Here is a 57,671-nt window from a genome sequence, read left to right as displayed (position 1 = left end):
CTACACAGAGAAGCAATTAAAACGATTCCAAAGAGATTATAAATTACCAGTCAATGGTATTGCCGATCAGAAAACTTGGTCTATTTTGCAACGTGAAGCGGCAAAAGTAAAAGAAAAAGTAACGTACACGCGCTATAACAAGACATTAAATCAAGCAGTAAATGATCAAATGGAACGCTCTCCTCAAACAGACAAATACCGTAATGCGCCTGCTTATGTGTACGCAAAGTATGTAAACATTACAGAATCAGGTGTCATTACCGAAAATGGTGTTCGTTTACGTACGAAGCCAAATTGGAATGGTAAGGTTAACGCTACGGTCTACAGTGGTACAAAGGTTACTATTTTGGACACGGTTAACGGAGCAGAATATGCAGGGAGTAAGAAATGGTACAAAATAAAATATAAAGGTGATACTTTATACGTTCATTATTCCTTAGCAAATCCAAAAGGTAGAGTTGCTACAACAACAGTAAACCTTAATGTAAGAGCAGAAGCTAGTTCTTCCAGTCATATTTATGGAACCGTTCCAAAAGGGACTTCATTGAATGTTACAGATAAGGGGAAGTATTGGCATCAAATTAGTTATTCTACTTGGCGTAATGCTAAACGCTCTGATGTGAAATACTATATGAATCCTGACAACAATGACAAATTTCAACACTTATTGTTAACAGAAAGTGTCGGGGTATCAGCAAGAGAATTAAATAAAGTGTTAGATGGAAAAGGTGTATTAGAAGGTAAGGGGCAAGCATTTATTGATGCAGGAAAGAAGCACTCTGTCAATGAAGCATATTTAATTTCCCATGCGATTTTAGAAACAGGTCATGGCGCGTCTTCGTTAGCTAATGGCTCTACCAAGGTTGGTTTGAATAATCATGGTAAACCAGAAGTTGTGAATTCTCATAATCGTGATGAATTAACGAACATTAAACCAGTTTATAATATGTTCGGAATTCAAGCCTATGATTCTTGTCCTCTGACATGTGGTGCTAAACATGCATATAACCAAGGATGGACAACACCTGATAAAGCAATTGTTGGTGGAGCAAAGTTTATTGGTGAAGATTATATCCATAATGCATACGAACAAAATACGATATACAAAATGAGATGGAATATTAATACTCCATGGAAACAATACGCAACAGATATTGGTTGGGCAGCAAAGCAAGTGTACGGAATTAAAAATATTTACAGTAAACTGAATAACCCAATGATGCATTACAATATACCTAAGTTTATATAAGAAGAAAGCAGTCTAGTTCACAACTAGGCTGCTTTTTTTCTGTGTTTCAAAATGATAAAAGTTATAAAGTAGTCCTTTTGTACCTATAATTATTGTGTAGCTTGTAAAAATTCCTTATAATAGATTTATTGTGAGTTTTTTTGATTACTTATTTGTGGTATAGGGGGCTATGTAATGGGGTTAAGTTCATCTTCGACATTAACTAGTAATGTCGAAGTAGCAAATCAAAAATTAAAGTGGATCGGCTATGAAGATAAACAGGAGAGGTCTTTATTCGGTTTTTTATCGGCTGAGGTTATTCAGCAATTTCAAAGGGATTACCAATTAGAAGAAAGCGGAGATTTGGATGAGCAGACGAATGAGAAGATAGATGAAGTATTTACTTCCATCTATCGTGTCGGAGGTGAGCATCATAAGGTGATCGATTTGAAACGATATTTAAATCATATCGGCTTTAAGGAGATACATACATCACCGAAATATGATGTCTATACAGAGAGTCTAATTGAGCAGTGTCAGGAAGCATATGGGTTACCTGTAACAGGGTGTGCCGACATGGAGACATTGAATAAGATTGAGGAAGTTGTGTTTTGTCCCATCCAATTAAATAAACGACATAGTGAAGTGGGAAGTATGAAACAAAAGCTAAATAAGTTGGGGTATGGTCGTATTAAAGTAACGGATAAGTTTGGTCCTTTTTCTGTAAAGAAGCTGAAGAAATTCCAGCATGATTACGGTATTCCTGTTAATGGGATTGGGGATGAACTAACGTTAAAGACGTTAAATCACGCACTTAAGTTTCGTCAAAAAGTAACCTTCGTGAATTATGCGTTAACGCTAGTAGAAGCAGTGCAAATCCAACAACAGTCCTCGTCAATAAAAAAAGTAATTGAGAAGTCGAATGAAGATGAGCGTTTAATCTTGAAGGATATCAATGCTGTTCACCATAATATAGAACATTACTTAAACCCTTCTTATCACTTAAATGATGAGATGGGGAAATTTCAATTTCTAGATTTGACACGCCCGAATACGACTACAATAGAGGAACTAGACAATTTTTTAGCTGATAAAGGTGTATTTTCTAATGCCGGCCGAGTGTTCATTGACGTAGCAAACCAATTTGGTATTAATGAAGTGTATTTAATGCAGCATACGTTAGCGGTGACTAATAATGGGGAAGATGTTGATTGCGACAGATTAGTTACGTTCGTCATTCAACGTGCTGAGCATTTGAAACAACATGAATTAAATGACCATAGGCATACGTTATACAATGCATTATGGAACCCTGCTGCAATGGCGAAGGAGAAGCAGGTGATAAACGATTTTTCTGTGGACATGGAAGAGAATTTAGTGAAGCTACAAACCATGTATCACATCTATCGTCAATTTAATTCTTATACATTATATTTAGAAGTCCCAGTGTATCAGCAATCCTAATATATTATAGTAGAACCACACCCTTATTATGGATGTGGTTCTGTTTCATCTGGAAGCAATTTTAATTCTTGTTTCAACTGTGTTGATACGTCGTTTAAGCTTTCTTGTAAAGGAGTAAAGTAGTAAACGCCATTTTTTGAATTTGTTCCTTCAATTTCAAGTGTTTTAATAGTGGATGGGTCCATGGATTTATATTTTCTTTGTAATGCGTATATTTCAGAAGGAGTCAAGCTTGTATCAACGCTTGCATGAACAATGTCAGAAATTTTGTTTAGTTTAAAGATTGTACGAGCAGATACGGATTGGTCAATCGCTGCTTTGATGAATTGTCTTTGTCGTTCCTCTCGTGAATAAACCGTATTCGCTGGGTGTTTGCGCATTCTGACGAAGGCCAATGCTTCTTCCCCATTCATTTTCATTGGACCCTTTTCAAATGTAACAAGATTATTGTCATCGAATATGTTTTTTTCTGTGAATGCTTCTTTCACATCAACGGTTACACCACCTAGCGCATCAACGATATCAACAAATCCTTGAAAATCGACAGAAACATATTCATCGATTGGTACGTTTAGCAGCTCTTCTACCTTTTCAACCGTTAATTTCGTCGAACCGTAACCTGAGATGGATCCGTATGCATAAGAAGAATTAATTTTATGAGTGCCTGCATATGCCCCAGCTTCTTCTGCTGTATAGTTCATCATCGTGTCACGAGGTACTGTGGTCATCGTCATTTTCGCAGTTTCGGGATTTAGTGTCACAACAATTTGCGTGTCCGCTCGTCCATTTTGGCCATCTGTCTCGTAATCTTCAATGCCCATTAATAAAATGGAAACAGGGTCATTACCAATTTTTACGGCTTCCTCGCGTAGCTCTGATTTATTGCCTGGTCGGTTGATTTCCTGATGAGATCCCTTAACGGCATCATACGCTTGATATATAATGTAGCTTCCGGTGCCAATGGTGATGAAGATGAATAATAGAAAGATAAGCAGTAATCTTCTTCTTCTTTTCTTTTTCCTTTTCTGTGCATATCTTAATGTAGCCAATCATGATACCTCGCTTTATTACACTTAAATTTCTGTGAATTCTCTTGTTTTTATTATAGGTGTGATGTGGGGTATGAACAAGGATGGATTCATTGCACTACCAAGAAGAGGAATAAATCTTCGGGATGAAAACGCTTAAATAATTCTGTGTGACGTATAGTCTCCCTAGATAAGTTATAATAATACGTGAGTCGATGGAATGGAAGGGTGTAATAAATGGAAAAGAAACCTTGTAAAGAGTCACTAGTTGTAAAGAATTCCTACGTATTACCAACGAATACGAACAATCATGGTACTTTATTTGGTGGGCAGTTAATGGCATACATTGACGATGTTGCTGCTATTGCCGCTATACGTCATGCTCGTTCTCCGGTTGTAACGGCTTCGACAGATTCTGTTGATTTTCTCAACCCTGTAAACAGTGGGGATGCCATTTGTTTAGAAGCATTTGTAACTTGGACAAACAATACGTCTATGGAAGTATTCGTGAAAGCGATTAAAGAGGACCTTTTATCAGGGACGCGCAAAGTATGTGCAACAGCGTTTCTGACGATGGTTGCTGTTGGAGAAGATAAACGACCTCATCCAGTACCAGAGGTGTATCCTGAGTCGGAAGCAGAACATTGGTTACATGAAGGGGCAGAAGAAAGAGCGAAGCAACGTAGAGAACGGCGTGGAGTATCGAAAGAATTTGCCAAACGGTTTGGGACTAGCTTTCCTTGGAATCGTGATGATCAATAATGATATGGCCTGTTACTTGAAGAAGTGACAGGCTTTTTGTATGTCAAGGAGGAAAGTGTAAAGTGTGTGTTGAATCTAATTTTGTATTCAAATGTGTAAGGATGTGAAGATCATGATTATGACGTGCACCAGTGCTGAAGAGTTAGAAAGGTGTGTGCAAGGCTTTTTACTTGAGAAGGAAGCTGTACATAATCTTCCTCTCGGTATAATGAATCGTTTAAAGAATGAAGAACAAGTAGTTAATCAACAGGAGGAGCCTTTTTTCGGATATATCCATGAACATGGTCAAATTCGCGCTGTCATCATGAGGACGCCTCCGCATATGTGGATTGTCGCTACCAATGAGCCGTTACCTCCTCATAACGTTGAAGAGATGGTTTGTTTTTGGCGAGATCATCATTATGACGTTCCTGGATTGATAGGAACCCCTGATACGATCTATGCACTTGCTAACGCTTGGAATCGTGTAACAGGACATGCGTATAGCATTCAAATGAATCAAAAAGTGTACCAATTAGATGAAGTTATACTTCCCTCTAAACGGGATGGACAATTAGTAAAAGCTGCAGAAGAGGACCAGTTGATAGCTAAGCGCTGGATATACTTATTTGGGCAAGAAGCGGGAATCGATACATCAGAAGAAGACGCTGAAAAATCAAGTGTTCGACATATTAAAAATGGAGCGTTACATTTGTGGATTGTAGATGGTGAGCCTGTTTCGATGGCAATTCAAGCTCGATCTACATTAAATGGAGTAACGATTAATGGGGTGTATACACCAGATGCACATAAACGAAAGGGATATGCAACTTCAGCTGTAGCTGCTTTGTCTCAGCAATTGTTAGATAGAGGATTTCAGTTTTGTAGTTTATATACCGACGCATCCAATGCTACATCCAACAGCATTTATCAAAAAATAGGCTATTATGAAGTAGGAGATTCGTTAGTAATTCAATTTCCATAATGGATGGGAGGAGATTCATGTGACTAAGGAAGAGCAATATGTTTGGTACGCTAGCTTTGGTTCCAATTTATTTTATGATCGGTTTCGCTGTTACATTACAGGCGGTGTGCCAGAAGGGTCGAACCGTTGCGAGGTTGGTAGTCGTGATCCATCATTACCAATCGACGACAAAGCTGTATCGCTACCTTTTGAGTTATATTTCGCTGGGTACTCGGACCGCTGGGATGGAGGTGCAGCATTTATCGATACGGTGCAAGACTTGGCTAACAAGAGCTGGGCAAGGATGTATTTAATAACAGTAGAACAGTTTGAAGACGTGGTGCGACAAGAGAATGGGATGGACGACCTTCAAGTGGACATTCATTCTATTATAGAGAAGGGCAATATGGTGTTACGCCAGTCGCCTTACGGAAATTTAATACACGCAGGGTATGAAGATGGAAGGCCAATCTTTACTTTTACGAGTCCGTATTCCATGACAGAGAGAGAAATAACAAAGCCATCAGAACGTTATTTAGCTATGCTTATACGAGGATATTGGCAAGTACATACACAGAATGCGCTTGAAATTACGAATTATTTAATGAATAAGCGAGGAATGAGAGAGTTTTACTCGTATGATGACGTGTTAGCGTTAGTGAATGAACAAAAAGAGCTAGCTCAACCATAATAGGAGGCTAGCTCGTTCGATTCTAGAAGGAGCGGGTGATTTGTGCGCGAAATTCCATATTATCTGCTCGTATTTTCGTTTTAAACGGTTTGTGCGCTGTATGATTGGAGAACTTCAAGAAATGCTTCGCCGTATTGTTCGTATTTTTTCTCGCCTATTCCTTTCACCGTTAGCATGTCCTTTTTCGATGCTGGTTTGTGAATGGCTAGCTGTTTCAGCGTTGCGTCGGAGAATACGATATATGGCGGGATAGCATTTTGTTCGGCTATCGACTTTCTTAATGTGCGCAATTGTTCAAATAACCATTCATCGTATTGATCTGCATAAGTAGCCGCAGCGGTGGCTTCGATAAGCATGGAAACTTGTTGTTCACCTTTTAAGATAGGTAGCGATTCGGATGTTAGACGTAATAAGGGGAATTTACCGTCATCGACAGCTAAATATCCTTCTGCTGTTAGGAACTGTATCATTTGCGTGATTTCTTTCTCTGTCCATTTAGAAAGCAGTCCATAAGTCGTCAGTTTGTGAAAATGTCCATCTAGTACTTTTTGGTTTTTAGAGCCTTTTAATACTTTGGCTACTAATCCGGTTCCGAAGCGTTCTCCCATTCGTTTAACGCAGGATAGAATCATTTGTGCTTCTTTCGTAATGTCCAATAGTTCGCCTTGATGTAGACAATTGCTACAAATCTCGCATGCAGGGCGGTCAAATGGATCATGGAAGTACGTTAACATGTATTGTTGTAAGCACCGATCTGTATGGCAATAGTTCACCATTTGCTGCAATTTTTGATACTCAATTACCTTCTTCTCCTCATCCATGAGCGACTGCTCTATTAGGAATTTCTGCAACTGAATATCTTTTGCGGAAAAGAGTAAGATGCAATCGCTAGGTTCCCCATCGCGACCGGCTCTTCCTGCTTCTTGATAATAAGATTCAATATTCATTGGTAAGGAATGATGGATGACATATCGAACGTTGGATTTGTCTATGCCCATTCCAAAGGCATTCGTTGCTACCATAATTGTTGTTTCATCTTGGATAAAGGCATTTTGCGCTTCTTTACGATCATCTTCTGGTAATCCTGCATGGTATTTACCGACTAAATAGCCCTCTTTTGTAAGCCATTGGTGGATTCGGTCGACATCTCTTCTTGTTGATGCGTAAATGATGCCTGACTCATTGGGGCGGGACTTGATGTAATCGTTGATGAATGCTCGCTTCTCTTTTCCTTTGACGATGCGAAAGTGTAAGTTATCTCGAGCGAAGCCGGTGTTAACAACGTTACTTTGTTCAATAGAAAGAAGCCGCTGTATATCAGCTGTCACATCCTCAGTAGCTGTTGCAGTTAGAGCAATAACACTAGGAAGCGAGCCGATACGTTTAAGTTGTTGCACAACCGATCGATAGCTTGGGCGGAAATCGTGTCCCCATTGGGAAATACAATGTGCTTCATCAAATGCGATTAATGAAAGCTTGGATGTGCGTAACACTTCTATAAAGGAATCAGAGTCAAAGCGTTCTGGAGCAACGTATACAAAAGAGTATGACCCTTTAGCGATAGAGCGTAAGCGATGTTGCTGTGCTTCATGTGAAATCGAGCTATTAATATAGGTAGCTGAGATTCCTAATGAGGTTAGTGAATCGACTTGATCTTTCATTAATGATATTAAGGGAGAAATGATGATAGCAGTTCCGTCTAGAACGAGCCCCGGTATTTGATAACAGAGTGATTTACCGCCTCCAGTAGGCATAATACCTAATGCATTCTTCCTTTGTAATACATGTTCGATGATTTGTTTTTGACCGGAGCGAAATGATGAAAATCCGAAATATTGTTCTAATATTTGTTGCGCTAGTTTCAGCATACAAACCCATCCTTTTATAACCATTCTCTACGTGATATCTTGTAACATCGTATCATGTTCTCAAGAAATAAGAATAGATTGTTTCCTCTTTTTTTGTAAAATATAAAAAGGAGACCGTTTGGATAAGGTAATGGAAGAGGTGTGGACTTTTGTTAAGGATATACTAAAATCAGTTCTAAATTATTTACATATCATCCTTATCCATTTAGAATAAGTCTATGCCTATGTGTGGGAATGGAATCAATAACAAAAATTGTATATATGTATGAAGGGGGATTAACCTTATGTTTGACTCTCTATTATTTGACTTAATGTTAATAGGTGCCCTCGGTGTTGGTTCACAATGGTTGGCTTGGAGATTTCGTATACCAGCCATTGTAATCATGTCGATTGTCGGTTTAGTTGTAGGCCCATTATTAGGGATTCTACAACCTTCTGAAGATTTCGGGGAGCTTTTTAACCCGATTGTTTCTATTGCAGTAGCTATTATATTGTTTGAAGGAAGTTTAAGCCTTGATTTTAGAGAAGTGAAGGGCTTAGGTAAACCTGTTACGCGTATTGTAACAGTCGGAGCATTTATTGCGTGGTTATTAGGATCTTTAGGAGCTCATTATGTAGCAGGCTTGTCGCTACCAGTGGCGTTCGTTATTGGCGGATTGTTCATTGTAACAGGACCTACCGTTATTTTACCAATGTTAAGACAGGCGAAATTAAAGCCACGTCCTGCAGCAATTTTGAAATGGGAAGGAATTGTTGTCGATCCGTTTGGTGCGTTGCTTTCCGTATTTGCTTTTGAAATCATTGTGTTTTTCTCTACGGATAATGTGACAGGTACGTCATTACTTTACTTCTTCTTAGCATCTATATTTGCTGTTGTATTAGGCTATGCGCTTGGAAAAGTAATGGGGTATATGTTCGAAAACGGTCATGTGCCAGAGTTTTTAATGTCACCTATGATGTTTACGACCGTTATTCTATGCTTTACTGTTTCGGATGAAATTGTTCATGAGACAGGGCTGTTAGCGGTTACTGCTATGGGTATGACACTTGCGAATATGCATATATCTTCGATTGATGATATAAGGCATTTCAAAGAGAACATATCTGTCTTACTTGTATCAGCAATCTTCGTTATGCTAACGGCTTCTATTACAGTTGATACGTTGCAGCAAATCCTTGATTGGAAAATTATTTCTTATGTTATCATTATGCTTTTTGTCGTACGTCCATTATCCATTTGGTTATCGACCATTGGAACGGATTTATCGTACCAAGAAAGGGCGTTAATTGGTTGGATTGCACCAAGAGGTATTGTCGCCTTAACGGTAGCAGGATATTTCTCAGGGGTGTTGTTGGAAACAGGCTATGAAGATGCGTCCTTACTTACTCCCATTACATTCGCTTTAGTATTCTCGACAGTATGTGCGCACGGTTTCTCCATTGGGTGGTTAGCAAAGAAGCTTGATCTAGCTAATGAAGGAAAGCCTGGTGTATTAATTGTCGGTGGAAGCAGCTTCTCGTCTGGCCTAGCTTCTGTATTGAAAGAGTTGAAGCTACCTGTGTTGATTACAGATTCATCCTGGCAACGCCTAATTCCCGCAAGAAAAGCAGGAGTACCATTTATGAAGGAAGAAATATTATCTGAGCAAACGGACTATCATTTAGATATGACGCCTTATGATTATTTGATTGCTGGATCTGAATTAGACTCTTATAATGCGTTAGTGTGTAAAACGTTCGTACCGGACATCGGGAGGAATAACTTGTTTCAGATGTCTTTACACAATCGTCTCAGTGGAGATTTAGAAACAATGGGAAATAAGATTGGTGGAAGGTTGTTATTTAATGAAAAAGCAACGTGGGAGTATTTAAATAACAAAGTAGACAATGGTTACATTTTCCGAAAGACGAACATAACGGCACAATATACGTTTACACAGTATCTAGAAGAACGGGAAGAAGAAAGTTTGCTACTGTTTGTGTTAAAGTCTTCCGGTAAGTTACAATTTTTCACACATAAATCACAGCCAAAAGCAGAAGCAGGAGATGTCGTTGTAGCTTTAGTACCACCTAGTAAAGAGTTCAAGAAGATTAAAGAAAGAATTACAGACAATACGAATTAAAACGATGTAGAAGAAGCATTACTAGTAGAATAATCGCTAGTAATGCTCTTTTTATGTCATTGGACAGTTAGGTATTGGCATATTCTAATAGGACACTGTTTGGAAGGGGGATGAGAATGGAGGATTTCTTTTTTCATGCTAGACAAGCGGAAATCTTTGAGTTATTGGCTAGGCAATACCAGCAAATGGATGGAGAGCTATATTATTATTTTTACGGTTTGTATCAGTACCATCAACAGCAAATTTATTTTCTCAATCAATCATCGAATAAATAAAGGAAAGAAGATCTCTTACATTGTGCGTAGAGAGATCTCCTTTCTTCATTAAGATACTCGTTTAGATGATGCATTAGTCGATGATGTTCCATTCTTAATTGCATCGAGTATATAACCGAATACACCACCGACAATAGAAGGAACGAGCCAACCTAACCCTTCTCCAAATAACGGCGCAATGCTTAAAATGCTTTCTAACCCTTTAACCTCTATTCCGATAGCAACCATCGCATCATAAATGCTAAAGATTAATGTAAATAGCAATGCTCCACGGTAAACGTAGGTAGAACCTTTAAAGAAACGATCCAAAAAGGCGAGCCCCATTAATACGATTGCTAAAGGGTATAGAAATACTAAAGCAGGAACGCTAATCGCTACAATTTGACTTAAACCTAAGTTCGTAATGCCGAAACTAACGAGCGTGATGACGACCACAAGCTGTTTATATTGTAATTTCGGAAATGTGGTAGAGAAGAACTGACTACATGCCACCGTTAATCCTACACACGTAGTGAAACAGGCTAATGTAACGATTAAGCCTAGAATTAGGCCACCAAACGATCCAAATAGCATTTCTGCTCCAGTAGCAAGAATCTCTCCGCCGTTTTCGTAGCTACCAGTCGTAGCCATTTTCGCTCCCATCCAACCAATCGATGCATAAACGAAAATAAGGCCGATTGCCGTAACTGCTCCTGCTTTAAATGTTTCCGTAAACATCTTTTTACCATCTGTAACGCCACGCTCTTTCAATGCGTTTATTACGATAATACCGAATGCTAATCCAGCAATCGCGTCCATCGTTAAGTAACCATTGATGAACCCTTCAAAGAAAGCCCCAGAAGAATAAGTGTCATTTGGTGGCTGGAAAGGCGAGTCAAAATTCAGAAAACTCGCAACAGCTAAAGCAACGATAGCTAATAAAAGTATTGGTGTAAGTATCTGCCCAATACGATCGACAATTTTACTAGGGTTTAAGCTAATCCAATAAACGAGTGCAAAAAAGCATAGAGAAAAGATTAGTAAAACTACATTCATATTAACTGATGAGGAAACCATAGGAACATATGGTTTTAAACTCATTTCAAACGCTACATTTGCTGCGCGAGGTATAGCGAAAATAGGACCTATAGATAAATAAATAGCAGAAGTAAATATTAATCCAAAAAGCGGGTGTGCCCTATCTCCTAAAGCTCGTGCATCTGTACCTGATAACGAAATGGCCATAACACCAACAATTGGCAAGCCTACACCAGTAATAATAAATCCAGCAATCGCGAGCCAGTAATTCTCTCCAGCTTGAATCCCTAATTCAGGGGGGTATATTAAGTTACCTGCACCAAAAAATAGCGCAAACAGCATAAATCCAATAAACATTGTATCCTTCTTTGTAACCATACGTGTTCTCCTCTCTTTCTGTCCGTGTTTGAGTGCTAAAAGTAGAGTTACATTGTATCACAGTTTAGTTTGTTTATTATTAAACAATTTACGTTACACCATTCAATTGTTTAATTGTTCAAACAATTCAGAACAAATGGTGGCTGTAACTTACATAAGCTTAACAGCGGGCTTTTTTTTTGTCAATTGAATTATCGAAAAAATTCGACATAATATAACAAGAACTTATAGTTTTTTTAAGTAAGACATATTGCATGATTAAACGAAAGAAAATCACTAGATGTATTACATGTCTAGTGATTGATTCCAAGGGATATGTTTGTTCTTCTGATAGTCGAATAAAGTAAGTGCAAATACAATTAAGAAACAAATACTTGATATTTTAAATAAATTAGCTGTCTCCACTCCGAATTGACTTGAAATGATTCCTAGTATCAAGGCACTTAAGCCAATTCCAAGATCGATAGAGGAATAATACATGCCATTAGCAATTCCGCTTCTTTCCTGTGTTGTCTTAGAAATGACCCAAGCTTGAAATGTAGGCATCATGGAACCGAAACCAATTCCGAATAAAATACCACCAGCAGTAATGTGAATAAAGTTCTCGGCTAAAGCGATAGCCCACATACCTGCAAATGCGAATAAGGAGCAGACTAGAATAACGTGCCAAGGGCCTTTTTGGTCAAATAGCTTTCCTGTTATTGGTCGAACTAACGTAGCGAATATAGCATTGAATAAATAGAATAAATAAATGTGTTCAATCCCTTGTTCTATGCCGAATATAACGATAAATGTCACGATGGATCCGTACCCAAATGTATTAATAAACGACACCATAGCTGGGAACCAACTACGTTTTTCGATTAATGAGCCGAAGAAAGAGAAAGATTTTATATCGAATTGTCGTTTTTTCACGTCTTTAGGAGTATCAAAGTTCGTGAAACTAAATAAAACGATAGCAACAACACCTAATAGCATAGATGTAGAGATGAGAACGGTAAAATCATAATTCTCAAAAAGAAAAATACCAACGCTTGGTGCAATGATCATGCCAATGGTAACCGATAAGCCGAAATAGCCCATCCCTTCACCGATTCGAGTCTTCGGTACTAAGTCAACAGCAGCAGTACCGTTTGTCGTAGTGGACCATCCCCAAGCAAGCCCATGAATGAAGCGGAACATTAACACGACGAAGATGATCGAGGTGATAGCATATAGCCCTGTAATAGCCATTAACGTAATAGATCCAATAATGACGAGTTTCTTACGTGCTTCACTGAGCAGTATATGACCAATAAATGGCCGACTAAGCACTGCACCAATAGAGAAAAGGGTTGTAACAAGACCTATTTGCGTTTTGGTTCCACCGATTTCTTCCATGTACGGAGGAAGGGTAGGGATTAACATTTGAAAGCTCATAAATGTAAACCAGTTAGCTAAAAGCAAAAATATAAACGAACGAGTCCAAAGTGCTTCCTTATGTTGCATCACGTAACCACCTTTATGTATTCCTTCTAAATAGCTTTTTCATTGTACCAAATCAATGGAAGAAAATCTTATATGTTGACTTAAAGTTTCCTTTACAATTTTGTAAAAAAGCCGAAATAAAAAGTAACAATAACTAGCAAAGGAGGCATGAAGATGCAAAAAATTGATGCAGTTCATCATCGTATATTTTCTTCTTTGTTAACTGGTGGAAGAAAAGAAATTAACGATTCCTGAACCTATAAGAATGGTTCATAACATATATTACCAAAACGAGTAACAAGTAGAAGACGATATGAATAGAAGCCTAGCCTTGTTGAGCAAAGGCTAGGCTTCATGACAAGTTAGCTTAAAATTCTTTAGAATCGAGGTTCTCTTCGTAAACGTGCGTAATAATTGTTTTTACAACAGCATAGAAAGGGACGACAAATACTAACCCAAGGAAACCGGCTATACTTCCAGCTGCTAAAATGAGCGTTATGATTGTTAAAGGGTGAATGCTTAATACTTTCCCCATCACGTTTGGAGAGATTAAGTTCCCTTCAATTTGTTGCGCAATTAGCATAATGATACCGACCCAAACGACCATAATAGGATCTTGGAATAGTGCTACGAGTAAAGCAGGAATGACAGCTAAGTATGGTCCCACAAATGGTATAACATTGGTCATCATCCCAAATAAGGCAAGGGTTAATGAATAGTTCAGGTCAATGATTACGTAACCAATGAACAGCAATACACCAACGCAGAAACTAACGAGCAATTGACCTTGTATATAAGAAGACAACGTGCGATCAATGCGGTTCATTAATTTTGCAATATTCGCTGCTTTCCCTTCTTTGAAGAATTGTGTAATGAACGGTTGCATTTTCTCCCCATCCTTTAACATGAAGAAGAAGAAGAATGGTACAAGAAACAATAAAAAGACGAACTGCACAACGGATGCTACAGTATTTATGATAAAGTCGGTGAACCCAATCGTAATGTCTTTCATAGAGTTAAGCAATTGATCCTGCGCAGATTGAATCTCTGTCATAATCTCTTCGGGAAGGACGGACTGGTTCTCTTGCCACAAATCAATAATACGTTCTACTTCTTCAATCATTCTTGGAAGGTTGTCATAAAACCTGGAAAATTGATCTTGTGCGATAGGAGCGATAACACGTATGACAAAGGTCCCCACTGCAATAAGCAATAGAAATACGACGATAATAGAAATGACACGTGGAGTTTTATACCGATCTAGGAAATGTACAACAGGTCGAGTAAGATAATATAGAACGCCGGCAGCTATAATTGGAAAACTGATTGCCTTGAAGTATTTCACAAATGGATCGAATACATATTGATTGTTTTTCATGAGTAAAAATAATGCAAATACTAAAATAGATACAATTAATGCTTGAAACCAACGCTTGTTATACATACGCCCACTACTTTCTATTTATTTTATCGTTTCAAATTTCATTATATCGATTTCCGTTATGTACGTAAATGTTCAGGCTGGTCTAATACGATTTTTTCCGTAATAAACGGGAAAGGGAGAGATACGCCTAGATAAAATGATAATAAAAACATACCAACGGCCTGTTTTTGCACCATTTTTATACATGTTATTCTATAATAATTAAAGTGTAACCTTTTTAGGGAGTGTTTGAAATGGAAGTATGTGTGGCGCGCCAGCCTATTCTTAATGAGAAACAAGAAGTTATAGCATATGAACTGTTATATCGTGGTAATCAGGAGCAGAATTATTATTCGTTAATAGACGGGGACGAGGCAACAGCCAATGTCGTAATGAACAGCTTTTTTAATATTGGATTGCAACAAATATCAGATGGAAAACGCTGCTTCGTTAATTTTACCGAGAACTTACTAAGGAGCAACCTTCCTTATTGTTTCCCGCCGAGAACATTAGTAATTGAAATATTAGAGAATATTCAGCCTTCAAAAGAAGTAGTATATGCGTGTCGCAACTTAAAAAGGGAAGGGTATCGTATCGCGCTAGACGACTACATATTAGATGAAAGTAATCCGTACTCGTTTCAATTGTTGAAATATGCAGATATTATTAAAATTGATATACAACAGACACCTTTAGAAGAACAGCGATATATTTTTCATAGGTTACAAGCGTATGACCTCATATGGTTAGCGGAAAAAGTAGAGACGCGTGAAGAATATCAAGTATGTAAAGAACTTGGGTATCATTACTTCCAGGGGTATTTCTTTAGTAAGCCAGCTATTATGAAATCACATGATGTCGAGCTTCCACCGTTTTATCATATGGATTTGATGAAAGAGCTATTCAAGGAAGAACCAAATGTAAAGAAAGTAGTAGAGAAAATCGAATTAGATGTTTCCCTATCGTATAAATTGCTACGTTTAACGAATACGATAGGGAATCGTAGACTAGAGAGAGTGAAGTCCATTGAACAGGCCGTTATGTTAGTTGGATTGAATGAGGTGAAGAAATGGGCTTACGTACTCGTCATGCGAAACTTAAAGAACCAACAAGGAAATGTTGCTGAAGAAGCATTAAAGATTAGCTTTTTGCGTGCTAGAATGTGTGAAAATGTTGCAGAAATCATAGGGCAACGAGATGAGAGTGCGAGCTACTTCTTGACTGGAATGCTTTCCTTAATTGAGCTATTTATGCAACAATCGATGCAAGATAGCTTGGAAGGTTTAGCCCTTGATGAACAAATTAAGGATGCGCTATTAGGTGAGCCAAATAAATATCGAGATGTATTAGATCTGTGCCAATTAATTGAACGAGGCGAGTGGGACTTACTAGAACAACGCGCAGCAAACCTATCATTGTCCATTGATAATTTGTTTCAGCAGTATAAAGAGAGTTTAATTTGGACGCAAGCGTTAATGAAACGTTTACAAGAATTAGGGGGGGCATAGTGTGATGGTTGGATTGTGTATAAGAGAAGCACACCATCAGGAAGACGATGGTGCGCTATTTCCTTTACGTATAATGATGGATTCTAAGAGCCAATACACGATCGACGCAATGATAACATATAAGTAAAATTCCACATGCATCGATGTGGTCGCTCCTTCTTTCATCACGAGGTAGAATGGAACCGTTATGATGGTGGATATAGCGATATATAGCAATAAGTGAAATAAATCAAAGCGGTTTGTTTGCTCCAACTTCCTCAGAAATAGTGTAATAGGCAATGCAATAACACTATATAACCCGAGAAATATAGGAAAAATAAGTAGTGTTGGATACAGCATACTTAATGACAAACCTGATATGAGTGCGAAATCAATCAATACATATATAAATGCCATTATACTAGAAGATAGTAATAGTAAAGAAATATAACGTAGCCCCATTTGTTCTCTCCTTCTTCTGTAAAATCTCTATTCATATAGACGTATTTCTTAAGGGAAAGGTTGCGTATTCTTTCCCTTCCTTTAAGTTACTATGAATGAGTAAAAATTGCAGAGATAAAGCCTTATTGTCGTATTTTGTTGAGAATTGACATTTGATTCGATTCACAGTAATATGTACATAACTTTATAAACGTTCATGTTCCTAAAGGGGAGTAGCTGGACAATAAAGTCGTCATATGCGAGATTCAATCTCCGGCTTTATTGGCAATTGTCATTGGTTGCAAGCAAGACCTTTACACTATACGTGTGGAGGTCTTTTGTTATGTCTCTACATTAGGAAGAAGAAAAGGAGATGTGTATGGAAGCACAATTGTTATTAGAGTACGGTTGGGTATTAATCGTTTTAGTTGCACTAGAAGGACTTCTTGCTGCAGATAATGCATTAGTTATGGCGGTAATGGTGAAGCATTTACCAGAAGAACAAAGAAAGAAGGCTTTGTTTTATGGTTTGGCAGGGGCATTTGTATTACGATTTGCGTCTCTGTTCGTTATTACACTGTTAATTGATGTATGGCAAGTGCAAGCCATTGGAGCGGGCTATCTATTGTTCTTATCAATCAAACATATTGCCTCTAGAAGTAAAGAAGAAAACGAGAAAGAAGAAGCAGAAGTAAAGCCGAAGTCTGAGCGTGGAAAAGGATTCTGGATGACGGTGTTGAAAGTCGAATTGGCAGATATGGCTTTTGCAGTTGATTCCATATTAGCTGCAGTTGCACTAGCGGTATCATTACCACCAACTGGACTTCCACAAATAGGAAGCCTCGACGGCGGCCAATTTTTAGTTGTATTTCTAGGTGGAATGATTGGTATTATTATTATGCGATTTGCTGCCAATAAATTTGTCTTGCTGCTACAACAGCGCCCAGCATTAGAAACAGCCGCATTTGTTATTGTCGGATGGGTAGGAGTCAAACTCGTTGTACACGTGTTAGCACATCCGAATATAGCCGTTTTGTCTCACCATTTCGCAGAATCTCTAGCATGGAAATTAACGTTCTATGGCGTATTGATCCTTATTGCCGTAATTGGCTGGTTTTCATCAGGGAAGAAGCGTAACCAACAACAACTTCATATATAGTTAGAGAAGAACCGCTTAATGAATGATAGCGGTTCTTCTTTTTGTTCTGTGGTGTTCCAACCGTGATTATTTGCTCAAGAAAAGGGATTGAAATTATGAAATGAAATCAAGTAGGAAAAGTGTGTTCAAGTAATATGAGTTAAAAGTAAGTGGAGCAACTCTAATATTGAACTTAGGCTTGTCTTAGCAAATCACAACTGTCCCTTATACCATTGAAAGTATTCCAATTGAATAGAAGCGAAGATTGTGATGAATAGTATTAGGAACATAAATAAGAAAAACGCCCAGTCTTTCCAGCTTAATGTGAATGGTCTATAAAATGTACGATGCTTATCACCTGTAAATCCTTTCGACTCCATAGCAACGGCGGTTCTTTCTGCTTTACGTATCGCACCAGCTAATAGAGGAATGACAAACCGTTTATATTGTTGAATGGATTCTTTTATGTTGGTCGCCCTGTTTACTCCTCTTACTTGATGGGCGGCACGTATTTGTCCGAGCTCTTCTTTCATTAATGGCAAAAATCGGTACCCAGCTAATACTCCATAAGCAATTTTCGGCGGTAGCTTGCACTGTTGCATTAAACTTAATATAAAATCGACCATGTTCGTTGTAAAAATAAATAAGAGAGAAAGCGATGCAAATGCTAGCATACGTAATGCTAAAGAAAAGGCGACGACTACATCTTCCTTAGGGAACTCCCACAAAAAGATTTGTACTGTGTTGGCGGCGTTTTTCGGCGCATCTGCGAATACTAGCGTTGTCCAAAGCATGCCGATAGCGATGAGGAAGAAAGGCAAGAAGTAAAGAAAATACTTCTTGCCATCTACTTTCCCGAACATAAATGTAATGGCAATCGTAAACAGGCAATAAACAAGTGGTGTAAATGGGTCAAACACGAGCGTTAAGGCAAAAATCATCACGATGACAGTGAGAGCCTTTATACTAGGATTAAGTTGATTGAGTAGCATAGTCATCATAACTTTCCTCCATTTTTTGTTGCAATTGAATGCGAGTTGGATATTCGATAAACCATTGCTCTAAATAGGGACGTTCCCAAAGTGCAATAGGGGATTCATCTGCAACAATGCCACCGCTTTGGACGACGATGACACGATCGGCGTATTGATCGACTAAATCCATATCATGTGTAATCATGACAACGGTAGTACCATTTTCATATCGCTCCTGCAGAAGGTCCATTATTTTCCTCGTTGAAGCCGCATCTTGACCAAAAGTAGGTTCATCTAAAAAGAGTAGCTGTTGGTCATCTACGATCATGGTTGCCACACTTAATCTTCTCTTCTGTCCTTGGCTTAACGTGTAAGGGTGTCTGTGCTGCAATCCCTCTAATTTACAATAAGATAGAATCCGGTTCACTTGCGCTTGTATATCATTCTCTTGAAAGCAGCGGATTCGTAAAGAATAAGCTATTTCATCATAGACACAATCTGTAATGAATTGGTGTTCGGGATTTTGGAATACGTAGCCAATTTCTTGGCGCAACTGTTTTTCCTTCCATGTTGCTAATGGGCGTTGGTGAAGCGTAATCTCACCAACAGTTGGACTGTCAATACCAGCAAGTAAACGAGATAAGGTTGTTTTGCCACTTCCATTAGCACCTACAATGGCAACGAATTCTTGCTTCTTTAAGGTTAAGTCGACGTCATGAATAATCGATTTTCCTTGTTTATGGAACTGGAGATTAGAAGCGGATAGAATAGTCTGTTCTTGTTCCCTGCCCTTTTTTAACTTCCTTTGAAAAATAGAAGCATCTATATAAGAGACAGATGATACAAATTGCTCTGTTGTTAATGGAATGCGCTTGTATGTTCTTTTTTGGTGCTTAGCGGCTGATAGCGCGTATTGGGTTACTGTTGGTATAGATATCCCTTGTTCTTGTAATTTGTAGCCGTATAATTGTATTGCTTTAGAAAGCGAACCATCGAAAATTGTATGTCCGTCCTTAGATAATAGGTGTGCTCGATCAATAAAAGAGGCCCATCCCTCTAATTGGTGTTCTATTACAATAATACCAATCTGCTTCTGTTGCTGTAGCCATTGAATCGTGTTAATGAATTCCTTTGTCGCAAGTGGGTCCAAATTTGCAGTTGGTTCATCTAACACGAGAATATCTGGTTCCAGGGCTAATACACATGCTAATGCCACCTTTTGTTTTTGCCCACCAGATAATGAACTAATGGTGGCTTCTTTGTAATCACTTAAATGGACAAGTTGCAATACTTCTTCGATTTTTCCTTCCATATGTGCCCTAGGAATTTGCAGGTTTTCTAAGCCAAAGGCGATTTCATCTTCGACCGTTAACATGCAAAATTGACTTTCAGGATCTTGAAAAACGACACCAATATGTTTGCTTAGTTCCCCTGGCTTTTGATCTTGTACCACCTTTCCTAAAACCGTTACTGTACCTTTCATTTGCCCATCTAACTCACGAGGATATATGCCATTTAAGCAGTAGGTGAGGGTACTTTTACCACAACCACTTGGCCCGAGTAACATCATCATTTCTCCATCATCTAGATCAAAGGAGACGTCATGTAATATATTCTTAGATTCATCCTCTGCAAAGGAAAGTGATAAATGCTCAACATGTATCATGACGCTACCTTCTTCTTTCTTTCTTCTTTACCTAAAGCAAAGCTAGATAGTACGCCTGTTTTTGCGAGTGCATCACTGATTGATTTTCCTAGTACCCCAGCAATTATTGCGCCGCTAGCCATACGAAGAAGGAGCATGCTAATAACATAGCCAGTTCCAAATGCTGCGTATCCGGAATAAAAGTATCCCCATACAAAGCTGAAAATGGCCGAACCGACTCCAGCTAACATTAACACGGGGAGATTATAATGTTTCCAACGTGTAGCAGCAAAAACAGCTTCAGCCCCAAGACCTTGAATAATGCCGACAAGAATAATGATAGGTCCTGTCGCATTTCCGAGTAACATTTCTACGGTGGCAGCAATGGTTTCAGATAGAAATGCTGCACCTGGTTTACGAATAATATAAGCGGCGATAATCGATACAATAAACCAAATACCAAAAATAAACTCGTAACCAATCGGTCCCATTAACGCTGCAAGCATGTTACCAACTGGAAGGAAAAATAAATACACAACCCCGAATACAACTGCAAGTACGGACATAATGACGATTTCTTTCAATCTCCAGTGCGCCATTACTATTCTCCTTTCGGTGAGGGACTGTTTGCGGAAATAGTGGTCGTCAATATGGTATGCGTCCCGTGATTTAGTTCTACTTGTGTGAAAATAAGCTCTAGAGCGCGAAATAGTTGGCGCCCATCTCCATCAAATCGTGTTCCATTGGAAGATGTGATAGGCATATCTTGTCCGTTTAACAATTCTATTTGTTCGTAGATAATATGCATATAGTCGCTTACTCCTAATGGGTAAAGGGCAAACCTTGCTGCTACTTCTTGCTCTATTTGCTTGCTTGTTTCTTTGTTTAGGCATGCGTCATTTGTGCTGGCAGAAACAGCTTGAGGAGCATGACCAGGGCAGCCAATGGAAAACGTCCCACTAAATATAACGTGATGCCCCGTATTCGCAGCCTGCAGAAAGAGTGCTTTTGTTACATCAAATACGTGCTGAATCGCTCCTTCTACATAAGTGCCTAAATCGTCTGTTTTCATCTCTACGTTCGTTGTATCGACACTCGTTAATGCCTCCGTAATAATATCAACAAAACGATCTGTCATCGGGTAAAGGGCAAATGAACACCTTGCCACTCGTCTTGTTGAAGTACAATTCCTTTCCTTCATCCTTTCCTTCCTCCTAGAAAAAAAGATATAAAAAAGACTGCACCCTATGGGAATGCAGTCTTCGGCTAAAATATAAAAAGGCAAAATGATGCCAATGAAATAGCAGTTTCGACTACACTTCCCCACGCTAGTATTATCTAGTTCGGGTTATAAGGGTCGGATACCATCTCCTCTCAGCCATGTACATAGCTCCCCTAGTGCAACAAATTGGATATGCAGTTTTTTTATTCAATATATAGGATAGTAGAATTTTTACTATTTGTAAATAAGTTCTTTTAATAAATGTGTTGGAGAGGTGCTCAGGTTACTTTGGAAGCCACTTGAAAAAGGAGCTATAATGGTTTCTATTTTTCTTACAAGATAGTGAAAAGTCTTAACAATTGGAGATGATTGTCGATGATAAAAAGGTGAGAGTGATTCATTTGTACTAAGTAATATCCATATTCGACTTTAATTTGCTCATATGGAGGGTAGCGTGTGAATATTATTGCATGGTGTATATTTATGATTACGATTATGAGTTGTTATTCCATTGTTATCGTAATGGAGCATTTGTTGCAAGAGAAAATAGGTAATCGTATAAATCGTTTTTTTGTCGGTGTCACGTTATTAACCATAAGTGTTTCGATGATGTATGCTATTAAGTTCAATACGATTCAAGTAGGTTTTCCAGTGTTAATCACGTTTTCTTTATTGCTACAAGGCGTGTTAGCTATTGGTGTATGGCTTTCGAAGAAAAAGAATGATAGTGTGGACAAATTAAGTAACTATGATAGGTTAACAACTCTACCGAATCGCAGTTCATTTTTCCATCGTTATGATGAGATTATACATAGAGCTCACGAAGAAAAATTGTCTGTCATTTGTATACTATTTGATGTTGACCATGTTATGTGGATTAACGAAACATTTGGCCGTCGTGCTGGAGATGAATTATTGAAGAAAATTGCTGGAAAATTACAACGCTGCAGCAGTCCAAATGCTTTTGTAGCAAGAATTGGTGGGAATCGTTTTGGCTATGTTTGCTACACTTCCAAAATAGCATTAAATGTGAAGGATTATTTAGTGAAGATGCAGGAAAGTGTTAACAATATTTCTTTTTCCCAAGGGCAATTTACGATACAACCTACTATATCAATCGGAGCGAGTGTAGCTACTTTTGACACGAATCAAACAGAGGATTTGTTTATTTGTGCAGAAAGGGCGCTGCATTTTGCCAAAGAGAAAGGGAGAAACAACGGACAAGTGTATGATCCGGCCATTCATTATAATGAACGAGAGCATCAAATCTTACTAGAACTAAAGCAAGCGATTAAAAGAGAGGAATTTACGCTTTATTTTCAACCATTAGTTACGGAGGGGACTTTTGAAGTGAATAAGGCGGAAACCCTGTTAAGGTGGAACAGTGAGCAGCTCGGCCATGTATCCCCGGCAGAGTTTATTCCTGTTGCAGAGAAGTATGGGTTAATTGTGGATATTACAGAATGGGTGATTTGTAGTGCATTTCAACAACTGAATGAGTGGGATAAAGCGCACTATATTATTCAATCATTATCTATTAATATATCGTCTGTACACTTTCAATATGGTGATGTATCGCATATGATGGAGAAGCTGGCGACTCAATTCGATATTGACCCAACAAGGATAGAAATTGAAATTACAGAGACGTCAGTGATGAAAAATATTGATGAAGCAGTTCAAGCCTTGCATAAATTAAGAGCGCTTGGATTCCGAGTGGCACTAGATGACTTTGGTACAGGACTATCGTCATTGAATTATTTACAGCAGCTTCCTATTGATAATTTGAAAATTGATCGATCGTTTGTTCAACATATAGATCAAGACAATAAGAAACAAGTTATCGTAGAAACCATCATACGCTTAGCTCAGCATTTAGGAGCAGAAGTAACAGTAGAAGGTGTAGAAACGAAACAAGAAGTGGACTTTCTCCAAGCATCTGGATGTAATTATTTGCAAGGGTATTACTTCTCTAAGCCATTACCAGTAAAGGAATTAATGGATAGGTATCAAGCAAAAGGTTTAGTGTAGACGTTTCATCATGTATGTAGAAAGGAATGCTATTCTTAACAAGGAGGCGGAAACGATGGGGAAAGCGTCTGAAAATCGTGCGTCACAACTTACATATGTTCATCATCGAATACATATGCTTCAAGAAGTGGTAGGTTCCATGGATGCAGAGACAGTTGGCGTAGAGGATATGGAGCAATTACTACGTATGATGCATGATTTAGAACAGAAAATAGAACGATTTAAAAAAGATTGGCAAGAAGATCGTGGATAAATAAAAATAAGATGCTGTTGCTTCTGGACAATTGTATGACTCAAGCAAAGGAAAAAACATATGTGAATAACTCACACATGTTTTTTTTTGTGGCATTAATTATCGGGCCTAACATACCGTCGATCCTTTAAGAACAATCGCCAGAACATAATAAAGGCAGGAACTAAAATCGATAAGCCAATTGCATACACAATTAATAATTGGTAAAACATCGTCGAATTTGTGAAGCCTTGTTGTATCGTTAAGTGTGGGTAGACGATATAAGGCAAGTGAGCTGAGCCATACGCATAGATTGCTACACCATATTGAAGGATGATGCAAAGTACACTTGCCCGAATCCATTTATTCAACAACAGGAAGCAATAGCCTGCAATAAAGAATCCAATCGACACAATAAATGGGAGTACGTTATCTTGCGTATTTTGGACAAACCAAGCAGCTTCCGGTGGCATCGTGAAAATGGTTAAAATAGCAATTCCTAATGTAAGTGGCCCTAGCCAGATGGCGTGTTTGCGGTATGTGTGGTAAGCGGTACGGTCGCTCGCTTCACGCGCATAATCACTTAAAAACAATGCAGAAAGAAATAGTTCCGTACTTAAACCGAAAGCAATATGCATATACGTCGTCGGACTTGTTAGTAATTTGCTATAGAGAAGTTGCGGGTAGCCGTTTTCCATTTCAATAAATCCCCCTAACGTAATCGGGAGAATACTGACGAGCATCGCTGGAATTAAAAGACCTGTAACGCCGGAAGTAATTCGTAACGTGTTGTGGAACTTATGGACGTGATGAGCAAATACCATGAAAGTTGTTCGAATAGTTAATAGGATAAGCCCAAGTCCCAATGGAACAAGTAAAAGTGTACCAAGCATGGATGTAGCGAATGGAAAGAAGCTAACCAATGTAACGACAAATAATACGAGAAATACATTGGTCACTTCCCAAGTCGGCGATAAAAAGCGATTCGCTATAATCGATGCATTTGTATGCTGATTTTTACCATATATCATTGCCCAAAATCCTGCGCCAAAATCAAGAGATCCGAGCAAGGAGTACACAAATAGGAAGCTCCATAGAATAGTAACAGCCATAAATGATTCATCCATTATGTTTACACCTCTTTCTCTGTGAGTTCAGGTTGTACCGGATTCCGTTTGAAATAATAACGCATTACGCCAATAGAGAAGATAAGTAGCATCACATATAACGTAATAAATAAGACAAACAATAACCCAACATTGTTCGACTTAGTAGCTGCCTCTGTTGTAGTGAGAACGTTGACGATGGTATAAGGCTGCCGTCCAATGCAACTAAAGCACCAGCCTGCCTCAATGGCGATCATTGCTAAAGGTCCAGCCGCCACATACAAAGCTAGCAACCAATTGGGTAAAGGTTTTTTTCGAATCCATCGCCACAACAAAGCAATGCAGGATAAGAGTATAAGTAAGGTTCCAATTCCGACCATAATATTGAAGAGGATATGAACGAAAAGTGGGGGCCAAAGCTCTTCAGGAAATTCATTGAGTCCTTTTACTTCTGTGTCGAAACGATCTCCTGCTAAGAAGCTTAAGGCATAAGGGATTTCTATTGCATATTTAACTTCTTGATCCTCGCGGGAAGTCCATCCTCCTATAGATAAAGGCGCGTGTGTTGTTGTTTCGAACAAGCCTTCCGCAGCTGCAAGTTTGCGTGGATTGTACTCATAGATCATTTGTGCTGTAGCGTGTCCATTCATTGCTGTTGCTAAAGACATAATTGCTCCAACATAAATCGCTATTGTTAAACTTTTTCGATGGTATGTGCGTTCTCGCTTGTTAACATTCGTACGCAACAAACGAATTGCTGAGATTGACCCAATGAGAAAAGCCACCGTCATGTAGGCGGACAAAGTAACATGTAAAGCCGTTACTAAAAAGCTAGGATTAAAAAAGGCAGCGATAGGGTTGACGTTCGTCACTTGTCCATTTTCATTTAGTTCAAAGCCAGCAGGTGTATTCATCCAGGCGTGAGCATCCGTAATTAAAACGGCTGAAGCGGTTGCCCCAATAGCGACAGACGCAATGCTGACAAGTCGCAACCAAGGTGGTAGCCGGTCCGCAGCATAGAGATAAATCGACATAAATACTGCTTCAATTAAGAAAGCGAATATTTCAATAACGAAAGGTAAGGCAATCACCTGTCCTACAATTTCCATGAAACCAGGGAATAATAACGATAACATTACACCGACGATGGTTCCTGAAGCAATAGAAACAGCTAATAGAATTGCAAAGCCTTTCGTCCATCTTCGGGCAAGGAGCATGTAATCTTTATCTTTCGTAATGAGGTACATCACTTCCGCAATAAGGATCATAACAGGTACGCCAACACCGATAGTTGCATAAATGATATGAAAGCCGAGCGTCGTACCAAATAAGGCTCTAGCCAGTTCAACAGTATCCAAATCCCTTCACCTCACATCAATAAATATCATTTCTCTTACAGTGTCTCGAAAAATTTCAAACTTATGCATGAAGTGGAAAGACTTTATCAACCTTTCTCTGTTGATGATTGCTCCTCTTTTTCTCGCGGCTCAAATGTAAAGGGGATGCCGATCATCTTGGCCGTTGTTTGATCATAAGAAACAATGTCCTTTCTAGATAGTTCACTTAGAGATCGCTTCCCCATAGCTCGCAAACCCATTTTCATTTCTTCCGTACAAGCTAGTAGGAATTTCTCGGCTGAATCAGCTCCTTCATTCGTATCAAATTGGTCCTTAAACTTACCATCATTCCAAACGATTTGTGTCGGAGGTTCAAAGGGCAGTGCATTTAATACTTGACCGTGAGCAACAGTAAATAGAATGGCGGAACCGACATAGACAGCATCGGCTCCTAATGCTATAGCTTTCAAGAAATCACCAGGTGTCATTAGTCCCCCAGCAGCAATAAGGCTAATTTGCTCTTTTTTTCCTTGTTGCGTTAAATAGTTCGTCGCTCGAACAATAGCGTGTAGTGTAGGTATTCCGAAATCATCACTAAGTATGGGAGGGGCACTATGTGTCGCAGCTTGACCACCATCTATTGTAATGAAATCAACTCCCATCTGAATAAAATGATCTAAATCCTGCTCTAAATTCCCGCCAGCCCCGATTTTCACCCCAATGGGAACACCGCCAGAAAGGCTACGTAACTCATCTACTAACTGTTTCATATCATCTAATGTTTGATTATCAAAGAAATGCTCATAAATAATTGCATCTTCGCCCTCTTCTAAACCAAAGACCTCCCGCGCACGCCCTGTTAAATTATTTGGAGAAATTTTTGTTCCCATAGCAGTTAATGCCCCTTGGCCACACTTAATTTCAATCATATCCGCCCGTTTAATCGTTTCTTCTTCTTTAGCCCAAGGAGTTTTGGAAAATTGTAAAATGTATTTTCCTGCTTGCTCTAATTCTTCTGGTAAAATCCCACCTTCTCCAGAATTAATCGCAGTATCAACCTTTTTACTAGCAGTAGTAAGAGCCATTCTTACTTCTTCACTTAAAGCCACGCCATACGCCATTCCACTAATCATGATAGGGATGGAAATCTTCAACGGTTTCTTTGCATTTGGACCAATGGTTACAGAAACATCTACTTGCTCTTCGCTATCAACCGGAAAAGGACTCGTTTGGGCTGGAATAAACGTTAACGATTCAAAGTGAGGCCATTTTTGCTTTGCAGAGCCAAGGGGACGATGCAACACATCACCAGTCTCAGACCGTAAACTATTCTCCAAAATATTCTGTACACCCATATGACGCACCCCAGGCAGTAGCTCCATAATATTTTCTTGATAACTGTCCGTTAAGATGATATGTCCGACCTGTTTAACAATCCTCCGCATTAAAGGTCGCCAAAAAAAGACAATTACCAACAAACAAAGCATAAACACACTAACCATCGCAAATATAACCGAAAGCATAATAGTAGCCATTTTCTATCACTCCGTATGTAAGCCTCCCTAATAGTATGGCGAATAAACACAGAACTATGAGAATTATAATTTTTATGCAAAAAAAACGGAAACAAATGTCGATTTTTCCTCGTATATATATAATGCACGAAATCATTGGAGAGGGGTTTCAAATTTGGGTAAAGTAAATCCAGATCAAAATCAAGCACATTTCGGTGATATCGTTCAATTTGAGCGAGATGGGATCGTATTGGAAGGAAAAGTACTACCAAGCTCCTGTCAAAATTCCGTAATTGTAGACTTAACCATTATGGATAATTTCGAACAACTAGAATTAGAACATGAACGCACGGTAGTAAATCATAAAAATTATCAAATAGTTTCATAAGGAAAACCTGGCGGGAGAGCCAGGTTTTTTTCGTGCCACCTATTCCAATGCTTGTATTAGCAATAAGAACCCCCTTCGAGGAGCTTATTCGAAGAGGGTTCTAGTGTTTATTGTTCGGTATCTAAGCGGTTGAATGTACGTAATGATAGCAGTGTTCCTAATGTCAGAATACCTGTCCATTCTTTTTTAGCTTTTTCCCATGTGGCTAAGTAGTCTGTCCATGCCCAGGTTGGGGAGATACAGCTTTGTTCTTCAAGCTTCTCTACAAAAAAGTCAAGGTTGTCTTCTACTTTAAATGCTGGTAGGCCAAAGTGGTTACCTTCTGGTGTTGCAATAAATTTTAAAGGAAACGGGACGTATTTTTCCCAGTTTTCTCTATCTAATTTCACAACAGATTGTACAGCTTTCGTTAATTGTTTCTCTACTTTGTCGGTGCGTTGGTTCGGAACCATTGCCAACAGGCGCAGGTAGCAATACGTTTCGTGAGCGTCAAATGATTCGAGTTGCAGGAAGTGGGTTAATGCTTGATCAATTAACTTTGGAACGTGTAAATTCTGTACTTCATGTTCGAACAGGTGTAAGTATCCGATAAGCTCTGCACTAGGATTGCCCCAGTTGTCATCGATCCAAGATTGGCCGTTATCGCGAACGGTCCACCAAAAGGCGTGCGGATATTCATTCACTTGTGGCGGGACGGCGAACCATCCTCGTCTTTCTTCATCGAAAGTAGATTCTAAGTAGGAAATCGCACGTTTAATCATGTTTTGTGCCAATGGATGATCAGCGTAGCGAATTAAATGCTGCATTGCAACAGAAGTAGCCATTGGTGAGGAATCTGGAAGTTGGAAGTCGGGTTCTAGCCCATTTCCGAAGCCACCATCGTCATTTTGATAGGTTTGTAATGCCTCTAAAACCGTTTCTTCTTTTCCATCTTCAAATTCATAGCAAAAAATCGCCCTTTCCAGTGGTCGGGCAGTAAGTAGCAACTGTTCACGTATAGAGTGAAAGGTTTGACTAGATAATCTTTGCATCCGATTACCTCCTCCTTATTCTTCTCATGTAAGCATAACAGATTTACGAGACAAATCATTTATTCTTTGTTCGATCACTATTCTTGCATATGCATGAATGTGTATATTGTATTCGTTCCACCTATTCGGAAGTAGTGTTAAGGCTTATGAAAAATAAAAATTTGCGAGAAATCGTTATTTTGTATTGTATATTAATTCGCTTGTATGTATAATGATTCATAACGAAATTAATAGCAAGCATAAAAGGGGGGATTCAATTGGGTAAGGTTGGTTACTTAGTTTTAGAAAATGGCACGGTGATGGAAGGGGAGCTTATTGGTCATCCTTCTTCAGCAGCAGGAGAGGTTGTGTTTAACACAAGCATGACGGGGTACCAGGAGATCACAACAGACCCCTCTTATGCAGGGCAAATTATCATCTTTAGTTATCCGTTAATTGGTAACTGTGGAGTAAATGATGTAAGTGAGGAAAGTCCCCCCTTTATGTATCCGGAGTTGTCCTTGGAGAAAGCGATGAAAATCCGAGCCACTATCAATCGGTTCAGTCGTATTCTGAGTTTCTAGCAAGTAAAGGCATTACAGGTATTCGTGGAGTGGACACTCGAATACTTGTAAAGGAGATACGAGAAAGCGGTGAGATGAAAGGAAAGATTGTACAGCAATTACCGGATGCTATTCATTGGCAGGAGCATAAGCATGACAATTATGTGCCTATTGTTTCTGTGAAAAGTGCGATTACTTATGACGGTAAAGGACCGCATATCGTGTTAATCGATTACGGGTATAAGCGTTCCCTCTTACGCTATTTGCAATCCTTTGATTGTAAGGTGACGGTTGTACCATACGACATCTCGCCTGAGGAAGTAAAAGAGTTAAACCCGGATGGAGTGCTATTTAGTAACGGTCCTGGCAATCCTGAAGCGTTACAAGCTCAGCTTCCATACATTAAACAAATTAGTTCAACCTATCCAAGCTTCGGCATTTGTCTCGGTCATCAATTGTTAGCGCTTGCCTATGGAGCGCCAACGAATAAATTAACATTTGGCCATCGCGGCGTGAATCATCCGGTTAAGCATCTATCAACAGGTAAGGTGTATATGACTTCTCAAAATCACGGCTATGAAGTGAAGCTTGAAAGTATAAATCATACACCATTTCAACCAATATACATTAATGTGAACGACGGCTCTCTTGAGGGGATGAAGCATCACACGTTGCCAATTTTCTCGGTACAGTTCCATCCTGAAGCGCATGCTGAGCCGTTGGATACATCGCATATGTTTGCACAATTTATTCAAGAAGTAGGAGAATGCGCGTATGCCACTACGTAATGATTTGCAAAAAGTATTGATTATCGGATCAGGCCCTATTCAAATTGGTCAAGGAGCAGAGTTTGATTATTCCGGAACGCAGGCTTGCCTTGCATTAAAAGAAGATGGCATAGAAGTAGTGCTAGTGAATAATAATCCCGCCACAATGATGACAGATGAAATGATTGCTAATCGTGTATATATGGAGCCGCCCACAGTACAGGTTGTGGAGAAAATTATAGCGAAAGAGCGCCCAGATGGCATCATAGGAACATTAGGTGGGCAAACTGGCTTGAACTTGACGATGGAATTAGCCGAAAAGGGGATTCTTGCTGCTTATGATGTGGAAGTGTTAGGTACACCGCTACATGCTATTAAGCAAGGGGAAGACCGGCAATTATTCCGTCAGTTAATGTTAGACATAGGAGAGCCAATACCTGAATCGGCAATTGTAACCACGGTAGAAGAAGCGATGCGGTTTGCTTCTACCACCTGCTATCCGGTCATTGTTCGACCAGCTTATACGCTTGGAGGAGAAGGTGGCGGTGTTGCATACAGTGACCAAGAGCTGCAAGAGATTGCTAGACGAGGGCTTCAGCTTAGCCCAGTCAACCAAATACTCGTAGAAAAAAGTATGCTTGGTTGGAAGGAAATCGAATATGAAGTCATGCGTGACCGCAATGGGACGACAATTATTGTGTGCAATATGGAAAACGTCGACCCAGTAGGCATTCATACAGGGGATTCGATTGTCGTTGCCCCATCACAAACCTTAACAGGTGAACAATATAAGCTGCTACGCAATGCTTCTATTAAAACGATTCAAGCGTTAGGTATTGTTGGCGGATGTAACATTCAGTTTGGACTTGATCCATATTCCGATACGTATAACGTGATTGAAGTCAATCCTCGCGTTAGTCGTTCGTCTGCCTTAGCGTCTAAAGCAACCGGTTATCCGATAGCACGTATGGCGACGAAATGTGCGATTGGTTATCACTTGGATGAAATCCCTAACCCTATTACAGAGAAAACGTATGCAGCCTTTGAACCCGCCTTGGACTATGTAGTTGTAAAAATGCCACGATTTCCATTTGATAAATTCCCAGAAGGTGATCGTCATCTAGGAACCCAAATGAAAGCAACTGGAGAAGTCATGGCAATAGATCGTTCTTTTGAAGGCGCCTTAAATAAAGCTATTCGCTCCTTGGAAACGAATCAATATAGCATTACATCGAATCGTTATCAAGCTTTATCGGAAGAGGATTTAGTCCATTGTATTCAGCACCCGACAGATGAACGTCTGTTTCTAGTAGGTGAGGCATTAGAGAGAGGTTATTCGGTCGAACAAATGCATGAAATAACGAACGTCGACCATTGGTTTTTAACAAAAATTGCAGCCATTGTACATTTGGAACGTCTGTTTCGTCAACAAACAGAATTGTCCAAATCATTATTAACACAAGCAAAAAGGTACAACGTTAGTGAAGCTTTTATAGCTCATTGTTATGGCATAGAACTAAAGGATATGCGTGCGATATGTTATGCAAACGATTTGCGCATCGCTTATAAACAGGTGGATACATGTGCAGGAGAATTTGCCGCTGTCACCCCTTACTATTATTCTACTTGGAATGGCTATGATGAAGTAGAAGGAAGTATTGGAAAGAAAGTATTAGTCATCGGATCAGGACCCATTCGAATAGGTCAAGGAGTAGAATTTGATTACTGCTCTGTGCACGCTACCTTGGCTCTAAAGCAAGCAGGTTATACAGCCATTGTCATGAACAACAACCCTGAAACGGTAAGTACAGATTACACAGTAGCAGATCGGCTTTATTTCGAACCATTAGCGTTAGAAGACGTATTGGCTGTTATTGATAAAGAACAAATAAAGCACGTACTCATTCAGTTTGGCGGGCAAACAGCTATTAATCTCGCAAATGGACTAAAGCAGCATGGTGTGAATTTGCTCGGTACAACACTAGAAGGAATTGAAGCAGTAGAAAACAGGGACTCATTCTTTCATTTGTTAAAAAGGCTTCACATTCCATTTATTCATGGTGAAACAGCAAAGAATGCTCAGCAGATATTAAGAGCCGCAAAAAAAATACAATTTCCAGTTATTGTTCGTCCTTCTAATGTAATAGGCGGTCAATCGATGTTCATCTTTCATTCCGAAGCCGAGCTGATGGCACACGCGCAGAGTTGGCAAGCGAGCTATACCCAAATGTGGCCCCTTATTATGGATGAGTATAAAGCAGGAAAAGAATGTGAAGTGGATGCTATTTGTGACGGAGAAAACGTGCTGATACCCGGTATTATGGAACATATGGAGCGTGCTGGCGTTCATTCAGGGGATAGTATAGCTATTTATCCAGCTGTTACTCTTTCGCAGCAACAACAAACAACCATCGTTGACTATACAAAGCAAATAGCACAAGCGATTGGAGCCAAAGGGCTTATTAATATTCAGTTTGTCATCGAAGGTCATACGGTCTATGTGTTAGAAGTCAATCCTCGTTCTTCGAGAACCGTACCAATGATGAGCAAAGTAACGAAAGTCCCCATCATGGAGTTAGCGGTCAACGCCCAACTAGGTGTATCGTTAACGGATTCAGCTTATGGAATAGATTTAATGCCAGAAGTTCCATTTTACAGTGTGAAAGCACCTACTTTTTCAGGGAATAAGCTGCCCCTCGTTGATCACGCTCTAGGTCCAGAAATGAAATCGACAGGAGAAGGGTTAGGAGTTGGAACTAGCGTATCAGAAGCGATGCAAAAGGCGTTATATCAACTCTCATTAATTCCAAACAGCCCCATCTTTTGTTCCATAAGTAATGACCATAAGCAAGCATCTCTTAGCGTTATAAAGCAGTTACATCAAATAGGGATCCAATTTTATGCAACACCGAACACAGCTGCATTTCTACAAAATCATGGCATAGAGGCTAAGGTGGTACCTAAGCATATAGCCAAAATAGAAAACATGATGAAGGAGAACCTTTTCCAAGCAGTTTGGTGTACACCATCTCAAGGTCGAAAGAAGGAACGTTTCGGTTTTCAATTAAGGGCATTGGCTACGAAATATCGAGTAACAACCTTTACTCACCCGGATACGTTAGCATACCTTTCGTATGTACTAGAACAACAGGATTTAACTGTATCAACTGTAAGTGAATTACATGCGTCTATACCTACGATTTCGTGAAAAGGAGTGAATCAAATGCAAGTAGCGGTAACGTCTAATAAAAAGCATTTTTTGACCATTGGTAGTTGGTCACAAAAGGAAATCAAGCACGTATTAGCTAAAGCCCACGAGTTAAAAGCGATGCAAAAAAGCGGCATCATCCAACAAGATTTAAAGGGAAAAATTCTAGGGATGATTTTCGAGAAGTCTTCTACTCGTACACGTGTTTCGTTTGAAGCGGGAATGCTGCAGCTTGGAGGAGATGCGATTCATTTGAAATCAGATGACTTGCAGCTAGGTCGCGGAGAATCGATAGAAGATACGGCAAAGGTTCTTTCTCAATACGTTGATGTACTTATGATTCGTACGTATGGACACGAAATAATTGAGCGTTTTGCAGCTTCTGCTGATATTCCGGTCATCAACGGACTAACGGATGAGCACCATCCAACGCAAGTAATGGCGGATTTGCTAACTATCGAGGAATATAAAGGCGATTTATCGAACGTGAAAGTGGCTTATATCGGGGACGGAAATAATATGGCTCATTCCTTTATCGAAGCAGCCGCGAAAGTAGGGATGGAGCTTGCGATTGCTACGCCACCTGGCTATGAACCTAATAAAACTATTATGCAAGAAGTATTACAGGAAGCGAAGCAAACAGGTGCAACGATTACGATTACGAATGATCCAACGCAAGCAGTGGTAGATGCGGATGTAATTGTCACAGATGTATGGGCAAGTATGGGGCAAGAAGAACAACAACAAGAACGCTTACAAACATTTGCAGCTTTTCAAGTGAATGAAACACTTTGTTCTTTTGCAAAATCCGATTATATCTTTATGCATTGCTTACCTGCTCATCGGGAAGAAGAAGTGACGACATCCATTATCGATGGACCTCATTCAGTCGTTTTCGAAGAGGCGCAAAACCGTCTCCACATTCAAAAAGCAATTCTGCACTACGTATTAAATTATAAATAAACAAAGGGAATAGGAGTGGAAAGTATGAGTAACGGTAAAATTGTATTAGCATATTCTGGTGGATTGGATACATCAATATGTATTAAGTGGTTAGAAGAAAAATATGGATATGAAGTCATTGCACTTGGTTTAGATGTTGGTGAAGGGAAAGACTTGCAAACCATTCACGATAAAGCGTTGCAAGTTGGTGCGGTGAAAGCACGTGTTATGAATGGAAAGGCAGAGCTAGCAGAAAACTATTTGTTACCAGCGTTAAAAGCGAACGCCCTTTATGAAGGCAAATATCCTTTATCTTCGGCGTTATCTCGCCCGCTCATATCGAAGCTATTAGTAGAAGTGGCTGAACAAGAAGGGGCGGTTGCTGTGGCACATGGATGTACTGGTAAAGGAAATGATCAAGTTCGATTCGAGCTGTCCATTCAAGCATTGAATCCAAACCTTAAAGTAATTGCTCCAGTACGTGAATGGGGGATGACACGTGATGAACAATTGCAATATGCAGAAGATAAAGGCATTCCTGTTCCCATTACGAAAGAAAACCCATTCTCCATTGATGCGAACATATGGGGACGTGCTTGTGAGGCAGGTGTATTAGAGGATACGTGGGCAGAAGCACCAGAAGTGGCATTTGCTTGGACGAATCCAATCGAACAAACACCAGATGAGCCAGAATATATCGAGATTGACTTTGAACAAGGTCGTCCCGTTGCATTAAACGGTGTACAGAAGGACTTAGTTGCACTTATTGAGCAATTAAATGAAATCGGTGGCAAGCACGGCGTCGGTCGTATCGATCACGTAGAAAATCGTCTTGTAGGCATTAAATCACGTGAAGTGTATGAAAACCCAGCCGCCCTAATGTTAATTAAAGCGCACCAAGAATTAGAATTTCTAACACATACGAGAGAAGTATCCCAGTTTAAAACGAAGATTGATCAGCAAATGGCGAAACTCATTTATGAGGGTTTATGGTTCTCCCCATTAAAATCAGCATTAGATGCATTTGTCGACGAAACCCAAAAAGTCGTGACAGGAACCATTCGCGTCAAACTGCACAAAGGCCATTATAGTGTCGTTGGACGTAAATCACCATACTCTTTATACAATGAAGAACTAGCAACATATTTGAAAGGGGATATGTTTGACCACCAAGCAGCAGAAGGCTTCATAAAGCTATGGGGACTACCGACAAAAGTATATTCCGAAATGCATACGAAACATAAAGTACATCAAGATTAATTAAGAATACAACGCCATTCTTTAGGAGTAATTCAAAAAGAATGGCGTTTTTGTATGCTTGTTGTTTCGGGTATGCTTAAAGTAGAATTAAGATAGCCGTAAATGAAATTCAGCACCATTAATGAAAGCCACTTGTATAGATCTTCTAGTTATTATCAACCTAAAGCGTATGCGAGTTATATCGTATGTGCTTTTTTATGTTATAAAGGAAATAGAAGAGTTTTTCTAGATAAATAGGTTGTGGGAGGGGAATGCAATGTCACATCGACTAGCTATTTCAGGAAGCACCATTTTGTCAGATGAAGCAAAGCTAGAGCAACTGTTACGGAAGGATATAGACCATCAGTATGAATATGGATGTACCGATTAAAAATCTTGGTGGTAATTTTATTATGTTTCTGCCTATGGGCATTTATTTGCCATACTTCTTTAGCAGACTAAATAAGATAAGTATGTTTTCTATTTCAATGGTGATGGTGTTATTTGTTATTGAAGTAATGCAATTAGTTATGAGAAGAGGAAGTTTCGATATTGATGATTTCATTCTTAATATGTGTGGTGCTTTAATCGGATTTGCAATGTGGAAAACAAAAACCGTACAAAAAATGAATTTGAAATTTTTGGTAAAGTGAATAAATGTCATACATAAATACAAATCTTCTTGGATCATCAAAACATTTCCATTGCGAGTTAAACGTATTTCCTCTATTATAAACATTAAGACAACAGCATACTGTGTCCTTCGGGGTGTGGGTGAAAGTCCCAACCGGCGGTGATGTAAGTTCTAGCTTACTAGCCCGCGACCTGCAAAGAGCATTCTTTGTGGCTGATTTGGTGAGAAACCAAAGCCGACGGTGAAAGTCCGGATGGGAGAAGGATTAGGAGTAGAGTAGATGGTGATAGATAGTTTTATAATCTATCCGAAAAAATTCTGGACGTATGTCTATTTTTTTCTTGAAAACTCGCTTACAAGACCCTGGGGAAAGTGTATCTTCCTCGGGGTCTTTTTAATGGTTGGTGAGTTATTTAACATGTAAAGGAAAGGAGGTAGAAAGATGGATCAAGATGCAATGTATATGCAATTAGCGCTACAAATGGCGAAAGCAACAGCTGGGCAAACGTCACCGAATCCTTGTGTTGGTGCCGTTGTGGTTAAAGGTGGGCAAGTGCTTGGGATGGGGGCGCATTTACAAGCAGGAGACGCGCACGCAGAAGTGCATGCGTTACAAATGGCAGGTAGTGAATCCCGCGATGCAACGATTTATGTCACGTTAGAGCCGTGCAGTCACTATGGTAAGACGCCGCCTTGTGCGGATGCTATTGTCAAAGCAGGAGTAAAGCGGGCGGTCATCAGTGCGTTAGACCCGAATCCGCAAGTATCCGGTCTTGGTGTGGAGCGGTTACGTGATGCCGGCATCGAAGTGGAGATTGGGATTGGAATGCAACAAGCCGATCAGCTGAACGAGATGTTCTACCACTGGGTTGTGACGAAAACACCATACGTAACGATGAAAGCAGCTATGTCGCTAGATGGAAAAATTGCCACCTCTACCGGTGAAAGTAAATGGATTACAAGTCCAGAAGCCCGTGAAGATGCTCATCATTATCGTCATACTCATGATGGAATAGTGGTTGGTGTGAATACGGTTATACAAGACCAGCCTAGCTTAACAACAAGGCTCCCCAATGGAGGGAGAAATCCAGTCCGAATTGTTCTTGATACACACTTACGAACTCCCATAGAAACACCTCTCATTCAACACCCCGATGCTCCGACGTGGATTATTACAGGAAGTCACGTCGAGCAAAATAAAATTAATCTTTTCCATACCTATGACCACGTACAAATCATTCCGTTACGTGCATCAACGATTACCATTAATAAGGTGCTATCCCTACTAGGTGAAAAAGGGATTACATCTTTGTTCGTAGAAGGAGGCGCGCAAATAAACGATGCCTTTTTACAAGCTGGTTGTGTAAACCAAGTTATTCAATATATTGCGCCGAAGCTCATTGGCGGGAAGAAAGCAAAAACACCAATAGAAGGTAAAGGATTTCAACATTTATGTGATGCATTCCACTTACAAATTGCGGAGCTTTCTCAAATAGGATCAGATATAAAGATTGTTGCCAAACGAGGAGGAAAACTAGATGTTCACAGGCATTGTTGAAGAAATAGGGACGTTAAAGCGTATAAATGTAGGCGCGCAATCGCTCGAATTAGTAATTAGCGCTCGTAAAATAGTAGAGGATATACAATTAGGCGATAGCATTTCGATAAATGGTGTTTGTTTAACGGTTACGTCCTTTTCTAGCCAGGAGGCACATTTTGATGTAATGCCAGAGACGTATCATGCTAGCAATTTACATGAATTAAAGCAAGGCGATCAAGTCAATTTGGAACGAGCGATGCAAGCGGGCGGTCGTTTTGGTGGGCATATCGTGTCTGGTCATGTAGATGGCGTTGGGGTCATTACAAGTAAACAACAAACAGAGAATGCTGTTTACTATGAGATTGAATTAGATGCTGAGTTAATGGATTACTTTGTTTATAAAGGTTCTGTTGCGGTAGATGGCACGAGTTTAACTGTATTTGGGGTGAATGACCAGTCGATTACCATCTCGCTTATTCCGCATACCTTACAATATTCGATTGTCGGAGGGAAGCTAGTAGGTGATCGGGTCAACATCGAGGTAGATATGATGGGGAAATACGTTGTGCAAACGATAAGTAACCAAATGAAGTCTCCAATGAAAAAACAGCAGACAATTACGGCATCTTTTTTAGAAGAGAATGGCTTTAAATAACGATAATGGAGGGATAACGATGTTCCATACGATAGAAGAAGCGTTAGACGATTTAAAAAAAGGAAGAGTCATTATTGTGTGTGATGATGAAGACCGGGAAAATGAAGGCGACTTAGTAGCACTTGCGGAACATACAACCCCTGAAGTGATTAACTTTATGATTACGCAAGGAAAAGGGCTCGTATGTGCACCAATTTCTCAAGAGATTGCTGATCGTTTGGAATTAATGCCGATGGTGGAGCGCAACACAGACCCTCATGGTACAGCGTTTACGGTAAGTATTGATCATGCTAGCTCAACGACAGGTATATCGGCTGCGGAACGTGCGACAACTGTGCGGGAGCTATTAAATTCTAATGCTGAGCCGAGCGATTTTAAACGACCTGGGCATATTTTTCCGTTAGTTGCTAAGGAAGGTGGAGTGTTGCGAAGAGCGGGACATACGGAAGCGGCTGTTGACCTTGCATTATTAGCCGGTTCTAAGCCTGCTGGCGTTATATGTGAAATGATTAAAGAGGATGGCACAATGGCCCGGGTACCTGATTTGCAAGTACTAGCGGAACAATTTGATCTGAAAATGATTACAATTCAAGATTTAATTCAATATCGCAATCGGGAAGATAAGCTCGTACAACAAGAAGTTGCCATCAAATTGCCAACAGAATATGGGGATTTTAAAGCTTATGGATATTCGAATGTCGTGGATGGGAAAGAGCATGTCGCACTTGTGAAAGGGGACATTGACCATGAGGAACCAACGTTAGTGCGTGTACATTCGGAATGTTTAACAGGAGATGTGTTTGGCTCGTTTCGTTGTGATTGTGGTCCGCAACTTCATTCTGCCTTAAGGCAAATAGAAGCGAACGGTTCTGGTGTTCTTTTATACATGCGTCAAGAAGGGCGTGGCATTGGGTTATTGAACAAAATGCACGCATATAAATTGCAAGAGGAAGGGCTGGATACGGTAGAAGCGAATGAGAAATTAGGTTTTTTACCTGATTTAAGAGATTACGGAATCGGGGCGCAAATATTAAAGGATTTAGGTATAACAAAATTAAAGCTATTAACGAACAATCCACGTAAAATAACCGGATTGAATGGATATGGGTTACAAGTCGTAGACCGAATTCCTATTCAAATAAAAAGTCGAAAAGAAAATGAACGCTATTTAAAAGCGAAACAAAGCAAACTTGGTCATTTATTACATTTTTAATAAGGGAGAGATTGACATGGCAAACGTATTCGAAGGCCATTTAGTTGGCACAGGGTTAAAAGTAGGGATAGTGGTTGGACGTTTTAATGAGTTTATTACGAATAAATTGTATGAGGGAGCAGTCGACGCGTTCAAACGTCATGGCGTTGATATAGAGGATGTGGATGTTGCGTATGTTCCTGGAGCGTTTGAAATTCCGATGATTGCAAAACGCATGGCGGATACGAAACAGTATGATGCCGTAATTACGTTAGGAGCAGTAATTCGTGGATCTACTCCTCACTTTGATTACGTATGTGGAGAAGCGGCGAAAGGGGTAGCACAAGCATCGATGCAAACAGGAGTACCGGTTATATTTGGTGTCATTACAACAGATACGATTGAACAGGCCATTGAACGTGCCGGTACGAAAGCAGGAAATAAAGGTTGGGAAGCAGCAACAGCAGCAATTGAAATGGCAAACTTAACAAAGCGTTTTTCCTAAATAAAAAAAGCGCAGGATTGGTCCTGCGCTTTTTATTAGCAACAATAACCGCCGCCATAGCCGCCACCGTATCCTCCACCGTAGAAAGCTCCTGCTCCGATGATAATGAGTAGGATGAATAATACTACGACTAAAGCGAAACCGCCGCCGTAATTACCAGACATAGTCTTCACTCCTTTTATACATAATGTATCTTTCTGTTCTACTATATGCGTTTAGCAGAATTGTGGGAGGGCGAATGTCTCGTATTTATAACATCCATAACGTTACGATGGATAGCATAACAGACGTAAGTAGCATTGCTAGAAGAGGGCGAGTCGTTTTTGAACCTATCTTATTCATATCCACATTTAAACCTAATCCACTCATGGCCATTGCGAGTAAGAATGTCGTCAAGAAAGAAATGGCATCGAGTGCTTGCTGGGGCACATCAACTCTTTTGCCCAATACGTAACTACCTATAAAACTCATCACAATAAACCCTAATAAAAACCAAGGAAATTCCACGTGCGCTTTTTCTTCTGCATTTCCGTTTTTGCGTCGCATCCACGCAACAAGAATGAAGCAAAGTGGGATCAGTAATAAGACGCGGGTAAGCTTTGCAAGTAAGGCCATACCGAGTGCTTCTTCGCCTGCAGGTGCTGCTGCTAATGCCACGTGTGCAATTTCATGTAGACTTAATCCAGACCAATATCCATACGTCACTGAATCAATGGGCAAGACGGGCAGGAGAATGGTGTAGCCAATACCAAATATAGTCCCTACAAGAGCAATGATGCCAACGCTTAATGCGGTGTCTTCCTCGTTTGCTTTCAAGATTGGTGAAACAGCAGCAATAGCAGCTGCACCGCATACTCCTGTTCCAACAGCGAGTAACATCGACATAGTCCAATTCGCCTTCCACCATTTCGCAAATAGCATCGTAAGCGAAACGGCAAAAAGAATCGTAAAGGCACTTCTTGCAAGTAACCCTAATCCTTCTTGAAAGACGACATCTAAAGGTAATTTTAATCCGAATAGAATAATGGCAACTCTTAATAATTTTTTTGAAGCGAATTGAATTCCTTCTTGCATATGCACAGGGAAGCCGAATAATTGCCTATATACAACAGCGATAATAATAGCTACTGCCAAAGGACCGATGTGGCGTAAAACGGGTAATTGTGCCAACAAAATGCCGAGAAAAGCAATTAAACATGTAAATAGAATACCACCCAAAAGATTTTTATTCATTTTCTCACCTCTTTATGTTTATCGTAATGGGAGAAAGGATATAAGTGAAATAAATCATTATAATAGAAATGATAAGTATTTACTTATGAATGGGGGAGAATATGAACCAAGCTTACCGGGTATATGTTTATGTAGTGGAATTGGGAGGATTCTCTAAAGCGGCAAATGCGCTATATATGACGCAGCCGGCAGTGAGTCAATATATTAAAGCATTGGAAAATGAGATAGGAACGTCTTTATTAGATCGTGGTCATAAACATATCACCATGACGAAAGCTGGCAAAATTGTATATGAACATGCTAAAGAAATATTGCATCATCATGAAACAATGCATCATCTCATCCATGATTTGTACAACGAACCAAAAGGAGAGATTGCAATCGGAGCCAGCTATACGTTTGGCGAGTACGTGTTGCCGAATGTGATGGCTAGATTACGCAACCAGTATCCTCTCATACAGCCGACTATTCACATTAGCAATACGCTTGAGATTGCTAAACAAGTCGATCAACTTCATTTGGATATAGGAATTGTAGAAGGGGAAGTAGAGGCTAATGGCATACAAGTGGAACATTTAGCGAAAGACGTTATGTATATCGTTGCTGCGAAACATCATCCACTTGCCGATTTAGAACGAATAGATTCTATAGCATTAGAAGATGCTACATGGATTACGAGGGAAGTAGGGTCTGGTACACGTGAAGCAACGGATAAACTATTTGAACAGTTGAACATCCATCCTGCTAATCGTATGGAATTTGGCAGTACTCAAGTGATTAAGGAATCCGTAGAAGCAGGGTTAGGCCTTTCCTTATTATCCAAATGGGCGATTCGCAAAGAACTAGAATGGGGACTATTGATGACTCTTCCAGTAGAGCAAGGATTTGTTGAGCGATCATTTTCGATTTTACTACGGAAGAAATTACAACAAACCCGTTCGACCATGGCGTTGAAACAATTGTTACAAGAGTATGTGTTAGAAGAAGTTTGAGAAAGGAGTATAGCATGGAAGAAGTTGTTGCAGTTTGGTTGAGGCGTGATTTACGCTTGCAAGATCATACCGCATTGTATTATGCGATGAAAGATGCAGAGCAGTACAATCGTAAGTTAATCCTTATTTTTCATCTCCATCCAGCTTTAAATGAAACGTTTACCATCCGTCATGATTATTTCTTTCAAACCGTGCAGCATTTTAGAAATGAGGCAGAGCAATATGGTGTCCCTCTTCATTTTATTCAAGGGGAAGCAGAAGAGGCGTTCTGCGAGCTAATGGATATCGTGCCACACCTTAGAGCGATTTATTTCAATAAGGATGAAGTCGGTTTTGGCAGAAAACGAGATGAAGCCATGACAGAGTGGTTTGCAAAAAAAGGGATTCATGTACATGCCTTTATGGATGCTCATCTTCATGGAGCTGAAGAAGTAAAGAAACGAGATGGTACATTGTATCAAGTGTTTACACCGTATTATAAAAAGTGGAGGGCATTAGCGAAGCCGGACCTTTACCGAATTAATAAAAAGAAATTACCTGCATTGGGCATAAATATTCGAGATCAATTAACCGATGGAGAGGCGCTCTTTCAATCTATTCTTAGTAAATGTACAAGGAACTGGCAGCATATTGGGGGAAAATCTGCACTACACCGATTGGCATTCTTTTTACATAATCGGATGAAATATTACGATGAAAAAAGAGATTTTCCAGCCGAAAGAGGGACAAGTATGATTTCTCCTTACTTAAAGTGCGGCGTGTTGTCACCAAGAACGGTGTATCACAAACTGGTAGAAATCCAGCACGAACAAGGAGAATCTAAAGGGATGGAAACCTATTTAACGGAGATTGCATGGCGTGATTTCTATAATATGATTTATTACGCGCATCCTACGTTTAAGGATGAAGAAGTGCAATCGAAGTATCGAGGAATAGAGTGGGAGGAAGATGAAGCCCTTTTTGACAAGTGGAAAGCAGGAGAAACAGGCTTCCCACTTGTCGATGCCGCGATGAAACAACTCGAGGAGCTAGGCTGGATGCATAATCGCCTGCGTATGGTTGTGGCGTCGTTTTTAACGAAGGATTATATAATCGATTGGCGTAAAGGGGAGCGTTACTTTGAAGAGATGTTAATTGATTATGATGCGGCATCGAATATCGGAGGGTGGCAGTGGGCCGCTTCCACAGGTACAGATGCAGTGCCATATTTCCGCGTATTCAATCCGACCAGACAATCAGAGCGGTTTGACCCAGAAGGAATATTCATTAAACGCTATATCCCAGCATTAAAGCATGTTCCTAACAAATATATTCACGAACCATCGAAAATGTCGGAACGAGAACAGTATCAATATGGCTGTATCATTGGCAAGGACTATCCAGCGCCAACCGTTGATCATAGCACGATGCGAAAGCGGGCAATTGAATTGTTTGAGAAGCAATGAAAAGGTAGTTATTTCTGTTAAAGTATGCAATAATGATAAAGTATTCTGACTATTCAGGGGGTTATAGCATGAAACAACAATTAGAGAAGTACGCAGATTTAGCGTTACATACTGGCGTTCATCTTCAACAAGATCAAGCACTTGTAATTAATGCGCCAATCGAGAGTGCAGAGTTCGTTCGCATCGTTGCCAAGAAAGCATATGAACGGGGAGCAAAGGATGTCCATGTTCGTTGGTCAGATGAGGATTTAACTTTCCTAAAAATGAACCACGCACCAATGGCAGTGTTAGAGCATGTCGCACCGTGGCAAGTAGACGAAGTAATGAGCTATGCAAAGGATGGCGCGGCGATTCTGACTATTTATGCACCGAATCCGGATTTACTGAAAGATGTTGACCCTGAGCGAATTGCTGCGGCAAACAAAGCAAGTGGTCAAGCTTTGAAAGAATACCGGGAATATATTATGAATGATAAAGTAGCTTGGTCCATTGTGTCGGTACCAACAGAGAAATGGGCAGAGAAAATTTTTCCTGATGCCAACACTGCCGATGCGATGGATAAGCTTTGGGAGCAAATCTTTCGCATTACTCGTGTTGACCAAGACGATCCGATTAAAGCTTGGGAAGAACATAATGCAACGCTTCGCAGGGCACGTGCTTATTTGAATAAGCAACAATACAAGCAGCTCGTATATAAAGCAGAGGGGACCAACCTTACCATCGATCTTGTAGATAGCCATATTTGGCTTGGTGGCGATACGAAAACGAAGCAAGGTGTTCCATTTAATCCGAACATGCCGACAGAAGAAGTGTTCACGATGCCACATAAAGATGGGGTCAATGGCAAGGTAACAAGTACGAAGCCATTAAACTATGCGGGAAACTTAATTGATAACTTTACCTTAACGTTTGAAAAAGGAAAAGTAGTTGATTTCTCAGCAGAACAAGGGGAAGAAACGTTAAAGCTTTTACTGGATACGGATGAAGGAGCAAGACATTTAGGAGAAATCGCACTCGTTCCTCATCAATCACCAATTTCCCAATCTGGGCTCATTTTCTATAATACGTTGTTTGATGAAAATGCATCTTGTCATTTAGCGTTAGGTGGAGCATACCCTACCAATATACAAGGTGGCTCAGACATGGATGAACAACAAAAGGCAGCCAATGGAGTCAATGACAGCATGGTTCATGAGGATTTCATGATTGGTTCTCAAGACATGGACATTGATGGAGTGCGAGCTGATGGAACGATAGAACCTATTTTCCGTAACGGTAACTGGGCCATTACATTTGAATAATAGTAAAAAGGGACAGTCGTAGAGGCTGTCCTTTTTACTGCATCTCCTAAGCGGAAGTGATTTTTAAACCAACGATGCCAATCACGATACAGGACATGAAAAGTAGTCGAATCCACTGTTTCGATTCCTTGAACAAAATCATACCAACCAAGACGCTCCCTAATGTCCCAATTCCAGTCCATATGCCATATGCCGTCCCGATTGGCAATGTCTCAAGCGCGATGGATAGTAAGTAGAAACTAATAGAGGCGGCAATTAGCATGAAAAACGTATACCATTTGTTGCGAAAGCTGTTCGAAAGCTTTAAAAGTGTTACGCCGGTTACTTCAGCGACTCCGGCGATGACTAAGAGTATCCAATCCATTAATGTGCCACCTCTTCTGTATTTTCTACAGTGGAATCATTAGAAAACTTAAGTCCTACAATTCCTATAATCAATAAGGTTAAAAAGAGTAATTTTGTTAGGCTCATTTGTGCAGGCTCCATTATAAATTCGATTCCCACAGCACCAATGGTTCCGATTCCAGTAAACACTGCATATGCCGTTCCTAATGGCAAGTACTCCATTGATTTGGCAATTAAGTAGAAGCTAATAATAATCCCGACAATCGTGATGGCACTAGGGATAGGTTGAGTGAACCCCTCTGATAGCTTCATCGTGAACACCCAAATGATTTCAACTAGCCCTGCTAACAATACATACGTCCAAGCCATTACTGTCCCTCCTTCTGGAATCATTTCGAGAGTATAAAATATTTTGTGTAAATGAAAAAATCCATATAAAAAGGAAGGACCTTTTCTTGGTAGAAGTAAGTCACCACAACTAATACCAGAAAAGAGGTCTTCCTATGAATTAGTTTACTATAGAAATCGTCGAATCACTATTAAAACACAAGCCATTACAGAGGTATTTCGCTTGCATCTTGAACCGGCGATAAATACGGCTTCATTGACTGTTCATTCATAATGATACGATACAGTCGCTCCTTTGTGTTTTTTATAGCAGTAACGAGTTTATTCGTATCTTGTTCAAACGTTTGATCAATAACTGCTCAGAAAACGGCCTCTTTATGGTTGAAGAGAGAGGAGATGGGGCTTGGTGATTGCCAACTTTAGTTGCAGTTCAGCAAATGTTATCCCTTTCGTAATCTTGTTTTCCTATTACTCCTAACTACCTAATGTTCGGTAGTTAGATAGTATGACATCGAAGTTTCAATCGGAAGAACATCTCTCTATAATGGATTGGATGGCTTCTGTATGTTGATTTGCTCTTGCTTGCTCGAGTGTTGCAAGCGGGCAGCCGTATTTCTTAACCCTCGCTAGGAGATTGTTTATCGTGAAATCAGTAGGAGATAAATCTTCTGTTATCTCATGCCAATATAAAGGCGTCGCCACTGTTGCTTCCTTTGTCGCTCTTGGTGAGTAAGGGGCAATCAACGTTTTTCCTTCTCCATGTTGCACATAGTCGATATATAAGCGATTTCCACGTTTTTTCTTTAATCGTTCTATTGTAAAATGCTCAGGATGTTGCTGAACAAGCACTTGAGCAATGGTAGCGGTGAAGATTCGCGTTTCCCTATAGGTGAAGGAGCCTTTCGTAATTGGGATGTGTACTTGTAATCCTTTGTTTCCAGATGTTTTAACGAAGCTTTGTATGTGCAGCTCGTCAAATAGTTGTTTTAATAATTGAGCTGCGAACACTGCTAAAGAAAATGCATTGCGATTCGGTGGATCAAGATCAAATACAATTTCATTTGGTAAAGGTTGATCCAATTGTTCAAAAGGGATATGGTATTCAATCGCGGCTTGGTTTCCGAGCCATATTAAAGTTTCGAGGTTATCGCATGCCATAAACGTTTCCTCATTTATTTGAATCGAAGTAACGTATGGAGGAGCATAATGTGGTATATGCTTTTGAAAAAATGATTCCTTTTCAATTCCATTAGGAAAACGAATAATGGTTAATTGCTTATGTTGAAGGTGTGGTAGCATATACGGTGCGATTTCTCGTAAGTAGAGAAGTAAATCTCTTTTCTGGAAGGCAGGAATTTTCCACAGCTTTTTGTCCGGGTTGGAGATATCCACATGTGGAAAAAGGGCCAATAACCAATTATTTTGCTCTTTTGTGCACGCTTCTGGGGATAAGTCAAAGCGAAAATCACCAAAAAACGGCTCCCTTAGTTCATTATTTTTGGCTTGTAAGCAGTTTATCTCAACGCAAACGCTCGGCTTCATTTTATACACATGTTGTGTGGATATCCCATGTTGATAAAAAAAGTTTTTCAACGTTTGATGCTGCTCTGGGGATAACCCATGTTTAAAGGATCCTAACACCTCAATCGTATCTCCGTTGTACAGGCCAACCGTGTAATAATCATTATCAGAATTGTATGTCGAAAGAAAACCATTAACGGTGCGCCAGTTTTTGATTTTAAGCCATTGTTTAGAGCGGATTCCTTTATCATACTGGCTATGTATTCTTTTGGCAACCACCCCTTCACCTAAATGAGTAAAGACGTTTTTCCATAGATGATGCCAATCTTGTTCATAAGGGACTTGTTGAATAAATGTTGCATGTGTGAGGGTGTGTATGATCTGGTCTAGCAATGCTTTTCGCTCGATTAACGGAAGTTGCACCACATCTTGTCCTTTATAATGAATGATATCAAAGCACATAAGCGTCGCAGGTCGCTCAACAGATAACTTGTGGATAGCTGTTTTATTTCTCAAGCGATTTCGTTGTTGAATGAGGGAGAAGTTAGCTTGAAACGGAGTATTTAAAATGGTTAATTCGGCATCTATCCACAATGGTAAGTAATTAGATAAAGTTTCTGTCAGTTGTTTGCATTGCTGAATAATTTCTGGGAACTGTTTATTCAGCTTGTTTTCGTTTCTACTCCATATATCCACAGCTTCTTTCGTCCAATGAAGAAGCGCGCGAAAGCCATCGTATTTTACTTCATATATCCACTCTTCACCATTTGGCGCTTGATCTACTAGGGTAGGTAACATCGGTTTGTGCATGTGTATCACACCCCTTGTTCATGATTTTTAAACAGAATGTATTATAATTTATGCCGCTTTTACAGAAGCTATCCACAAAAAAGGAATGATCACCATGCATACGATGTGGAAAGGTACTATTAGCTTTGGGCTTGTCAACATTCCCGTTAAACTCCATGCCGCAACGGAGAACAAAGATATTAAATTACGTCAGCTTCATGCCGAATGTCAATCACCTATTCAATATGAAAAAATATGTCCAGTGTGTGAGCGGGAAGTGAACAATGATGAAATAGTAAAAGCGTATGAATATGCCAAAAATAAGTTTGTCACTTTAGATGAAGAAGAATTAGAGAAGTTGAAGAAAGAACAAACGGATAAAGCAGTTGAAATTATGGATTTTGTCCAATTAAACGAGATTGACCCGATCTACTTTGAGAAAAGCTACTACATTTCCCCTAATGAAGGGGGGTATAAGGCATACGCCCTATTACGTAAAACATTACAAGAAACAGAGAGAATCGGCGTTTGTAAAATAATAATTCGCTCCAAAGAACAATTAGCCGTCTTGCGTGTGTACGAAAATGCGCTCGTTATGGAAACGATACACTATCCAGATGAAGTTCGAAATGTAGAAGAAGTGCCGAATATTCCAACAGATGAAACGCTAGGAGAAAAAGAAATGAAAACAGCTAAAACACTAGTCGAACAACTATCAACGTCATTTGAACCAGAGCAATACAAAGATGAATATCGGGAAACGTTATTGAATTTAATTGAAGAAAAGAAAGGAGACGACACAACAACCGTTCAAGCAAAGCCAACGCCAGATAACGTTACAGACTTAATGGATGCACTAGAACGATCATTAGAAAAGACGAAAAAGAACAAAGGAACAACCCGCAAGAAAAAGGCAACACCGAAAAGGAAGAAGAAAACGGCAACAGGGTGAAAGAAGGATGGAAAGAAATCATTCTTCATGAGGATATAGTCCATCAGAGGTTAAAATCTAGGGAAAATGGCAGTCGTATAAAGCATTATCAAAGGTTGCATGAACATAGAAAAAGCTCCTCTCAGTTTGAGAAGAGCTTTTATTTAGTGCTGTTATTAGCTTTTAGTAACGTTAGCAGCTTGTGGTCCACGGTTACCTTCAACGATTTCGAAAGAAACAGCTTGACCTTCTTCTAAAGTTTTGAAACCTTCTTCTTGAATTGCAGAGAAGTGAACGAATACATCGTCTTGACCTTCAACTTCGATAAATCCAAAACCTTTTTCTGCGTTAAACCATTTTACTGTACCTTGATTCATTTTAATTCCTCCAAAGTGCTCTAGCACAATATATTTCTATTCTTGCTCTGCATATTCATTCAAGAAATTAATCTTTCATTTATGATCCGAACAAAAATAACTTGATTACATCATAGCACGTTCATTTTAGAAAAGCAAATATGTTTTTATAATCTTTACAATAACATAATAAATAGTTGAAGTGGTTAGAAGGTGCGCAACCATTTTACAAAATCTTTACATGAATGTAACATACCTTTTAAAATTCCTATTTATTTCGAATACGTATAGGGAGAATATGAAAGGGTGTTCCTATATGAATCGAGAAGCGTATTTTGATAATGCAAGATGGGGGCTCATTTTTTTAGTTGTATTTGGTCACGTCATTCAACCGTATATAGATCAAGAGCCGTTTTTAAATGTCATCTATTTTTGGATATACACGTTTCATATGCCTGCTTTTATTTTTATGGCTGGATACTTTGCGAAAGGAACCTTATCGAAAGGCTATGTCATTTATTTAATGAAGAAACTATTAGTGCCTTATGCGGTGTTTCAAATCGTATATACGTTTTATTATTTGTTAATCGGGAAAGAGGATTGGTTACACTCTCCGTTTGAACCGCATTGGTCACTTTGGTTTTTAATTAGTTTATTTTGCTGGCATTTATTATTGTATTGGTATAAATCATTACCGAAGCATTTAGCGTTGCTTATTGCCCTTCAAATTGGTTTGTTAGTCGGTTATATGGATGAGATTGGACACTTGTTTAGTTTGTCTCGAACGTTTGTCTTTTTTCCATTTTTTTTATTAGGTTATTGGTTTAATGACAACCATTTATCCTTTTTACGTCAACGTGCCAGTCGTGCTGTTGCGCTAGTAGTTATGGTTAGTATGGCGGTAGGAATAGCAGTTGCACCTCCTTTTTCGATTGATTGGTTTTTGTCTTCTAAATCATATGCTGTAATGGGAGCTTCAGAGTGGGGAGGAATGTTTCGCTTAGTGGTTTATAGTATTAGTACAGTGATGATGTTAAGTGTGCTCGCATGGGTACCAGCTAGAGCGTACAGTTGGAGTAAGTATGGGCAAAGGACGTTATATGTGTATTTAATGCACGGTTTTTTCGTGCAATGGTTTCGAGAGTATAACGTTTTTCATGTCGATAGCGTATTAGATATCATTCTCCTGTTTATTATTTCTGGTTTGATTACGTGGTTATTAGCAAGTTGGAAAATGATACAATTAAGTCAGCCTTTAATTGAAATGTATAAGTATATACCAAGCGATAAGCAAAGAGCATATTATTCATAATGAAAATGCCGAAGCACCTTTTTAAGTAGGTACTCCGGCATTTTTTTAGAACAATAAGTGTGCAACTAACGTAATGACAGGTAACGTAATTAGCGTTCTTTCTAAGAATATAATAAATAACTCTTTTATGTTAACTGGGATCTTAGAACCTAATAATAGCCCACCAACTTCAGACATGTAAATTAATTGTGTAACGGAAAGAGCAGCAATAATAAATCGTGTCATTTCACTTTCAATAGAACTTCCAATCACAGCAGGTAAGAACATATCAGCAAACCCAACGAGCATCGTTTCAGAAGCTGCAGCTGCTTCAGGAATTTGCATCAGTTCCAATAAAGGAATAAATGGCATCCCTAACCACGTGAAAATAGGTGTATATTCGGCAATGATAACCGCAATGGTACCAAAGGCCATTACAATTGGAGCTACTCCCATCCACATGTCTAGTACATTTTGCGCCCCTTGTTTAAAAAAGTTCAGAATACTTGTTTGGCTTTGTCCTTGTTTCACTGCTTGATGATATCCCCACGTTACAACGTTGTATCCTTTTGGAATCTGTGGCGTTTGATCTTTATTCGTCCCTGTAATGTATACATCCTCTTTACGGGAAAGCGGTGGTATACGTGGGGTGATAATAGCGGCAATGAATCCAGCTAATAGAACAGTACCATAGAAGGCTGGGAACATATGCCCTAGACCAACTTCTTGAATAATGACAAGGGAGAAGGTGATGGAAACAATGGAGAACGTCGTCCCAATAATGGCAGCCTCTTTCTTCGTATACGCTCCTTGTTCATATTGTTTACTCGTTAATAACACGCCAATTGTTCCATCGCCTAACCAAGAAGCCAGCGCATCAATGGAAGAACGTCCAGGTAGTTTAAAGAGCGGGCGCATGACAATCGTCATAATGGATCCAAAGAAATCTAATAAACCAAAGTTTAATAACAAAGGTAAAAATAAACCAGCAAAGAAGAAAACAGCGAATAAAGTGTGTAACAAATCGCCTAATAAAAGGTTACCTGTAGCATCAGAATATACAAACTCAGGACCTAATTCAAAAAGTGTCATAATGGCTAAAATAGCACCAACGACACGCACAATCGTCCAAAATGGTGAAACGTCAAATAATTTTTGGAAAAAAGGAGTTTGCGCTAGACGATGTCCGCCTATTACTTTCACAACAACGGTCAAAATTGCAGTAACGGTTATAATGACCATCATAATAGTAGATAGATGATTTTCTAATAGAGCTTTTAGTTGATCAGCGAAAAAAGCAATCGGAATAGTGCGGGATGTTTCCCCGTTTTCTGTTATCGTAATTGGAATCATAAATAGGAAGATACCTAATAATGACGGTAAGATAAATTTTAAATGATCTGTCCATTTAAAGGATGTTTGTTTGGAATGTTCCATGGCTGCTGCCTCCTAATTCATTAATACGTATTATGCAATATAATTCATTTTAATACATATACAGCGAAAAAGCTAATAAAAATTGATGTTTTTGAATATATATTCATATAAGTGTAGACTTGTTGAGCTTTTATTGGCGTTATATTGGGAGGAATTCGATAAATGATACGGTAAAACTATTTGATACATTGCATAACGATGTATATTTATGAAATCAAATGTATATCTGTTGGGGGAAGATACATAAAATGAATTTCAGAAGAACAAAATAAGTAATTGAACAGAGGGCAAAATGGGTAAGTACTATAATGACAAGTTTGAACAACAATAAGGGTGTGAAGATGATGCAGTTTGCAAAGCCAAAAGTGGTCGTAAGCAAATGTTTAGAATTTGAAAATGTAAGATACAATGGGGAAGTGATACCAGATAAAGTAGTTGAGCGATTAGCTCCTTTTGTTCATTTTATTCCTGTCTGTCCGGAAGTGGAAATTGGCTTAGGGGTGCCGAGGGATATTATCCGAATTGTGCAATATGGGGAGGAACAACGCCTTATGCAACCATCCACAGAGAAAGACTTAACAGAAGAGATGATTCATTTCTCAAAACAATTTATAGGTGCACTGCCAGAAGTGGATGGATTTTTATTGAAAAATCGCTCCCCGACGTGTGGACCGCAAGACGTAAAAGTGTATCCGAAAATAGAAAAATCTCCAGTAATCGGTAAAACGAAAGGTGTGTTTGCGCAAGAAGTATATGACCATTTTCCAGGACTTGCTATTGAAGAAGAAGGAAGGTTGAAGAATTTCAAAATTCGAGAACATTACTTCACGAAATTATTCACTTTAGCAGCCTTCCGTGAAGTCAAACAACAACCATCTATGCAGAAACTAGTCGAATTCCACGCTGTTAATAAATATTTATTCATGTCCTATAATCAGACGACGTTGAAAGAAATGGGGAGAATTATCGCAAACCATGATCAACTTAACCTAAGTGAAGTGTTATCCAAATATGAAGAGCGTTTACATTGGATGCTTAGACGGTTGCCTAGTCGCAGATCGAATGTGAACGTATGCCAGCACATCGTAGGCTATTTCAAAAAAGAGTTATCCAAAGCGGAGAAAGAATACTTTGAAGCCGAGTTAAAGAAATATTACGATGAGAAACTCCCTTTAAGTGCTATACTCAATATATTAAAAACATGGGTAGTACGTTTTCAAAATGAGTATTTAATGAAGCAAAGATATTTTCAACCTTATCCAGAGGAACTTATCGAAATAAGTGATTCCGGAAAGGGACGAGCTTATGCTTAACTTCAGTTTTGTTATGAAACGAATTGCGCCTTGCATCGTAGTATAGTGAGGTGGTGTTAGTGTTGTTAAATAAGTTGAAATATGTACTCGGTGGATTGTTTCTCATTATGATTGTTGCAGAATGGTTTATGAATATTGATTGGCTGACTGCTATTTGTAGTTTCTTACTTCTACTTATAACATTGCGGGAAAGGCGACCTTACTTTGAGCCCCTTACGTTACGGGAGAAAATAGCATCTCTGATTCTTTTTATTTCTATGATTGTTTTAATAGTAGGAAGTATGTATGTAAGTAATGCTTTATTGGATCGATGGATTCCATTTCCTTGGTTGAACTACATAAGTAGTGTTATAGGTATTATCATTATTGTGCTGTGTGGTAGCTTATTATTCAATAAACTAATGGTTCTTGTTACTAAAGGGAAATTAAACTTAGAGGAATAGTGATAAGATGTAGTGAACTCCCCCCCACTTAGCTAACGCTTGGGGGCTTTTTGAGTAGAATAGAAAAAAAGTTTACATGATACACTTTTCTCCTATTCCCTCATATTGTTAGGGTATCCAGGTGCGGATATATTAAGCTCTGATCATGGTGTAATTTCCCCTAGTACATAGGAGGAAACCGAGCATTGCAAGATTACAAAAAGTTGCAGAGCTCATGCTAAATGAAATATTTCGAGAGTCATAAAACTAACGCCTTATTTAAATTTTAAATTTTTAGATAAATCAGTTAATTGCGTTGTACTCTACCAAATGCTGTTGTATAATACATGGTAATCATTCAATATTTTACAAAGCATTTAAGGGGGAGGGGTTAGATGAGCGGTATTTGGTTAGCGGTTATTGGTGGCATCGTGTTGTTTCTTGGATATCGGTATTATTCGAAATTCATTGCAGAAAAGATTTATCGTTTGGATCCAAATTATGTTACACCTGCGCACAAGTATAAAGATGGTGTTGACTTTGTGCCGACGAACAAATTCGTTCTATGGGGACATCATTTCACTTCAGTTGCTGGGGCGGCACCGATTGTAGGTCCTGCTATTGCTGTATATTGGGGCTGGTTGCCCGCAGTTTTATGGGTGTTACTAGGTACGGTGTTCGCAGCAGGTGTACATGATTTTGGGACGTTAGTGTTGTCCGTTCGAAATAAAGGGCAATCGGTAGGGACGTTAGCACACAAGTTAATAGGTCAGCGGGCCAAAATATTGTTTTTATTTATTATTTTGATATTAGTTTTGATGGTTAATGCCGTGTTTGCTTGGGTAATAGCTAATTTATTCATTTCTTTTCCAGCTAGTGTGTTGTCTGTCTTCATCCAAATTCCGCTAGCCATTTGGATAGGATCTCGTGTATACCGGAAAAAAGGCGGGATGCTCGTTCCTTCACTCGTTGCGCTTGCAGTAATGTATGCGGCAGCTATCGTAGCTAGTTATGTACCCGCGTTGCAAATCGATTTAGTGAGCTATTTTGGTGGAGAAGGTGCGACTACGTTATTCGGTTTAAATGCGACGTCTATGTCCTTTCTCGTATGGATTGTTATTCTGATGATATACGTCTACATTGCTTCTACGTTACCAGTATGGAAATTGTTACAACCTCGTGATTACATTAATTCGCATCAATTAATTGTTGGATTAGGTATGTTGTACTTAGGTTTATTGTTTACGAATCCTGACATCACAGCTCCGGTTACGAACGGAACAGCTGATACTTCATGGTTCCCGTTATTATTTATTACGATAGCATGCGGAGCGATTTCTGGATTTCATGGGCTTGTTTCTTCTGGAACGTCCTCTAAACAGCTCGATAAAGAAACAGATGCGCGCTTCGTTGGCTATTTAGGTTCAGTAGGAGAAGGTGCATTGGCGCTAATTGCAATTATTGCCGTTATTACGTTTTTCCCGTCTGCAGAGCAGTTCTCCGCAACGTATAGTAGTTTTGCTGCAGCAAGTGGGTCAGGATTAACGGTGTTCATTCAAGGGGCAGGAGGACTTGCAGCTGGGTTAGGTATTCCAACAGTTGTAGCGTCCACTATTGTGTCTGTGATTGTCGTCAGTTTTGCGGCAACAACGCTCGATTCTTCCGTTCGTTTGATGCGCTACATTATTGCGGAGCTAGGTGCTGAATACAATGTAACCCCACTAACGAAGATGCACGTTGCGACTACTGTGGCTGTTGTGTCTAGCGCGGCATTGACATTAATACCTCAAGGGCCTAAAGGATTTGGATCTGGCGGATACTTATTGTGGCCGTTATTCGGAACAGCGAATCAACTGCTAGCAGGTATCAGTTTGTTGCTCATATCCATTTGGTTGAAAAATCTTGACCGAAATTATATGCCTACCATCATACCAATGGCCTTTCTCATGTTTATGACGATGTGGGCGATGATTTCTCAAGTGTTTACCGACTGGGCTCCGTGGGCTGAAGGAAGCGATTGGCTGTTGTTTAGTTTAGGTGCAGTTATTCTAGTGTTTGCTTTATGGATTACGATAACAGCCATTTCCGTTATTTCTGCTAAAGATCCTCAATCGTTTGATCGGAGTGTTTAACTATTCAGAGAGTCGCACATTTGTGTGGCTTTCTTTCTTTATCGTAAGGAGGAGATGGAATGGAGCACAAATGTGCATGGAAACGTTTCGTTCAACTATATGATGACGTGTTAAGTTTAACGCATAAACAAGAAGTAGCAAGAGAGTTAAGGGATGAAGAGGATTTATTTTTCCTTCTTATTTATAGTGATATGTTAGGTATTCCGAATCCGGCTTTTTATTACACGTTGGAGCTGTATCCATACATAATGGAGAAATTTCATGATTGGCATCTGCGTATGGGAATGGAAAAATCGCCATTAGAAGGGATTCGGTGTTGTTAAAGGAGGGGGAGAGTAGTATGATTAATCGTTTTCAACATCACTCATTTATCTTTGTTGGTGGAAAAGGAGGAGTGGGAAAATCAACATCGGCGGCAGCGTTATCGTTAGCATTGGCTGAGCAAGGATATCGAACATTGATCGTTTCGACGGACCCTGCTCATAATTTGGGGGATATTTTTCACGTATCGCTTCATGGGGAAGAAACGAAACTAGCTGATCGGCTTTGGGGATTAGAGGTTGATTCAGCTTTAGAATCCAAAAGGTATATACAAGGAGTAAAAGAGAATTTACAAGGGATGGTAAAGTCGAAAATGATAGAAGAAGTTCATCGACAAATTGATTTGGCAAGTGCATCACCAGGGGCAGATGAGGCGGCATTGTTTGATCGACTAACCGCTATTATGCTAGAGCAATCCAATCATTACGACAAAATCGTTTTTGATACAGCACCTACTGGCCATACAATCCGGCTTTTAAGTTTACCAGAATGGATGGGAGTTTGGATGGATGGGATGTTAGAGCGAAGAAAGAAGACAAACGATAATTATTCGCGTTTCTTACATGACGGTGATCCAGTGGAAGATCCAATCTATAACATGTTGCAAGCGCGAAAAGAGAAGTTTGCAAACGTTCGCCATAAAATGTTAGATCAACAGCAAACGGCTTTTGTGTTTGTGTTAAATCCCGAACGGTTACCGATATTAGAAACGAAACAAGCGGTTCATCAATTGGATAAACATCATTTACGTGTAGAAACGTTAATTGTCAACAAGGTGCTACCTGATGATGCGGATGGTGTTTTTTTGTCGAAACGAAGGAAACAAGAAGAAATGTATGTAAAGGAGATCAAAGAGACTTTTGTTAATCAATCCATTGTTCCCGTTCCATTATTAGAAGAAGATATATCGGATATGGAGAGGCTGATGGAGTTTGCCGCATATATCCGGGGAGCCCGGCACATGCACGGTGTGTAAAGATGATCTCAAATTAAGCCAACCTATTCACTCTCGAAAGGGTTGGCTTTAGATGTGCGCCCTGCATGGGCGAAAACTTGG

The 57,671-nt window shown here is 39.5% G+C and carries 51 protein-coding genes, 1 pseudogene and 2 riboswitches (1 of these 54 running past the window's edge); of the genes and pseudogenes, 31 read left to right on the top strand and 21 right to left on the bottom strand.

Features of this window, described 5'->3' with window-relative positions:
• Both N784_RS07125 and N784_RS07120 read left to right on the top strand, forming a co-directional pair.
• Window positions 1-1,249 carry the end of a peptidoglycan-binding protein gene (locus N784_RS07125; protein WP_052127181.1) on the top strand. 1,922 nt of this gene lie to the left of the window's left edge, so 1,249 of the gene's 3,171 nt are visible here — the last part of the coding sequence; the start codon falls outside the window, past its left edge; its stop codon occupies window positions 1,247-1,249.
• A 174-nt stretch (window positions 1,250-1,423) separates the two neighbouring features.
• Entirely contained in the window at window positions 1,424-2,692 is a 1,269-nt protein-coding gene (locus N784_RS07120) for a peptidoglycan-binding protein (RefSeq protein WP_036833694.1), read from the top strand.
• 26 nt (window positions 2,693-2,718) lie between these two features.
• Here N784_RS07120 and N784_RS07115 read toward each other — a convergent pair whose 3' ends face one another.
• Entirely contained in the window at window positions 2,719-3,741 is a 1,023-nt protein-coding gene (locus N784_RS07115) for an LCP family protein (RefSeq protein ID WP_036833693.1), read from the bottom strand.
• Between the two features lie 216 nt (window positions 3,742-3,957).
• On the opposite strand from N784_RS07115, the gene N784_RS07110 reads away from it, so the two are divergent.
• The 3 genes from N784_RS07110 (at window position 3,958) to N784_RS07100 (ending at window position 6,116) form a co-directional block, all read left to right on the top strand.
• Window positions 3,958-4,482 (top strand): acyl-CoA thioesterase, encoded by a 525-nt coding sequence (locus N784_RS07110; RefSeq protein WP_036833692.1) that lies wholly within the window; start codon window positions 3,958-3,960, stop codon window positions 4,480-4,482.
• A gap of 112 nt (window positions 4,483-4,594) precedes the next feature.
• Window positions 4,595-5,446, top strand: coding sequence for a GNAT family N-acetyltransferase (locus tag N784_RS07105; RefSeq protein WP_052127180.1), 852 nt, complete (start codon window positions 4,595-4,597; stop codon window positions 5,444-5,446).
• A 19-nt stretch (window positions 5,447-5,465) separates the two neighbouring features.
• Window positions 5,466-6,116 (top strand): hypothetical protein, encoded by a 651-nt coding sequence (locus N784_RS07100; protein WP_036833689.1) that lies wholly within the window; start codon window positions 5,466-5,468, stop codon window positions 6,114-6,116.
• Between the two features lie 80 nt (window positions 6,117-6,196).
• Here the strand turns inward: N784_RS07100 and recQ are convergent, their stop codons facing one another.
• Window positions 6,197-7,984: a DNA helicase RecQ gene (recQ, locus tag N784_RS07095; protein WP_036833686.1), complete on the bottom strand. Its 1,788-nt coding sequence runs from the start codon at window positions 7,982-7,984 to the stop codon at window positions 6,197-6,199.
• 284 nt (window positions 7,985-8,268) lie between these two features.
• Here recQ and N784_RS07090 point away from each other — a divergent pair, with 284 nt between their 5' ends.
• Window positions 8,269-10,107, top strand: a complete 1,839-nt coding sequence (locus N784_RS07090; RefSeq protein WP_036833684.1) for a cation:proton antiporter — start codon at window positions 8,269-8,271, stop codon at window positions 10,105-10,107.
• Between the two features lie 116 nt (window positions 10,108-10,223).
• Window positions 10,224-10,382, top strand: a complete 159-nt coding sequence (locus N784_RS16590) for a hypothetical protein (protein WP_156965198.1) — start codon at window positions 10,224-10,226, stop codon at window positions 10,380-10,382.
• A 48-nt stretch (window positions 10,383-10,430) separates the two neighbouring features.
• Here the strand turns inward: N784_RS16590 and brnQ are convergent, their stop codons facing one another.
• From brnQ to N784_RS07075, 3 genes are all read right to left on the bottom strand, one after another.
• On the bottom strand, window positions 10,431-11,777 hold the full coding sequence (brnQ, locus tag N784_RS07085) for a branched-chain amino acid transport system II carrier protein (protein ID WP_036833683.1): 1,347 nt from the start codon (window positions 11,775-11,777) through the stop codon (window positions 10,431-10,433).
• A gap of 285 nt (window positions 11,778-12,062) precedes the next feature.
• Window positions 12,063-13,265, bottom strand: a complete 1,203-nt coding sequence (locus N784_RS07080) for an MFS transporter (RefSeq protein WP_036833682.1) — start codon at window positions 13,263-13,265, stop codon at window positions 12,063-12,065.
• 346 nt (window positions 13,266-13,611) lie between these two features.
• Complete coding sequence (locus N784_RS07075; RefSeq protein WP_036833681.1) at window positions 13,612-14,688, bottom strand: AI-2E family transporter; 1,077 nt, start codon at window positions 14,686-14,688, stop codon at window positions 13,612-13,614.
• 233 nt (window positions 14,689-14,921) lie between these two features.
• Between N784_RS07075 and N784_RS07070 the strand changes: the two genes are divergently transcribed.
• Window positions 14,922-16,175, top strand: a complete 1,254-nt coding sequence (locus N784_RS07070; protein ID WP_036833679.1) for an EAL and HDOD domain-containing protein — start codon at window positions 14,922-14,924, stop codon at window positions 16,173-16,175.
• Window positions 16,176-16,211: 36 nt separating this feature from the next.
• Here N784_RS07070 and N784_RS07065 read toward each other — a convergent pair whose 3' ends face one another.
• Complete coding sequence (locus N784_RS07065; protein WP_036833677.1) at window positions 16,212-16,616, bottom strand: UPF0715 family protein; 405 nt, start codon at window positions 16,614-16,616, stop codon at window positions 16,212-16,214.
• A gap of 358 nt (window positions 16,617-16,974) precedes the next feature.
• Between N784_RS07065 and N784_RS07060 the strand changes: the two genes are divergently transcribed.
• Window positions 16,975-17,754, top strand: a complete 780-nt coding sequence (locus N784_RS07060) for a TerC family protein (RefSeq protein WP_036833675.1) — start codon at window positions 16,975-16,977, stop codon at window positions 17,752-17,754.
• Window positions 17,755-17,945: 191 nt separating this feature from the next.
• Here the strand turns inward: N784_RS07060 and N784_RS07055 are convergent, their stop codons facing one another.
• Genes N784_RS07055 through N784_RS07040 form a run of 4 tightly spaced genes read right to left on the bottom strand, consistent with a single transcriptional unit; the run spans window position 17,946 to window position 21,553 of the window.
• Window positions 17,946-18,734: an energy-coupling factor transporter transmembrane component T family protein gene (locus tag N784_RS07055; RefSeq protein ID WP_232305988.1), complete on the bottom strand. Its 789-nt coding sequence runs from the start codon at window positions 18,732-18,734 to the stop codon at window positions 17,946-17,948.
• Window positions 18,706-20,373 (bottom strand): ABC transporter ATP-binding protein, encoded by a 1,668-nt coding sequence (locus N784_RS07050; RefSeq protein WP_036833674.1) that lies wholly within the window; start codon window positions 20,371-20,373, stop codon window positions 18,706-18,708. Before N784_RS07050 ends, N784_RS07055 begins: the two co-directional genes overlap by 29 nt.
• On the bottom strand, window positions 20,370-20,951 hold the full coding sequence (locus N784_RS07045) for an ECF transporter S component (protein ID WP_036833673.1): 582 nt from the start codon (window positions 20,949-20,951) through the stop codon (window positions 20,370-20,372). Before N784_RS07045 ends, N784_RS07050 begins: the two co-directional genes overlap by 4 nt.
• A gap of 2 nt (window positions 20,952-20,953) precedes the next feature.
• On the bottom strand, window positions 20,954-21,553 hold the full coding sequence (locus N784_RS07040) for a YkoF family thiamine/hydroxymethylpyrimidine-binding protein (RefSeq protein WP_036833671.1): 600 nt from the start codon (window positions 21,551-21,553) through the stop codon (window positions 20,954-20,956).
• A gap of 102 nt (window positions 21,554-21,655) precedes the next feature.
• Window positions 21,656-21,759: riboswitch (TPP riboswitch) on the bottom strand.
• 271 nt (window positions 21,760-22,030) lie between these two features.
• Here N784_RS07040 and N784_RS07035 point away from each other — a divergent pair.
• Together N784_RS07035 and N784_RS07030 are read left to right on the top strand one after the other, a co-directional pair.
• Window positions 22,031-23,605, top strand: coding sequence for a putative bifunctional diguanylate cyclase/phosphodiesterase (locus N784_RS07035; RefSeq protein ID WP_036833669.1), 1,575 nt, complete (start codon window positions 22,031-22,033; stop codon window positions 23,603-23,605).
• A gap of 55 nt (window positions 23,606-23,660) precedes the next feature.
• Entirely contained in the window at window positions 23,661-23,858 is a 198-nt protein-coding gene (locus N784_RS07030; protein ID WP_036833667.1) for an SE1561 family protein, read from the top strand.
• Between the two features lie 95 nt (window positions 23,859-23,953).
• Here the strand turns inward: N784_RS07030 and N784_RS07025 are convergent, their stop codons facing one another.
• From N784_RS07025 to N784_RS07015, 3 genes are all read right to left on the bottom strand, one after another.
• Window positions 23,954-24,964, bottom strand: coding sequence for a cytochrome d ubiquinol oxidase subunit II (locus tag N784_RS07025; protein WP_036833665.1), 1,011 nt, complete (start codon window positions 24,962-24,964; stop codon window positions 23,954-23,956).
• A gap of 5 nt (window positions 24,965-24,969) precedes the next feature.
• Window positions 24,970-26,301, bottom strand: a complete 1,332-nt coding sequence (locus N784_RS07020) for a cytochrome ubiquinol oxidase subunit I (protein ID WP_036833663.1) — start codon at window positions 26,299-26,301, stop codon at window positions 24,970-24,972.
• Between the two features lie 86 nt (window positions 26,302-26,387).
• Window positions 26,388-27,815, bottom strand: a complete 1,428-nt coding sequence (locus N784_RS07015; protein WP_036833662.1) for an FMN-binding glutamate synthase family protein — start codon at window positions 27,813-27,815, stop codon at window positions 26,388-26,390.
• 154 nt (window positions 27,816-27,969) lie between these two features.
• Between N784_RS07015 and N784_RS07010 the strand changes: the two genes are divergently transcribed.
• Window positions 27,970-28,182, top strand: a complete 213-nt coding sequence (locus N784_RS07010) for a YkvS family protein (RefSeq protein ID WP_036833661.1) — start codon at window positions 27,970-27,972, stop codon at window positions 28,180-28,182.
• 107 nt (window positions 28,183-28,289) lie between these two features.
• Here N784_RS07010 and N784_RS07005 read toward each other — a convergent pair whose 3' ends face one another.
• A complete protein-coding gene (locus tag N784_RS07005) occupies window positions 28,290-29,213 on the bottom strand; it encodes a prenyltransferase/squalene oxidase repeat-containing protein (RefSeq protein WP_036833660.1) in 924 nt (307 codons plus the stop codon).
• A 299-nt stretch (window positions 29,214-29,512) separates the two neighbouring features.
• Between N784_RS07005 and N784_RS07000 the strand changes: the two are divergent.
• The 9 genes and pseudogenes from N784_RS07000 to ribH all read left to right on the top strand — a co-directional run bounded on the left by N784_RS07000 (window position 29,513) and on the right by ribH (window position 40,437).
• Window positions 29,513-30,543, top strand: a pseudogene (locus N784_RS07000) (carbamoyl phosphate synthase small subunit).
• Window positions 30,530-33,730: a carbamoyl-phosphate synthase (glutamine-hydrolyzing) large subunit gene (gene carB / locus N784_RS06995; RefSeq protein ID WP_036833658.1), complete on the top strand. Its 3,201-nt coding sequence runs from the start codon at window positions 30,530-30,532 to the stop codon at window positions 33,728-33,730. Before N784_RS07000 ends, carB begins: the two are co-directional and overlap by 14 nt.
• A gap of 15 nt (window positions 33,731-33,745) precedes the next feature.
• Window positions 33,746-34,693, top strand: coding sequence for an ornithine carbamoyltransferase (argF, locus tag N784_RS06990; RefSeq protein WP_036833656.1), 948 nt, complete (start codon window positions 33,746-33,748; stop codon window positions 34,691-34,693).
• Window positions 34,694-34,717: 24 nt separating this feature from the next.
• On the top strand, window positions 34,718-35,932 hold the full coding sequence (locus N784_RS06985; protein ID WP_036833653.1) for an argininosuccinate synthase: 1,215 nt from the start codon (window positions 34,718-34,720) through the stop codon (window positions 35,930-35,932).
• 392 nt (window positions 35,933-36,324) lie between these two features.
• Window positions 36,325-36,564, top strand: a complete 240-nt coding sequence (locus tag N784_RS06980; protein WP_052127179.1) for a VanZ family protein — start codon at window positions 36,325-36,327, stop codon at window positions 36,562-36,564.
• A gap of 102 nt (window positions 36,565-36,666) precedes the next feature.
• A riboswitch (FMN riboswitch) is annotated at window positions 36,667-36,814 on the top strand.
• Between the two features lie 173 nt (window positions 36,815-36,987).
• Window positions 36,988-38,103: a bifunctional diaminohydroxyphosphoribosylaminopyrimidine deaminase/5-amino-6-(5-phosphoribosylamino)uracil reductase RibD gene (gene ribD / locus N784_RS06975; RefSeq protein ID WP_036833651.1), complete on the top strand. Its 1,116-nt coding sequence runs from the start codon at window positions 36,988-36,990 to the stop codon at window positions 38,101-38,103.
• Window positions 38,084-38,740 carry a riboflavin synthase gene (gene ribE, locus N784_RS06970; RefSeq protein ID WP_036833649.1) on the top strand — a complete coding sequence of 219 codons (657 nt, stop codon included), beginning with the start codon at window positions 38,084-38,086 and terminating at the stop codon, window positions 38,738-38,740. Before ribD ends, ribE begins: the two co-directional genes overlap by 20 nt.
• A 19-nt stretch (window positions 38,741-38,759) precedes the next feature.
• On the top strand, window positions 38,760-39,953 hold the full coding sequence (locus tag N784_RS06965; protein ID WP_036833647.1) for a bifunctional 3,4-dihydroxy-2-butanone-4-phosphate synthase/GTP cyclohydrolase II: 1,194 nt from the start codon (window positions 38,760-38,762) through the stop codon (window positions 39,951-39,953).
• A gap of 16 nt (window positions 39,954-39,969) precedes the next feature.
• Window positions 39,970-40,437, top strand: a complete 468-nt coding sequence (ribH, locus tag N784_RS06960) for a 6,7-dimethyl-8-ribityllumazine synthase (RefSeq protein WP_036833644.1) — start codon at window positions 39,970-39,972, stop codon at window positions 40,435-40,437.
• Between the two features lie 35 nt (window positions 40,438-40,472).
• Here ribH and N784_RS16250 read toward each other — a convergent pair whose 3' ends face one another.
• Window positions 40,473-40,601, bottom strand: coding sequence for a YjcZ family sporulation protein (locus N784_RS16250; RefSeq protein ID WP_084600168.1), 129 nt, complete (start codon window positions 40,599-40,601; stop codon window positions 40,473-40,475).
• Between the two features lie 85 nt (window positions 40,602-40,686).
• A complete protein-coding gene (locus tag N784_RS06955) occupies window positions 40,687-41,670 on the bottom strand; it encodes a YeiH family protein (RefSeq protein WP_036833642.1) in 984 nt (327 codons plus the stop codon).
• Window positions 41,671-41,771: 101 nt separating this feature from the next.
• Between N784_RS06955 and N784_RS06950 the strand changes: the two genes are divergently transcribed.
• From N784_RS06950 to N784_RS06940, 3 genes are all read left to right on the top strand, one after another.
• Entirely contained in the window at window positions 41,772-42,662 is an 891-nt protein-coding gene (locus N784_RS06950) for a LysR family transcriptional regulator (protein WP_036833640.1), read from the top strand.
• 14 nt (window positions 42,663-42,676) lie between these two features.
• A complete protein-coding gene (locus N784_RS06945; RefSeq protein WP_036833637.1) occupies window positions 42,677-44,107 on the top strand; it encodes a cryptochrome/photolyase family protein in 1,431 nt (476 codons plus the stop codon).
• A 68-nt stretch (window positions 44,108-44,175) separates the two neighbouring features.
• Window positions 44,176-45,408, top strand: coding sequence for an aminopeptidase (locus tag N784_RS06940; protein WP_036833636.1), 1,233 nt, complete (start codon window positions 44,176-44,178; stop codon window positions 45,406-45,408).
• Window positions 45,409-45,454: 46 nt separating this feature from the next.
• Here the strand turns inward: N784_RS06940 and N784_RS06935 are convergent, their stop codons facing one another.
• From N784_RS06935 to ligD, 3 genes are all read right to left on the bottom strand, one after another.
• Window positions 45,455-45,772, bottom strand: coding sequence for a DMT family transporter (locus tag N784_RS06935; protein WP_036833634.1), 318 nt, complete (start codon window positions 45,770-45,772; stop codon window positions 45,455-45,457).
• Window positions 45,772-46,122 carry a DMT family transporter gene (locus N784_RS06930; RefSeq protein WP_036833633.1) on the bottom strand — a complete coding sequence of 117 codons (351 nt, stop codon included), beginning with the start codon at window positions 46,120-46,122 and terminating at the stop codon, window positions 45,772-45,774. Before N784_RS06930 ends, N784_RS06935 begins: the two co-directional genes overlap by 1 nt.
• Before the next feature lie 498 nt (window positions 46,123-46,620).
• Window positions 46,621-48,432 (bottom strand): DNA ligase D, encoded by a 1,812-nt coding sequence (gene ligD / locus N784_RS06925; protein ID WP_036833632.1) that lies wholly within the window; start codon window positions 48,430-48,432, stop codon window positions 46,621-46,623.
• 94 nt (window positions 48,433-48,526) lie between these two features.
• On the opposite strand from ligD, the gene ku reads away from it, so the two are divergent.
• On the top strand, window positions 48,527-49,363 hold the full coding sequence (gene ku, locus N784_RS06920) for a non-homologous end joining protein Ku (protein ID WP_036833631.1): 837 nt from the start codon (window positions 48,527-48,529) through the stop codon (window positions 49,361-49,363).
• A gap of 155 nt (window positions 49,364-49,518) precedes the next feature.
• On the opposite strand, the gene N784_RS06915 is transcribed toward ku, so the two are convergent.
• Window positions 49,519-49,719, bottom strand: a complete 201-nt coding sequence (locus N784_RS06915; protein ID WP_036833629.1) for a cold-shock protein — start codon at window positions 49,717-49,719, stop codon at window positions 49,519-49,521.
• A 295-nt stretch (window positions 49,720-50,014) separates the two neighbouring features.
• Between N784_RS06915 and N784_RS06910 the strand changes: the two genes are divergently transcribed.
• Window positions 50,015-51,010, top strand: a complete 996-nt coding sequence (locus tag N784_RS06910) for an acyltransferase family protein (RefSeq protein WP_036833628.1) — start codon at window positions 50,015-50,017, stop codon at window positions 51,008-51,010.
• Between the two features lie 45 nt (window positions 51,011-51,055).
• Here N784_RS06910 and N784_RS06905 read toward each other — a convergent pair whose 3' ends face one another.
• Window positions 51,056-52,426 (bottom strand): YjiH family protein, encoded by a 1,371-nt coding sequence (locus N784_RS06905; RefSeq protein WP_036833626.1) that lies wholly within the window; start codon window positions 52,424-52,426, stop codon window positions 51,056-51,058.
• A gap of 341 nt (window positions 52,427-52,767) precedes the next feature.
• Here N784_RS06905 and N784_RS06900 point away from each other — a divergent pair, with 341 nt between their 5' ends.
• The 5 genes from N784_RS06900 to N784_RS06880 all read left to right on the top strand — a co-directional run bounded on the left by N784_RS06900 (window position 52,768) and on the right by N784_RS06880 (window position 57,590).
• Window positions 52,768-53,739: a YbgA family protein gene (locus tag N784_RS06900; protein WP_036833624.1), complete on the top strand. Its 972-nt coding sequence runs from the start codon at window positions 52,768-52,770 to the stop codon at window positions 53,737-53,739.
• 62 nt (window positions 53,740-53,801) lie between these two features.
• Window positions 53,802-54,182 carry a hypothetical protein gene (locus tag N784_RS06895; protein WP_036833623.1) on the top strand — a complete coding sequence of 127 codons (381 nt, stop codon included), beginning with the start codon at window positions 53,802-53,804 and terminating at the stop codon, window positions 54,180-54,182.
• Window positions 54,183-54,556: 374 nt separating this feature from the next.
• A complete protein-coding gene (locus tag N784_RS06890) occupies window positions 54,557-56,293 on the top strand; it encodes a carbon starvation CstA family protein (protein WP_036833621.1) in 1,737 nt (578 codons plus the stop codon).
• Window positions 56,294-56,352: 59 nt separating this feature from the next.
• The gene (locus N784_RS06885) at window positions 56,353-56,616 is read left to right on the top strand and encodes a cory-CC-star protein (protein ID WP_036833620.1); all 264 of its coding nucleotides are present in this window, start codon (window positions 56,353-56,355) and stop codon (window positions 56,614-56,616) included.
• A 17-nt stretch (window positions 56,617-56,633) separates the two neighbouring features.
• Window positions 56,634-57,590, top strand: coding sequence for an ArsA family ATPase (locus N784_RS06880; protein ID WP_036833617.1), 957 nt, complete (start codon window positions 56,634-56,636; stop codon window positions 57,588-57,590).
• Window positions 57,591-57,671 lie beyond the last annotated feature (81 nt).

This window comes from Pontibacillus litoralis JSM 072002, assembly GCF_000775615.1.
Classification (GTDB): Bacteria; Bacillota; Bacilli; order Bacillales; family BH030062; genus Pontibacillus; species Pontibacillus litoralis.
This window is presented reverse-complemented; position numbering and strand designations above follow the sequence as displayed.

What these genes read in the sequence shown, in the direction of transcription:
- N784_RS06955 (WP_036833642.1), bottom strand. Translation starts at nt 41,670, where the DNA reads ATGAATAAAAATCTTTTGGGTGGTATTCTATTTACATGTTTAATTGCT.
- N784_RS07030 (WP_036833667.1), top strand. Translation starts at nt 23,661, where the DNA reads ATGGGGAAAGCGTCTGAAAATCGTGCGTCACAACTTACATATGTTCAT.
- N784_RS06885 (WP_036833620.1), top strand. Translation starts at nt 56,353, where the DNA reads ATGGAGCACAAATGTGCATGGAAACGTTTCGTTCAACTATATGATGAC.
- N784_RS06965 (WP_036833647.1), top strand. Translation starts at nt 38,760, where the DNA reads ATGTTCCATACGATAGAAGAAGCGTTAGACGATTTAAAAAAAGGAAGA.
- N784_RS07005 (WP_036833660.1), bottom strand. Translation starts at nt 29,213, where the DNA reads ATGCAAAGATTATCTAGTCAAACCTTTCACTCTATACGTGAACAGTTG.
- ku (WP_036833631.1), top strand. Translation starts at nt 48,527, where the DNA reads ATGCATACGATGTGGAAAGGTACTATTAGCTTTGGGCTTGTCAACATT.
- ligD (WP_036833632.1), bottom strand. Translation starts at nt 48,432, where the DNA reads ATGCACAAACCGATGTTACCTACCCTAGTAGATCAAGCGCCAAATGGT.
- N784_RS06985 (WP_036833653.1), top strand. Translation starts at nt 34,718, where the DNA reads ATGAGTAACGGTAAAATTGTATTAGCATATTCTGGTGGATTGGATACA.
- N784_RS07040 (WP_036833671.1), bottom strand. Translation starts at nt 21,553, where the DNA reads ATGAAGGAAAGGAATTGTACTTCAACAAGACGAGTGGCAAGGTGTTCA.
- N784_RS06935 (WP_036833634.1), bottom strand. Translation starts at nt 45,772, where the DNA reads ATGGATTGGATACTCTTAGTCATCGCCGGAGTCGCTGAAGTAACCGGC.
- ribH (WP_036833644.1), top strand. Translation starts at nt 39,970, where the DNA reads ATGGCAAACGTATTCGAAGGCCATTTAGTTGGCACAGGGTTAAAAGTA.
- N784_RS16590 (WP_156965198.1), top strand. Translation starts at nt 10,224, where the DNA reads ATGGAGGATTTCTTTTTTCATGCTAGACAAGCGGAAATCTTTGAGTTA.
- brnQ (WP_036833683.1), bottom strand. Translation starts at nt 11,777, where the DNA reads ATGGTTACAAAGAAGGATACAATGTTTATTGGATTTATGCTGTTTGCG.
- N784_RS06915 (WP_036833629.1), bottom strand. Translation starts at nt 49,719, where the DNA reads ATGAATCAAGGTACAGTAAAATGGTTTAACGCAGAAAAAGGTTTTGGA.
- N784_RS06880 (WP_036833617.1), top strand. Translation starts at nt 56,634, where the DNA reads ATGATTAATCGTTTTCAACATCACTCATTTATCTTTGTTGGTGGAAAA.
- N784_RS06890 (WP_036833621.1), top strand. Translation starts at nt 54,557, where the DNA reads ATGAGCGGTATTTGGTTAGCGGTTATTGGTGGCATCGTGTTGTTTCTT.
- ribD (WP_036833651.1), top strand. Translation starts at nt 36,988, where the DNA reads ATGGATCAAGATGCAATGTATATGCAATTAGCGCTACAAATGGCGAAA.
- N784_RS06945 (WP_036833637.1), top strand. Translation starts at nt 42,677, where the DNA reads ATGGAAGAAGTTGTTGCAGTTTGGTTGAGGCGTGATTTACGCTTGCAA.
- N784_RS06950 (WP_036833640.1), top strand. Translation starts at nt 41,772, where the DNA reads ATGAACCAAGCTTACCGGGTATATGTTTATGTAGTGGAATTGGGAGGA.
- N784_RS06980 (WP_052127179.1), top strand. Translation starts at nt 36,325, where the DNA reads ATGTTTCTGCCTATGGGCATTTATTTGCCATACTTCTTTAGCAGACTA.
- N784_RS07110 (WP_036833692.1), top strand. Translation starts at nt 3,958, where the DNA reads ATGGAAAAGAAACCTTGTAAAGAGTCACTAGTTGTAAAGAATTCCTAC.
- N784_RS06905 (WP_036833626.1), bottom strand. Translation starts at nt 52,426, where the DNA reads ATGGAACATTCCAAACAAACATCCTTTAAATGGACAGATCATTTAAAA.
- N784_RS06900 (WP_036833624.1), top strand. Translation starts at nt 52,768, where the DNA reads ATGATGCAGTTTGCAAAGCCAAAAGTGGTCGTAAGCAAATGTTTAGAA.
- N784_RS07070 (WP_036833679.1), top strand. Translation starts at nt 14,922, where the DNA reads ATGGAAGTATGTGTGGCGCGCCAGCCTATTCTTAATGAGAAACAAGAA.
- N784_RS07075 (WP_036833681.1), bottom strand. Translation starts at nt 14,688, where the DNA reads ATGTATAACAAGCGTTGGTTTCAAGCATTAATTGTATCTATTTTAGTA.
- carB (WP_036833658.1), top strand. Translation starts at nt 30,530, where the DNA reads ATGCCACTACGTAATGATTTGCAAAAAGTATTGATTATCGGATCAGGC.
- argF (WP_036833656.1), top strand. Translation starts at nt 33,746, where the DNA reads ATGCAAGTAGCGGTAACGTCTAATAAAAAGCATTTTTTGACCATTGGT.
- N784_RS07060 (WP_036833675.1), top strand. Translation starts at nt 16,975, where the DNA reads ATGGAAGCACAATTGTTATTAGAGTACGGTTGGGTATTAATCGTTTTA.
- N784_RS06940 (WP_036833636.1), top strand. Translation starts at nt 44,176, where the DNA reads ATGAAACAACAATTAGAGAAGTACGCAGATTTAGCGTTACATACTGGC.
- N784_RS06930 (WP_036833633.1), bottom strand. Translation starts at nt 46,122, where the DNA reads ATGGCTTGGACGTATGTATTGTTAGCAGGGCTAGTTGAAATCATTTGG.
- N784_RS07090 (WP_036833684.1), top strand. Translation starts at nt 8,269, where the DNA reads ATGTTTGACTCTCTATTATTTGACTTAATGTTAATAGGTGCCCTCGGT.
- N784_RS07080 (WP_036833682.1), bottom strand. Translation starts at nt 13,265, where the DNA reads ATGCAACATAAGGAAGCACTTTGGACTCGTTCGTTTATATTTTTGCTT.
- N784_RS07105 (WP_052127180.1), top strand. Translation starts at nt 4,595, where the DNA reads ATGATTATGACGTGCACCAGTGCTGAAGAGTTAGAAAGGTGTGTGCAA.
- N784_RS07045 (WP_036833673.1), bottom strand. Translation starts at nt 20,951, where the DNA reads ATGGCGCACTGGAGATTGAAAGAAATCGTCATTATGTCCGTACTTGCA.
- ribE (WP_036833649.1), top strand. Translation starts at nt 38,084, where the DNA reads ATGTTCACAGGCATTGTTGAAGAAATAGGGACGTTAAAGCGTATAAAT.
- N784_RS07055 (WP_232305988.1), bottom strand. Translation starts at nt 18,734, where the DNA reads ATGATGACTATGCTACTCAATCAACTTAATCCTAGTATAAAGGCTCTC.
- N784_RS16250 (WP_084600168.1), bottom strand. Translation starts at nt 40,601, where the DNA reads ATGTCTGGTAATTACGGCGGCGGTTTCGCTTTAGTCGTAGTATTATTC.
- N784_RS07050 (WP_036833674.1), bottom strand. Translation starts at nt 20,373, where the DNA reads ATGATACATGTTGAGCATTTATCACTTTCCTTTGCAGAGGATGAATCT.
- recQ (WP_036833686.1), bottom strand. Translation starts at nt 7,984, where the DNA reads ATGCTGAAACTAGCGCAACAAATATTAGAACAATATTTCGGATTTTCA.
- N784_RS07120 (WP_036833694.1), top strand. Translation starts at nt 1,424, where the DNA reads ATGGGGTTAAGTTCATCTTCGACATTAACTAGTAATGTCGAAGTAGCA.
- N784_RS07065 (WP_036833677.1), bottom strand. Translation starts at nt 16,616, where the DNA reads ATGGGGCTACGTTATATTTCTTTACTATTACTATCTTCTAGTATAATG.
- N784_RS06910 (WP_036833628.1), top strand. Translation starts at nt 50,015, where the DNA reads ATGAATCGAGAAGCGTATTTTGATAATGCAAGATGGGGGCTCATTTTT.
- N784_RS07025 (WP_036833665.1), bottom strand. Translation starts at nt 24,964, where the DNA reads ATGGATGAATCATTTATGGCTGTTACTATTCTATGGAGCTTCCTATTT.
- N784_RS07015 (WP_036833662.1), bottom strand. Translation starts at nt 27,815, where the DNA reads ATGGCTACTATTATGCTTTCGGTTATATTTGCGATGGTTAGTGTGTTT.